At 69.6% G+C, this 57,671-nt stretch carries 51 protein-coding genes, 2 tRNA genes and 1 pseudogene (1 of these 54 only partly in view); 25 read left to right on the top strand and 29 right to left on the bottom strand.

Annotation, left to right across the window (positions count from 1 at the left end):
* Positions 1-428 precede the first annotated feature (428 nt).
* Positions 429-1,496: a hypothetical protein gene (locus ACFHW1_RS03955; protein WP_416568049.1), complete on the top strand. Its 1,068-nt coding sequence runs from the start codon at positions 429-431 to the stop codon at positions 1,494-1,496.
* 740 nt (positions 1,497-2,236) lie between these two features.
* Here the strand turns inward: ACFHW1_RS03955 and ACFHW1_RS03950 are convergent.
* The 6 genes from ACFHW1_RS03950 to gyrB form a co-directional block, all read right to left on the bottom strand.
* Positions 2,237-2,309, bottom strand: a tRNA-Ala gene (locus ACFHW1_RS03950).
* A gap of 51 nt (positions 2,310-2,360) precedes the next feature.
* Positions 2,361-2,489 (bottom strand): DLW-39 family protein, encoded by a 129-nt coding sequence (locus ACFHW1_RS03945; protein WP_282233038.1) that lies wholly within the window; start codon positions 2,487-2,489, stop codon positions 2,361-2,363.
* Between the two features lie 34 nt (positions 2,490-2,523).
* Positions 2,524-2,597 (bottom strand) — tRNA-Ile (locus ACFHW1_RS03940).
* 175 nt (positions 2,598-2,772) lie between these two features.
* Entirely contained in the window at positions 2,773-3,762 is a 990-nt protein-coding gene (locus ACFHW1_RS03935; RefSeq protein ID WP_416550903.1) for a DUF3566 domain-containing protein, read from the bottom strand.
* A 3-nt stretch (positions 3,763-3,765) separates the two neighbouring features.
* Complete coding sequence (gene gyrA / locus ACFHW1_RS03930; protein ID WP_416550902.1) at positions 3,766-6,294, bottom strand: DNA gyrase subunit A; 2,529 nt, start codon at positions 6,292-6,294, stop codon at positions 3,766-3,768.
* Positions 6,295-6,418: 124 nt separating this feature from the next.
* Positions 6,419-8,362 carry a DNA topoisomerase (ATP-hydrolyzing) subunit B gene (gene gyrB, locus ACFHW1_RS03925; protein ID WP_416614822.1) on the bottom strand — a complete coding sequence of 648 codons (1,944 nt, stop codon included), beginning with the start codon at positions 8,360-8,362 and terminating at the stop codon, positions 6,419-6,421.
* Between the two features lie 588 nt (positions 8,363-8,950).
* Here gyrB and ACFHW1_RS03920 point away from each other — a divergent pair.
* Positions 8,951-9,511 (top strand): hypothetical protein, encoded by a 561-nt coding sequence (locus ACFHW1_RS03920; protein ID WP_416568060.1) that lies wholly within the window; start codon positions 8,951-8,953, stop codon positions 9,509-9,511.
* Positions 9,512-9,575: 64 nt separating this feature from the next.
* On the opposite strand, the gene ACFHW1_RS03915 is transcribed toward ACFHW1_RS03920, so the two are convergent.
* From ACFHW1_RS03915 to dnaA, 5 genes are all read right to left on the bottom strand, one after another.
* Positions 9,576-10,157, bottom strand: a complete 582-nt coding sequence (locus tag ACFHW1_RS03915; protein ID WP_416550901.1) for a DciA family protein — start codon at positions 10,155-10,157, stop codon at positions 9,576-9,578.
* Positions 10,147-11,295, bottom strand: coding sequence for a DNA replication/repair protein RecF (gene recF / locus ACFHW1_RS03910; RefSeq protein WP_416550900.1), 1,149 nt, complete (start codon positions 11,293-11,295; stop codon positions 10,147-10,149). Before recF ends, ACFHW1_RS03915 begins: the two co-directional genes overlap by 11 nt.
* 5 nt (positions 11,296-11,300) lie before the next feature.
* Positions 11,301-12,176 (bottom strand): phosphogluconate dehydrogenase (NAD(+)-dependent, decarboxylating), encoded by an 876-nt coding sequence (gnd, locus tag ACFHW1_RS03905; RefSeq protein ID WP_416550899.1) that lies wholly within the window; start codon positions 12,174-12,176, stop codon positions 11,301-11,303.
* Between the two features lie 51 nt (positions 12,177-12,227).
* Positions 12,228-13,361, bottom strand: coding sequence for a DNA polymerase III subunit beta (gene dnaN / locus ACFHW1_RS03900; protein ID WP_416550898.1), 1,134 nt, complete (start codon positions 13,359-13,361; stop codon positions 12,228-12,230).
* Between the two features lie 729 nt (positions 13,362-14,090).
* Complete coding sequence (gene dnaA / locus ACFHW1_RS03895) at positions 14,091-15,941, bottom strand: chromosomal replication initiator protein DnaA (protein ID WP_416589764.1); 1,851 nt, start codon at positions 15,939-15,941, stop codon at positions 14,091-14,093.
* A 687-nt stretch (positions 15,942-16,628) separates the two neighbouring features.
* Here dnaA and rpmH point away from each other — a divergent pair.
* The 9 genes and pseudogenes from rpmH (at position 16,629) to ACFHW1_RS03850 (ending at position 24,450) form a co-directional block, all read left to right on the top strand.
* Positions 16,629-16,766 carry a 50S ribosomal protein L34 gene (gene rpmH / locus ACFHW1_RS03890; protein ID WP_123606641.1) on the top strand — a complete coding sequence of 46 codons (138 nt, stop codon included), beginning with the start codon at positions 16,629-16,631 and terminating at the stop codon, positions 16,764-16,766.
* Between the two features lie 34 nt (positions 16,767-16,800).
* Positions 16,801-17,184: pseudogene (gene rnpA / locus ACFHW1_RS03885) on the top strand (ribonuclease P protein component); the annotation flags it as partial.
* 74 nt (positions 17,185-17,258) lie between these two features.
* Positions 17,259-17,549 carry a membrane protein insertion efficiency factor YidD gene (gene yidD / locus ACFHW1_RS03880; RefSeq protein WP_278172879.1) on the top strand — a complete coding sequence of 97 codons (291 nt, stop codon included), beginning with the start codon at positions 17,259-17,261 and terminating at the stop codon, positions 17,547-17,549.
* Positions 17,546-18,616 carry a membrane protein insertase YidC gene (yidC, locus tag ACFHW1_RS03875; RefSeq protein WP_416550896.1) on the top strand — a complete coding sequence of 357 codons (1,071 nt, stop codon included), beginning with the start codon at positions 17,546-17,548 and terminating at the stop codon, positions 18,614-18,616. Before yidD ends, yidC begins: the two co-directional genes overlap by 4 nt.
* Positions 18,617-18,792: 176 nt before the next feature.
* A complete protein-coding gene (locus ACFHW1_RS03870) occupies positions 18,793-19,428 on the top strand; it encodes a protein jag (RefSeq protein ID WP_416550895.1) in 636 nt (211 codons plus the stop codon).
* A gap of 5 nt (positions 19,429-19,433) precedes the next feature.
* Positions 19,434-20,276: a 16S rRNA (guanine(527)-N(7))-methyltransferase RsmG gene (gene rsmG, locus ACFHW1_RS03865; RefSeq protein ID WP_416550894.1), complete on the top strand. Its 843-nt coding sequence runs from the start codon at positions 19,434-19,436 to the stop codon at positions 20,274-20,276.
* Between the two features lie 222 nt (positions 20,277-20,498).
* Positions 20,499-21,695: a ParA family protein gene (locus tag ACFHW1_RS03860; RefSeq protein WP_416614820.1), complete on the top strand. Its 1,197-nt coding sequence runs from the start codon at positions 20,499-20,501 to the stop codon at positions 21,693-21,695.
* A 27-nt stretch (positions 21,696-21,722) separates the two neighbouring features.
* Positions 21,723-22,784: a ParB/RepB/Spo0J family partition protein gene (locus ACFHW1_RS03855; RefSeq protein WP_416550892.1), complete on the top strand. Its 1,062-nt coding sequence runs from the start codon at positions 21,723-21,725 to the stop codon at positions 22,782-22,784.
* A 724-nt stretch (positions 22,785-23,508) separates the two neighbouring features.
* Positions 23,509-24,450, top strand: a complete 942-nt coding sequence (locus ACFHW1_RS03850; RefSeq protein ID WP_416614818.1) for a hypothetical protein — start codon at positions 23,509-23,511, stop codon at positions 24,448-24,450.
* Here the strand turns inward: ACFHW1_RS03850 and ACFHW1_RS03845 are convergent, their stop codons facing one another.
* Both ACFHW1_RS03845 and ACFHW1_RS03840 read right to left on the bottom strand, forming a co-directional pair.
* Positions 24,451-25,464 (bottom strand): D-alanine--D-alanine ligase family protein, encoded by a 1,014-nt coding sequence (locus tag ACFHW1_RS03845; protein WP_416550890.1) that lies wholly within the window; start codon positions 25,462-25,464, stop codon positions 24,451-24,453.
* Between the two features lie 7 nt (positions 25,465-25,471).
* Positions 25,472-26,785 (bottom strand): PLP-dependent aminotransferase family protein, encoded by a 1,314-nt coding sequence (locus ACFHW1_RS03840; protein WP_416550889.1) that lies wholly within the window; start codon positions 26,783-26,785, stop codon positions 25,472-25,474.
* A 286-nt stretch (positions 26,786-27,071) separates the two neighbouring features.
* On the opposite strand from ACFHW1_RS03840, the gene ACFHW1_RS03835 reads away from it, so the two are divergent.
* A complete protein-coding gene (locus ACFHW1_RS03835) occupies positions 27,072-27,722 on the top strand; it encodes a GNAT family N-acetyltransferase (protein ID WP_416614816.1) in 651 nt (216 codons plus the stop codon).
* A 10-nt stretch (positions 27,723-27,732) separates the two neighbouring features.
* Here the strand turns inward: ACFHW1_RS03835 and ACFHW1_RS03830 are convergent, their stop codons facing one another.
* From ACFHW1_RS03830 to ACFHW1_RS03795, 8 genes are all read right to left on the bottom strand, one after another.
* A complete protein-coding gene (locus tag ACFHW1_RS03830) occupies positions 27,733-28,890 on the bottom strand; it encodes an N-acetylmuramoyl-L-alanine amidase (RefSeq protein ID WP_416550887.1) in 1,158 nt (385 codons plus the stop codon).
* Positions 28,891-29,137: 247 nt separating this feature from the next.
* Entirely contained in the window at positions 29,138-29,461 is a 324-nt protein-coding gene (trxA, locus tag ACFHW1_RS03825; protein WP_123606654.1) for a thioredoxin, read from the bottom strand.
* A gap of 38 nt (positions 29,462-29,499) precedes the next feature.
* A complete protein-coding gene (gene trxB, locus ACFHW1_RS03820) occupies positions 29,500-30,456 on the bottom strand; it encodes a thioredoxin-disulfide reductase (protein ID WP_416550886.1) in 957 nt (318 codons plus the stop codon).
* 115 nt (positions 30,457-30,571) lie between these two features.
* The gene (locus tag ACFHW1_RS03815; RefSeq protein WP_416614814.1) at positions 30,572-31,519 is read right to left on the bottom strand and encodes a hypothetical protein; all 948 of its coding nucleotides are present in this window, start codon (positions 31,517-31,519) and stop codon (positions 30,572-30,574) included.
* On the bottom strand, positions 31,516-32,208 hold the full coding sequence (sigM, locus tag ACFHW1_RS03810) for an RNA polymerase sigma factor SigM (RefSeq protein WP_416550884.1): 693 nt from the start codon (positions 32,206-32,208) through the stop codon (positions 31,516-31,518). The genes ACFHW1_RS03815 and sigM overlap by 4 nt, the downstream gene beginning before the upstream one ends.
* A complete protein-coding gene (locus ACFHW1_RS03805; RefSeq protein ID WP_416614813.1) occupies positions 32,205-33,746 on the bottom strand; it encodes a protein kinase domain-containing protein in 1,542 nt (513 codons plus the stop codon). Before ACFHW1_RS03805 ends, sigM begins: the two co-directional genes overlap by 4 nt.
* A gap of 737 nt (positions 33,747-34,483) precedes the next feature.
* Positions 34,484-36,223, bottom strand: coding sequence for a murein biosynthesis integral membrane protein MurJ (gene murJ, locus ACFHW1_RS03800; RefSeq protein ID WP_416614811.1), 1,740 nt, complete (start codon positions 36,221-36,223; stop codon positions 34,484-34,486).
* A gap of 260 nt (positions 36,224-36,483) precedes the next feature.
* The gene (locus ACFHW1_RS03795; RefSeq protein ID WP_416614810.1) at positions 36,484-37,527 is read right to left on the bottom strand and encodes a hypothetical protein; all 1,044 of its coding nucleotides are present in this window, start codon (positions 37,525-37,527) and stop codon (positions 36,484-36,486) included.
* Between the two features lie 59 nt (positions 37,528-37,586).
* Between ACFHW1_RS03795 and ACFHW1_RS03790 the strand changes: the two genes are divergently transcribed.
* Complete coding sequence (locus ACFHW1_RS03790; protein WP_416550880.1) at positions 37,587-39,110, top strand: CCA tRNA nucleotidyltransferase; 1,524 nt, start codon at positions 37,587-37,589, stop codon at positions 39,108-39,110.
* Positions 39,111-39,238: 128 nt separating this feature from the next.
* Entirely contained in the window at positions 39,239-40,057 is an 819-nt protein-coding gene (locus ACFHW1_RS03785; RefSeq protein ID WP_416550879.1) for a hypothetical protein, read from the top strand.
* 20 nt (positions 40,058-40,077) lie between these two features.
* On the opposite strand, the gene ACFHW1_RS03780 is transcribed toward ACFHW1_RS03785, so the two are convergent.
* Both ACFHW1_RS03780 and ACFHW1_RS03775 read right to left on the bottom strand, forming a co-directional pair.
* Positions 40,078-40,314 carry a hypothetical protein gene (locus tag ACFHW1_RS03780; RefSeq protein WP_416550878.1) on the bottom strand — a complete coding sequence of 79 codons (237 nt, stop codon included), beginning with the start codon at positions 40,312-40,314 and terminating at the stop codon, positions 40,078-40,080.
* Positions 40,315-40,374: 60 nt separating this feature from the next.
* Positions 40,375-40,755 (bottom strand): hypothetical protein, encoded by a 381-nt coding sequence (locus tag ACFHW1_RS03775; protein ID WP_416550877.1) that lies wholly within the window; start codon positions 40,753-40,755, stop codon positions 40,375-40,377.
* A gap of 697 nt (positions 40,756-41,452) precedes the next feature.
* On the opposite strand from ACFHW1_RS03775, the gene ACFHW1_RS03770 reads away from it, so the two are divergent.
* The 3 genes from ACFHW1_RS03770 to ACFHW1_RS03760 all read left to right on the top strand — a co-directional run bounded on the left by ACFHW1_RS03770 (position 41,453) and on the right by ACFHW1_RS03760 (position 42,833).
* Complete coding sequence (locus ACFHW1_RS03770) at positions 41,453-41,650, top strand: hypothetical protein (protein WP_416550876.1); 198 nt, start codon at positions 41,453-41,455, stop codon at positions 41,648-41,650.
* A 120-nt stretch (positions 41,651-41,770) separates the two neighbouring features.
* Positions 41,771-42,385 carry a GNAT family N-acetyltransferase gene (locus tag ACFHW1_RS03765; protein ID WP_416614808.1) on the top strand — a complete coding sequence of 205 codons (615 nt, stop codon included), beginning with the start codon at positions 41,771-41,773 and terminating at the stop codon, positions 42,383-42,385.
* Entirely contained in the window at positions 42,351-42,833 is a 483-nt protein-coding gene (locus ACFHW1_RS03760) for a methylated-DNA--[protein]-cysteine S-methyltransferase (RefSeq protein ID WP_416550874.1), read from the top strand. Before ACFHW1_RS03765 ends, ACFHW1_RS03760 begins: the two co-directional genes overlap by 35 nt.
* Positions 42,834-42,909: 76 nt before the next feature.
* On the opposite strand, the gene ACFHW1_RS03755 is transcribed toward ACFHW1_RS03760, so the two are convergent.
* Both ACFHW1_RS03755 and ACFHW1_RS03750 read right to left on the bottom strand, forming a co-directional pair.
* Positions 42,910-43,989, bottom strand: a complete 1,080-nt coding sequence (locus tag ACFHW1_RS03755) for an inositol-3-phosphate synthase (RefSeq protein WP_123607432.1) — start codon at positions 43,987-43,989, stop codon at positions 42,910-42,912.
* 23 nt (positions 43,990-44,012) lie between these two features.
* Positions 44,013-44,681 carry a PadR family transcriptional regulator gene (locus ACFHW1_RS03750; protein ID WP_416614806.1) on the bottom strand — a complete coding sequence of 223 codons (669 nt, stop codon included), beginning with the start codon at positions 44,679-44,681 and terminating at the stop codon, positions 44,013-44,015.
* Between the two features lie 173 nt (positions 44,682-44,854).
* Here ACFHW1_RS03750 and ACFHW1_RS03745 point away from each other — a divergent pair, with 173 nt between their 5' ends.
* The 3 genes from ACFHW1_RS03745 to ACFHW1_RS03735 all read left to right on the top strand — a co-directional run bounded on the left by ACFHW1_RS03745 (position 44,855) and on the right by ACFHW1_RS03735 (position 50,163).
* Positions 44,855-45,316 carry a DUF5318 domain-containing protein gene (locus ACFHW1_RS03745; RefSeq protein WP_416550872.1) on the top strand — a complete coding sequence of 154 codons (462 nt, stop codon included), beginning with the start codon at positions 44,855-44,857 and terminating at the stop codon, positions 45,314-45,316.
* A gap of 194 nt (positions 45,317-45,510) precedes the next feature.
* Positions 45,511-48,390 (top strand): transglycosylase domain-containing protein, encoded by a 2,880-nt coding sequence (locus ACFHW1_RS03740; RefSeq protein WP_416614804.1) that lies wholly within the window; start codon positions 45,511-45,513, stop codon positions 48,388-48,390.
* A gap of 144 nt (positions 48,391-48,534) precedes the next feature.
* A complete protein-coding gene (locus ACFHW1_RS03735) occupies positions 48,535-50,163 on the top strand; it encodes a glycosyltransferase family 87 protein (RefSeq protein ID WP_416614803.1) in 1,629 nt (542 codons plus the stop codon).
* Here the strand turns inward: ACFHW1_RS03735 and ACFHW1_RS03730 are convergent.
* The gene (locus ACFHW1_RS03730) at positions 50,098-52,050 is read right to left on the bottom strand and encodes a hypothetical protein (RefSeq protein ID WP_416550869.1); all 1,953 of its coding nucleotides are present in this window, start codon (positions 52,048-52,050) and stop codon (positions 50,098-50,100) included. The genes ACFHW1_RS03735 and ACFHW1_RS03730 overlap by 66 nt on opposite strands.
* Complete coding sequence (locus ACFHW1_RS03725) at positions 52,047-52,838, bottom strand: deoxyribonuclease IV (protein WP_416550868.1); 792 nt, start codon at positions 52,836-52,838, stop codon at positions 52,047-52,049. Before ACFHW1_RS03725 ends, ACFHW1_RS03730 begins: the two co-directional genes overlap by 4 nt.
* Before the next feature lie 152 nt (positions 52,839-52,990).
* Here ACFHW1_RS03725 and ACFHW1_RS03720 point away from each other — a divergent pair, with 152 nt between their 5' ends.
* The 5 genes from ACFHW1_RS03720 to rplI all read left to right on the top strand — a co-directional run bounded on the left by ACFHW1_RS03720 (position 52,991) and on the right by rplI (position 55,158).
* Positions 52,991-53,260 carry a hypothetical protein gene (locus ACFHW1_RS03720; RefSeq protein WP_416589758.1) on the top strand — a complete coding sequence of 90 codons (270 nt, stop codon included), beginning with the start codon at positions 52,991-52,993 and terminating at the stop codon, positions 53,258-53,260.
* 241 nt (positions 53,261-53,501) lie between these two features.
* On the top strand, positions 53,502-53,792 hold the full coding sequence (rpsF, locus tag ACFHW1_RS03715; RefSeq protein ID WP_363851323.1) for a 30S ribosomal protein S6: 291 nt from the start codon (positions 53,502-53,504) through the stop codon (positions 53,790-53,792).
* 82 nt (positions 53,793-53,874) lie between these two features.
* A complete protein-coding gene (locus ACFHW1_RS03710) occupies positions 53,875-54,411 on the top strand; it encodes a single-stranded DNA-binding protein (RefSeq protein ID WP_416550865.1) in 537 nt (178 codons plus the stop codon).
* A 43-nt stretch (positions 54,412-54,454) separates the two neighbouring features.
* On the top strand, positions 54,455-54,694 hold the full coding sequence (gene rpsR / locus ACFHW1_RS03705; RefSeq protein ID WP_091551811.1) for a 30S ribosomal protein S18: 240 nt from the start codon (positions 54,455-54,457) through the stop codon (positions 54,692-54,694).
* A 14-nt stretch (positions 54,695-54,708) separates the two neighbouring features.
* Positions 54,709-55,158 carry a 50S ribosomal protein L9 gene (rplI, locus tag ACFHW1_RS03700; protein WP_416550864.1) on the top strand — a complete coding sequence of 150 codons (450 nt, stop codon included), beginning with the start codon at positions 54,709-54,711 and terminating at the stop codon, positions 55,156-55,158.
* 72 nt (positions 55,159-55,230) lie between these two features.
* On the opposite strand, the gene ACFHW1_RS03695 is transcribed toward rplI, so the two are convergent.
* Entirely contained in the window at positions 55,231-56,409 is a 1,179-nt protein-coding gene (locus ACFHW1_RS03695; RefSeq protein WP_416551097.1) for a hypothetical protein, read from the bottom strand.
* Between the two features lie 152 nt (positions 56,410-56,561).
* A protein-coding gene (locus tag ACFHW1_RS03690) for a hypothetical protein (RefSeq protein WP_416614801.1) crosses the window boundary here: on the bottom strand, positions 56,562-57,671 show its 3' portion. Its footprint extends 870 nt past the window's final position; only the last 1,110 of its 1,980 coding nucleotides appear in the window; the start codon falls outside the window, past its right edge; its stop codon occupies positions 56,562-56,564.

Below are 57,671 nucleotides of genomic sequence, written 5' to 3'. Positions count from 1 at the left end.
ACCGACAGTAACTACACCGACATCAGCCGTTCGGCTGATGTCGAGCGTTCAGGGCCGGTGCCATAAGTTTTCTTTACTTGCGCCTCAAGAAATCATCATTTCTGGCGCTGAAGTTGATTCTTGATTGAACCGCTCCCTAACGTGTGCGTATGGCCTGGGACGACCAGTCGTCCGCTCCCGGTAAACCCCCGCCGGCACCGTCGTGCCCGAGCCTAATACAGAAATCACAGCATGGTGAGCATTCGGAAGGTGTGCACATGGGACAACCGGCTCACAGACGCGCCGCCAGACCCGCGAAGGGCGGACGGGCGCGCCGCGCCGCCATCGCGGTCGCAACACTGTCCGCCTTCGGGGTCCTGATCGCTGTCAGTCAGATCTCCAGTGCTGGGACGGATCGCAAGGCTAGCGAGCAGGTCAACGGACTCGATGTGCTCGGTACCGGATGTGACGACAGCTCGTTGGAGCCGCACGACGGTTTCCAGGTGGGCAGCCGCTGCGTCTCGACAGCGTTCGGCGAGGTCGGTGCGGCAGAGCAGAACCCGACGCTGCTGATCACCGAGTCGCCGGAATCGGTCGGCGTCGGCGAACCGTTCCAACTACGGGTCAGCACCCGCAATCTGGTCCGGGACCGCTTCCTGCCGGCGGCTCAGGGCGGGTACTACGTGGAGTCCGCGCTGCTGACCGGTGACGGGCTGACCCGCGGCCATTTCCACACCGCCTGCCGAATGCTGACCAGTACCACCGAGGCACTCGACCCGGAGCCGGTGCCGGCCTTCTTCGTCGCGACCGAGGACGGTGGCGGCGGTGCCGAGCCGGATGTGGTCACCATCCAGGTGCCCGGGCTGCCCCAGGAGGGAATCGCCCAGTGCGCATCGTGGGCCGGTGACGGATCGCACCGGATCCCGATGATGCAGCGGGCCAACCAGACCCCGGCGATCGACGCCGTCCGTATCGAGGTCCGAGCCGGTGGAGCTGAGGAACCGCCTGCTGAGGAACCGCCCGCCGAGGAACCGCCCGCCGAGGAACCGCCCGCCGAGGAACCACCGGCCAACGAACCGCCCGCCGAGGAACCACCGGCCGAGGAACCGCCCGCCAACGAACCGCCCGCCGAGGAACCACCGGCCGAGGAGACACCGGCGCCGGCCAGCCCCGAGGCGGAGATCACCGACGATCCGGCACCGCCGACGCAGGACGCCGAGCCCACGCCGGAGCCGACCGAGCCCGCTGCCGAAGAGGAAAACGAAGCCGACCCGACCCCAGAGCCGACCGCACAGCCGAGCGCGGACCCGAGCCCGACTGCCGCCGCCGGCGGAATCAATGCGCCGGCCGTGGACAACCTCGCAAACGAAGCGGACGCTGACGAGTCAGCCAGTCCGCTGGCACTGACCGGTGCGAACACAATGAACTTCCTGGTCGTCGGCCTGGTGCTGATCGTCGGCGGAGTGATTCTCGTCCACCTGACCCAACGTCGCCGCTATCCGAACCGGGAGCGCTGACGGTCAACAAGCCCACACCGCACAGCTGTGCCCACCACGCTCGACCGCGCGGTGGGCACAGCTGTGCCGCCCCCAGATCGTCGTCCGGCGCACGGCTCAGGCGCTGAGCTGGACCGTCAGCTGGTAGTCGTCGATCAACCCGGTCAGTACGCTCACGCCTGCCTGGTCGGCCACCTGCCAGACCACGGACACTACCTAGTTCCCCTGGCCTACCCGCCGGCAGGCCTGGGTGGCGTTGGACTGCCCGATGTCCGTAGTGAACACCAGACTGCCCGATCGTTGCGCAGCTGCGTGCGCGACTCGGCGCACAGCCCGCAGAACCCAAGCCGGCCGCGCTGGTGTTCGCCACGCGGGACGGCAGCCCACTCAGGCGGTCGAACCTTCGTCGACAGGTCCGGCGTCCAGCGTCGAATTGCTGGCCAAGTTCGCGACCGAGCGGGAAGCCGTCGACCGGGTCGCGCTCAAGGCCGCTGGCGGGCTCCGCTTCCACGACCTGCGGCACTCGTATGCCACGTGGCTCATCAGCGACGGGGTACCGGTCGACGCCCGTTCAGCGGGTGATGGGGCACGAACGCGCGTCAACGACTCTCAACCTCTACGTGCACCCGTCTGCCGACCACGACGACGTACGGGACGTGTTCGGCGACTTCTGCTGACGATTCGCTGATTCTGGTTCATGGCCCGGCTGGTCAGCGTGACCAAGGTCGATGCCCTGGCACACTGACCAGCCAAAACGTGGGTGGAGCCAAGGGGACTCGAACCCCTAACCCCTGCCTTGCAAAGGCAGTGCTCTGCCAGTTGAGCTATGGCCCCGAGCGGTCCCGCGCCAACGGTGCCGACCGCCGTCGGGGGACCGGAGTCGGATCAGCGAAGGTCAGGAGCGGTGGTCGCCTCGTGCCAGAGGGCACGCTCGTCGCTGGTCTCCTTGACCTTCTTGGCGATCAGCGCGGCTACGCCGATGACCCCGGCGATGATGAGGAGCTTCTTGACCATGGGGCGTGTCCCCTTACGCTCGACTGTCGTGGAGTGGGGCTAGCTGGAATCGAACCAGCGACCTCAGAGTTATCAGCTCTGCGCTCTAACCGACTGAGCTATAGCCCCGTACGCGACGAGCAAGGTTACCGCACCCGTGCCCTACACCCCAACTCGGGGCGAAAGCCACCGGCGTCCCGGCGAACGGAGCGCCGGACCATGGGGAGACTACCGGATCGCGGACGGCCGGGGCCAATGGGTATCGACCCGCCCGGCCGTCCTCCACTTCCCTGCGTGGGCCAGGTCAGTCCCGCTCGGCCAGGGTCAGTTCGATCCCGCCGACCAGGTCGGCGCAGACGTTGTAGATGAACGCGCCGAGCGTCGCCAGCGCGGTGTAGAGCACCACGTTGATCAGCCCGAACAGCGCCGCCGTGCCGATCACGCCCTGGGCGGTGATCCGCAGGCTCGGACCGTCCCCGGCTCCGGTGCCGATCAGGTCACCGAGGCTGGCGTTGACACTCTGGAACACGCCCATCGCGTCGAGCGCCAGGTAGAGCACCGAGGTCGCGACGATCACCACGATGAACAGCACCAGCGAGACCGCGAACGAGAACTTCATGACCGACCAGGGGTCGATCCGCTTCAGGTTCAGTCGAGCACGACGAGGCCCTCGCGAGGCAGCCGAGCTGACCCCGGGTCGCGCGGTCCGGGCACCGTCCGGGCCGACTCGCGCCGCGCCGGCACCGGTGCCGGCGCCGGCACCACCGATCGTGCGTACGGTCGGTGAACCCAGCCCGGTCCGCGAGCCGGGGGTGGCCGTACCCACCCGGGCCGTGCCGCCGATGGTGCCGAACTGCCCGGTGGGTCCGAGCCCACCGCCCGGTCGGGTGCCACTTGCCGCGGTGGCGCCGAGCGCTCCACCGGTGAATCCGCTGCCGGAGCTGGCCGGCGGAGCGGATGAAACAGGAGGTGCCGACGTCACAGGAGGTGCCGATCTTCCGGAAGAGGCGGAGCTGCCGCCGAGCTGAGTGGCGCTGTCGCCGGTGCCGCCGGCGCGGGTCGAACCGTCGACGGAGTCGCCGGTGTCACCGGCTGAGTCGTCGGCAGGTCTGTCGGGCGGGGGAGGCATCCCTGGCGCCCGGGTGAACTTGGGCGACGGCGAATCACCGGGCACGCTGGCCCGGCCGACAGCGGCGCGGCCGGTGGCCGTTGATGTGCCTCCGGCGGCGGATTCCTCGTCGACCGGAGCCGCCGAGGATCCTGTGCCCCCCGACTTCGCCTGGGTCTCCGTCATCAACTAGTCCTGTTCGTCAGGCTCGTCGGCATTGCGAGCAATGGCCACGATGGTCACGCCGTCTGGGAGGTCCATGAGCTTGACCCCCATTGTGTTCCGGTCCCGGGTACGTCGTACAGGCTTCACCGGGGTCCGGATCACGCCACCGTTGCTGGTGATCGCGAAGAGTTCGTCGCCCGGACTGATGACGACCGCGCCGACGAGACCACCGCGGCGCTCGGTGATCTTTGCAGTCAGCACGCCCTTGCCTCCCCGGCCCTGCACCGGATACTCCTCGATCGGAGTACGTTTCGCGTACCCGCCGTTGGTGGCGACCAAAACATCCAGGTCCATCCCCTCTCGGACGACCGCCATGGCGAGCAGCTCGTCGGTGTCGGTGAACCGCATCCCGATCACCCCCGACGTGGCCCGGCCCATCGGGCGCAGCGCCTCGTCGGTCGCGGTGAACCGAATCGCCTGGGCGTTCTTGGAGACCAGCAGCAGGTCGTCGGCCCCGCCGGCGAGAGCCGCTCCGACCAGTTCGTCGGCGTCCCGCAGGTTGATGCCGATGATGCCACCGGACCGGTTCGAGTCGAACTCCTCCAGCCGGGTCTTCTTGACTAGGCCGTTGCGGGTCGCCAGCACCAGGTAGGGCGCCACCTGGTAGTTCGGGATCCGGATGACCTGGGCGATGTGTTCGTCCGGCTGGAAGGCCAGCAGGTTGGCCACGTGCTGCCCCCGGGCGGTACGCGACGCCTCCGGCAACTCGTACGCCTTCGCCCGGTAGACCCGGCCCTTGTTGGTGAAGAACAGCATCCAGTCATGGGTGGACGCAATGAAGAAGTGGCTGACGATGTCGTCCTGGCGCAGCGTCGCACCGCTGACGCCCTTGCCGCCCCGGCGCTGCGAGCGGTAGAGGTCGACCTTGGTCCGCTTGGCGTACCCGGTGCGGGTGATGGTGACCACCACGTCCTCGCGGGCGATCAGGTCCTCCATCGAGACCTCGCCGTCGAACGGCACGATCTTCGTCCGCCGCTCGTCGCCCCACTTGGCGACGATTTCGCCGAGCTCCTCCGAGACGATCCGCCGCTGCCGCTCGGGCTTGGCCAGGATGTCCTTGAGGTCGGTGATCTCCAGCTCGATCCGGGCCAGCTCGTCGATGATCTTCTGCCGTTCGAGGGCCGCCAACCGGCGCAGCTGCATGTCCAGGATCGCGGTGGCCTGGATCTCGTCGACGTCGAGCAGCCGCATCAGGCCCTGCCGGGAGTCCTCGACCGTCGGCGACCGCCGGATCAGGGCAATTACCTCGTCGAGCATGTCCAGCGCCTTGACCAGACCGCGCAGGATGTGCGCCCGCTCCTCGGCCTTGCGCAGCCGGTACGCGGTGCGCCGCCGGATCACGTCGATCTGGTGCTCGACGTAGAACCGGATGAACTGCGCCAGGTTCAGCGTGCGTGGCACCCCGTCGACCAGGGCCAGCATGTTGGCGCCGAACGTCTCCTGCAGCTGGGTGTGCTTGTAGAGGTTGTTGAGCACCACCTTGGCGACGGCGTCGCGCTTGAGCACCAGCACCAGCCGCATGCCGGTACGCCCGGACGATTCGTCGCGGATGTCGGCGATCCCGCCGATCTTGCCTTCCTTGATCAGCTCGGCGACTCGCTCGGCAAGGTTGTCCGGGTTGACCTGGTACGGCAGCTCGGTGACGACCAGCGACGTCCGGCCCTTCTTGTCCTCCTCGACCTCGACCACGGCGCGCATCCGGATCGACCCGCGACCGGTGCGGTAGGCGTCCTGGATCGGGGTGGTGCCGACGATCAGACCGGCGGTCGGGAAATCCGGACCCTTGACGATCTCGATCAGTGCGTCGAGCGTGGTGGCCTCGTCGACCTCCGGATTTTCCAGGCACCACTGCACCGCCGCCGCGATCTCTCGCAGGTTGTGCGGCGGGATCTTGGTGGCCATGCCGACCGCGATGCCCTCGGAGCCGTTGATCAGCAGGTTGGGGATCCGGGCCGGCAGGATCACCGGTTCCTTGGCCCGCCCGTCGTAGTTGTCCTGGAAGTCGACGGTGTCCTCGTCGATGTCCCGCAGCATCTCCATCGCCAACGGGTCGAGCTTGCACTCTGTGTAGCGCATCGCGGCTGCCGGATCGTTGCCCGGGGAGCCGAAGTTGCCGTTGCCGTCGACCAGCGGGTACCGCAGCGACCAGGGCTGCGCCATCCGGACCAGCGCGTCGTAGATGGCCGAGTCGCCGTGCGGGTGGAACTGGCCCATCACGTCGCCGACGACCCGGGAGCACTTGACGTAGCCCCGGTCCGGCCGGTAGCCCGAGTCGAACATGGCGTAGAGGATCTTGCGGTGTACGGGCTTGAGCCCGTCCCGTACGTCCGGCAGCGCCCGCCCGACGATCACGCTCATCGCGTAGTCGAGGTACGAGCGCTGCATCTCGACTTCCAGCCCGACCGGCTCGATGCGGTCGTGGCGGGCGACCGCCGCCGCAGCGGCTGCCACGGGATCCGGCTCGCTGCCAAAGGACTCGGGAGTATCCGTCACAGTTAACCCTTATCAACCTTTAAACCGTCGTACCGTGCTGGACAACGGCTGTGGAAGCTGGCGAAGTTGCTGATGACGCGGCCGGGCCGGCACCGGTTCGGGGGTCGCCCGGCCGCGCGGGGCGCTAGATGTCCAGGAAGCGGACGTCCTTGGCGTTGCGCTGGATGAAGGAGCGCCTCGCCTCGACGTCCTCACCCATCAGAACGCTGAACAACTCGTCGGCGGTTGCGGCGTCGTCCAGAGTCACCTGACGCAGCGTACGCGTCGCCGGGTTCATCGTCGTCTCCCACAGCTCGGGGTAGTTCATCTCGCCCAGGCCCTTGAAGCGCTGGATGTCGTCCGGCTTGGCGTTCGGCTTCTTCTGCTGGCGCAGCACGATCAGTCCGTCGCGCTCCCGGTCGGAGTACGCGTACTGCGCGTCGTCGCCCTTCCGGTTCCACTTGATCTTGTACAGCGGCGGGGCGGCGAGGTAGACGTGGCCCAACTCGACCAACGGACGCATGAACCGGAACAGCAGGGTCAGCAGGAGCGTCTGGATGTGCTGGCCGTCCACGTCCGCGTCGGCCATCAACACGATCTTGTGGTAGCGCAGCTTCTCGATGTCGAAGTCGTCGTGGATGCCGGTGCCCAGCGCGGTGATCAGCGCTTGGACCTCGTTGTTCTTCAGCACCCGGTCGATCCGGGCCTTCTCCACGTTGAGGATCTTGCCCCGGATCGGCAGGATCGCCTGGGTACGCGGATCCCGCCCCTGCTTGGCCGAGCCGCCGGCCGAGTCGCCCTCGACGATGAAGACCTCCGACTCGCGCGGATCGGTGGACTGGCAGTCGGCCAGCTTGCCCGGCATCGACCCGGACTCCAGCAACGACTTGCGCCGGGCCAGCTTGCGGGCCTGCTGAGCGGCGATCCGGGCGCGGGCCGCCTGGGTGGCCTTCGTGATGATCATTTTGCCTTCGGCCGGGTTACGGTCCAGCCAGTCGACGAGCCACTCGTTGCAGACCCGCTGCACGAAGCTCTTCACCGGGGTGTTGCCCAGCTTGGTCTTGGTCTGGCCCTCGAACTGCGGGTTGGCCAGCTTGACCGAGATGATCGCGGCAAGCCCTTCCCGGATGTCCTCGCCGGAGAGCTTCTCGTCACCCTTGAGCAGCTTCTTGTCCATGGCGTACTTGTTGACCACGCTGGTCAACGCGGATCGGAAGCCCTCCTCGTGGGTGCCGCCCTCGTGGGTGTTGATGGTGTTGGCGAAGGTGTAGACCGACTCACCGTATGATTCGTTCCACTGCATGGCGATTTCGACCGACATGCCCTCCTCCTCCGCGCCGAACTCGACCACGCTCTTATGGATCGGGTTCTTCGAGGCGTTGAGGTGGCGGACAAAGTCCGAAATGCCACCCTTGTAGCAGAAAGTCACCTCACGGTGCTTCCCGTCTTCATCAGCCACCCGCTCGTCCCGCAGCTGAATGGTCAGCCCACGATTGAGGAAGGCCATCTCCTGCAACCGGCGGTAGATCGTCTCGAACGCGTACTCGGTGGTTTCGAAGATCGACGGATCCGGCCAGAAGGCGACCGCGGACCCGGTCCGGTTCGTCGCCTCGCCCTTGTCCAGCGGCGTCGGTTTCGAGTTGGCGTACTGCTGCCGCCAGACGTGGCCGTCCTTGTGGATCTCGACCTCCATCTTCACGGACAGCGCGTTGACCACCGAGACACCGACCCCGTGCAGACCGCCGGAGACCGCGTACGCCTTACCGTCGAACTTGCCGCCGGCGTGCAGCACGGTCAGGGCGACCTCGACACCCGGCTTCTTCAGCTTGGGATGCAGGTCCACCGGGAAACCGCGGCCGTTGTCAGTGACCCGCACCCCGCCGTCGGCGAGCAGCACCACCTCGATGGTGTCGCAGTGCCCGGCCAGCGCCTCGTCGACCGCGTTGTCCACGACCTCCCAGACCAGGTGGTGCAGGCCGCGCTCACCGGTCGACCCGATGTACATGCCCGGTCGCTTGCGGACCGCCTCGAGACCCTCCAGCACGGTGATCGACTCGGCGCCGTACTCCTGGTTGTTCTGCGCTGACACCCTCAGCCACTTTCTCGCACCTCTGGGCCGCGACGGCACAGGGACGCGGGGTTCGGCGAATCTTCCGACGGCGGACGGACGCGAACCGGCACCATGGCCGACAACCCGCATTTTCCGGGTGGATCGCCGACGGGTGGCGAAACGCGCCGTACGCCGCAGCAGACCCGCGGATCACGAACGGCTGGGCCCCGTACGGTCTGGCGATCACGGCTGCCGGTGGTCACCTCGTCGGTGATCCTGCCAGGCGGGCTCCGGATCGTCGCGCCGCGCGGGTCTCCCTCGTCTCTGTCTCCGATCCTACTGTGCCGAGCCGACATAACCGGGACGCGGCACCCCCGTAAAGCGGCTGAGAGGTTCGTAGCCGGCCGCACCCCACCCACCGCGACCACCCCCACACGCATCAGATCCGTCATTCGGACGGCCACGGGGCACCGCAACGTCGGTCCGGCGGCCCGCTGGGCCACCTGAAGGTGAAACGACTACCCGGATGCCGCTACAGTGCCGCTACCGCACAGGCTCGCACCGGACAGCAGCATCTCGGATGCGCACCCGGCCCGGGCCACCAGCTGGAGAAGGGTGACGCTTGCGATGGGGCTGGACAACGTCGCGGTGCAATGGCCACGGGTCGGCGAATTCTACGAACCGGTCGCACCGGCCGAGTTCGTCGACTTCGACAAACTGGCGGAGCAGGCCGACGTCGCGGCGCCGACCGCCGCGCTCGCCGGTTACATCGCGAAGACCGGCAGTGTCCGGGCCACCGCCTACACCGAGCTGGTGGACCTGCTGCTGGGGCTGACCGGAGTGCTGTACGCCACCGAGGCAGCCGCCGAGGACGAGGACCCGGTGATCGACCCGGACGGCTGTGCCTGGATCGCCGGCGGCCTGGAGCGGTTCGTCGACGGCCATGACCGGTACGGCGACACCGTCACCTTCGACACGGTCGGAGCGGTGCTGCGCGACGCCCTCGCCGGGGCCCGGCTCGCCGAACAGCAGCTGCGCTGGCTGGCCAGCCGGCTCGACGCGCTACGCGACGACGCCGGTGACGCGCCGCAGTGGAGCTTCCCCCGGTCGGAGCTGGCGGCGCTGTCCCGCTTCTACCGCCGCTGCGCCGACCGCGGCTTCGCCGTCTACGCCGACGCAGAAGCCTGATTTCGGGCGGCCGGCGTCTTCCGGGCGACCGGCGTCGGCCAGGGAGCGGACCGGCCGGATGGGATCAACCGTACGTGTCCCGCGGGCCACGACCGCGGACCCGCCGCGGACCCTTCGACCAGGACGGCGCGGCCGGGCCGTGGATGTGCAGTTTCGTCACCACGTTGTGCCCGACCTCAGCGGCGATCTGGCGCAGCAACGAGCGGGCGAGCAGACGTAGCTGGGTCGCCCACGCGGTCGACTCCGCCTCGACCGTCAACTCGCCGTTCTCCAACTTGACCGGGCGGCTGTGCTTGGCCACCTCCGGCCCGACCACCCGTTCCCAGGCACCGAAGACGGTCGCCTCGGCAGCCGGCCGTTGCCAGCCGCGCGCCTTGACCAGCCGGGCCAGCACGTCGCCGAACAGCTGGGGATCACGGGGGTCCGGCCCCGGACCCGAGTAGCCGCGCAGTCGTCGGCTGCCCGACCCGGCTCCCCCCGCGTCACTGCCGCCACCGGTCCGGCGGCGGGGCCGATTCGCCCCCCGACGGGCGCGGGCCGCGTCAAGCACCGCCCTGGCCAACTGCGGGCCGGTGGACGGCGGTGGCAGGATCGGTGGCTGGTTGGCAGCCTGCGCCGACTCACCGTGCTGCGGCTCATCCGACATGGCGTACCTCCCCGCGGCTGACCTCGAAGCGTGCCCCGCGCAACGCTACCGGGACGTCCTCGGCCACCGCGCAGGTCACCAGCAGTTGGCTGGCCCCGGCGACCAACTCGGCGAGCCGTTCCCGGCGGCCGCTGTCCAGTTCGGCGAACACGTCGTCGAGGACCAGGACCGGCTCGATGCCTTCCGCGCGGAGCAGGTCGTACGCGGCCAGCCGCAGCGCCAGCGCGCAGGACCAGGATTCGCCGTGGCTGGCGTACCCCTTCACCGGCAGGCTGCCGATCGTCAGATGCAGGTCGTCGCGGTGCGGACCGACCAGGGTGACGCCACGGTCGACCTCACTGCGGCGGGCCTCGCCCAGCGCGGCCAGCAGCGCTGACTCCAGCATGGACCGGTCCGCCGCCGGCGGAACCGTCCCGGCATCCGGCAGCTCGATCGACGGCCGGTAGCTGATGCCGGCCGCTGCGCTGGTGGCCGCCACCGCGTCGTACGCCTTGGCCACGTGCGGGGCAAGCGCGGTGACCAGCTCCAACCGGCCGGCAAGCAGCTCGGCTCCGTGCCGGGCCAGATGGGCGTCCCAGACACTTAGCGTGCTCAGGTCGCCGCCCCGGTCACCACCGGTCTTGCGGGCCAGGTACGCGCTGCGCAGCAGCGCGTTGCGCTGCTTGACCACCCGGTCGTAGTCGGCCCGCACGCCGGCGAACCGGGGCAGCCGGGTGACCAGCAGCTCGTCCAGGTAGCGGCGGCGTTCGGCCGGGTCGCCCCGGACGATCTCCAGATCCTCGGGGGCGAACAGCACCAGCCGCAGCGCACCGATCACCTCCCGTGCCCGGCGGGTCGGCGACCGGCCCAGCCTGGCCCGATTGGCCCGACCCGGCACGATCTCCAGTTCGACCAGCAGCTCCCGTTGGTCGTGCACGACCAGGCAGCGGATGATCGCCGAGTCGGCGCCGACCCGGACCAGCGGCGCGTCGGTGGCGACCCGGTGGCTACCCAGCGTCGCCAGGTAGCCGAGCGCCTCGACGAGGTTGGTCTTGCCGACCCCGTTCGGCCCGACCAGCACGCTGCCACCCGGTTCGAAGGTGAGCTCGACCCGCTGGTACGAGCGGAAGTCGATCAGTTCGAGACGGCGAACGTACACGGAGGTCAGGGGCTGGACTGCACGGCGTGCCCGCCGAACTGGTTGCGCAGGGCGGCGACCGCCTTCATCGCCGGAGAGTCGTCCTGCCGCGAGGTGAACCGGGCGAACAGCGACGCCGCGATCACGTTCAACGGCACCCCGAGCCGGATCGCCTCGTCGACCGTCCAGCGCCCTTCGCCGGTGTCCTCGGCGTACCCGCGCAGCGCCGCCAGTTGGGGGTCCTCGTCGAGCGCGGCGTCCAGCAGATCCAGCAGCCAGGACCGGACCACGGTGCCGTCCCGCCAGGACTTGATCACCCCGGGCACGTCGGTGATCAGCTCGCTCTGCAGCATCAGCTCGTAGCCCTCGGCGTAGGCGTGCATCAACGCGTACTCCACGCCGTTGTGGACCATCTTCGCGTAGTGTCCGGCACCGACCGGGCCGGCGTGCACGAAGCCGTGCTTCGCCGGCGGCTTGAGCGTCTCGAAGATCGGCATCATCCGCTGGACGTGCTCGGCGTCGCCGCCGACCATCAGCCCGTACCCAGCCTGCCGGCCCCACACCCCGCCGGACACCCCGACGTCGAGGTAGCCGACGCCGTGCTCGGCCAGCCGGGCCGCGCGCGGCCCGTCGTCGCTGAACCGCGAGTTGCCGCCGTCGATCACCAGATCGCCGGCGTCGAGCAGGCCGCACAGCTCGTCGACGACCGACGACGTCACCTGGGCCGGGACCATCATCCAGACGGCCCGCGGAGCGGCGAGCCGGTCGACCAGCTCGGCGAGGCTGGCGACGTCGCTGACCGCCGGGTCCCGGTCATAGCCGTACGCCTGGTGACCGGCGTCGCGTAGCCGGTCCCGCATGTTGCCGCCCATCCGGCCCAGGCCGATGATGCCCAACTGCACGGTGTGCCCCCTTCGTCGCTGCCCGATCGTCGCCCACCGGGTGTCCCGGTGTTACCGGGTTACCCGGATCGGCATGATCAAATAGCGGTAGCCGGGGATGATCTGATCGTCCTCACCGGCCGGCGAGATCACTGCGGGCTTGAACGCGTCGACGAAAGTGAACACCGCCGTGGCCGAGCCGAGGTTCTGCAGGCCGTCGATCAGGTACTGCGGATTGAACCCGATGGTCAGCGGCTCACCGGTGAACGCGGCCTCCATCGCCTCGCTGGCCCGCGCCTCCTCGGTGTTGCCGGCCTCCACGACGAGCCCGTCCGCGCTGAAACTGAGCAGCACCGGGGTGGTGCGCTCGGCGACCAGGGCGACCCGGCGTACCACCTCGACGAGAGTACTCACGCCCACCCGGGCCTCGGCGTTGTGGCTGCTCGGGAAGAGCGACCGGACCGGCGGGTAGTTGGCACCGTCCAGCAGCCGGCTGGTGGTCCGGCGGGTGCCGCCGGCAAACCCGATCATGCCTTCGCCGGCCCCGCCGTGTGCCAACGCGATGGTGACCTCGCCGCCGATCGGACCGAGCGTCTTGGCTGTGTCGGCGAGGGTACGGGCGGGCACCAGCGCGTTCAGGCTGATCTCCGGATCGTCCGGCTGCCAGTCGATCTCCCGGATGGCCAGCCGGTACCGGTCGGTGGCGAGCATGGCGAGCCGGGTGCCCTCGAGTTCGACCCGGACCCCGGTCATCATCGGCAGCGTCTCGTCACGGCCGGCGGCCACCGCGACCTGGGCGACCGCGGCGGCGAACGTCGGGGCGTCGACCCGGCCGGCGCTGGCCGGCATTTCGGGCAGGGTCGGATAGTCCTCCACCGGCATGGTCGGCAGGGTGAACCGGGCGCTGCCGCAGACCAGCTCCAGATGCGCACCGACCGCCGCGATGTCGACCGGCTTGGCCGGCAGCGACTTGGTGATCTCGGCGAGCAGCCGACCGGAGACCAGGGCCGAGCCGTCCGCGTCGCCCTGCACGTCGACGGTCACCTGGCTGGAGACCTCGTAGTCGAATCCTGAGACCTGCAGGGAACCGTCGGTGACCCGGAGCATCGCGCCGGCCAGCACCGGCACCGACGGCCGGTTCGGCAGGCTCTTGGCCGTCCAGGCCACCGCGTCGGCGAGCGCATCGCGCTCCACCCGGAACTTCATCCCATGCCTCCGCACTTCATGCCGTGCCTCCGCGTCGACTCGATCGAACGATCTTTGGTGGTGCCGGACCGAGGCGGTCCCTGGGCGGCTCGACCGTCATCGGTCGACGGACCTCACCGAACGATAGGCCAGACCGCCGGGCCCGTGCGTCCGGCCCCGGACTTCTGCCGGTCGACCGGACCGGCAGGTGCAGCGGGTCGGCTGCATCCACACCTATCCCCAACGCCGGTGATTGGTTTTTGTTGTCTAGAAGATAAATCTCATCGTCTTCGTCGGGGCTGTGCACTCTGTGGATATCTCGCGTTTACGCAGGTCAGATTGGTTCGATGGCGGTGGATTACCTGTGGAGAGGGCTGGGTACAACCGGGGTCGTTATCCACAGGCTGCCCGGCCGTCCACAGCCGTGCCGAGTTATCCACCGGTTGTCCACCGGTTATCCCGAGGGTTCGTCCCCAGCTGTGGACAAGCTGCCGGCACCATGCCGGTCCGTCGTCCCCAGAACCTTCAACAGGATCCCCACAGGCACGGGTAGACCTGTGGACAGTTTGTGACTGTGAGTCATTGTCCACAGCGGTTTCCCCAGGAGTTGTCCACAGCCTGTGGACAACCGGTCGGCAGAATCCAGGCGCCATCCACCGCCGGGCGGCGGCGGTGGAAAACCTGTGGATGAACCTGTGCGTGATTCGCCGGATCAACCGGTGGACGGCGCCGCCGGCAGGCGGCGGGGCGTCAGGCGATCTGCTTGATCCGGTTGGTCAGCTCGGCGATCTGGTTGTAGAGGGACCGGCGTTCCGCCATCTGCTGTCGGATCTTGCGGTCGGCGTGCATCACTGTGGTGTGGTCCCGGCCACCGAACGCCTGTCCGATCCGGGGTAGCGACAGGTCGGTCAGCTCGCGACACAGGTACATGGCGACCTGGCGGGCGTTGACCAGCACCCGGGAGCGTGAGTTACCGCGCAGGTCCTCCAGGCTGACCCCGAAGTAGTCGGCGGTGGCCACCATGATCTGGTCGGCGGTGATCTCCGGGCCGGCGCCGTCCGGGATGAAGTCCCGCAGGACCTCCTCGGCCAGGCTCAGCTCGACCGGTGACCGGGTGAGACTGGCGAATGCGGTGACCCGGATCAACGCGCCCTCCAGCTCCCGGATCGAGTTGGCGATCCGGGACGCGATGAACTCCAGCACGTCCGGCGGCGCGTACAGCCGCTCCTGGGCCGCCTTCTTCTGCAGGATGGCGATCCGGGTCTCCAGGTCGGGCGGCTGGATGTCGGCGAGCAACCCCCACTCGAAGCGGGTCCGCAGCCGATCCTCGAGGGTGGCCAGCTGTTTGGGCGACCGGTCCGAGGTGATCACGATCTGCTTGTTCGCGTTGTGCAGCGTGTTGAAGGTGTGGAAAAACTCCTCCTGGGTCCGCTCCCGGTTCTCCAGGAACTGGATGTCGTCGATCAGGAGGATGTCCACGTCACGGTAGCGGCGCTGGAAGGCGCTGGTCTTGTCATCACGCAGCGAGTTGATGAAGTCGTTGGTGAACTCTTCGGTCGACACGTACCGCACCGACCGGGCGTGTCCGAGGGTGGTGGCGTAGTGACCGATGGCATGCAGCAGGTGGGTCTTGCCCAACCCCGAGCTGCCGTAGATGAACAGCGGGTTGTACGCCTTCGCCGGTGACTCGGCCACCGCGACCGACGCGGCGTGCGCGAACCGGTTCGAGGAGCCGATGACGAACGTCTCGAACATGTACTTCGGGTTGAGCCGGTTCCCGCCGGTGTCCACCCCCGGTCCGGTCAGCCGGCGGTCGTCCCGGCCGGTGCCGCGGTGGTCCAGCCCACCCCGCCCCGGGCCGCTGTCGGGCGGGCTGGTCGGCAGGCTGTCGCCGACGCCGCCGTACCGTTGGTCCGGTGGGCGGTAGTCGGTCGGCGGCCGGGCCGGGCGTTGCTGCGTCGGCGGTTCGAGGTCGTGGTCGAGCCGTTGCGGACCTGGCGGTCCGGCGGCGTAGTCGTCACCGAAGAGCGCGCCCTGGTCGCCGGTCCGGGCCGCCGGCACCACCGGCAGCCGGCTGGTGGCGCCGTCCAGTGCCTCGGGTACGCCGACGCGGTGCTCCGGCGCACGGGGTCCGTCGGCTGTGTCCGGCCCGCCGCTGATCGGCTCCGGCGCCTCGGGTCCGGCGATGCCCTCGCGGTCCCAGCGGTGGTTGTCGGTGTCGCGGTGGTCCGGTCCGGGCGGGGGCGGGCCCAGCCGTGGGTCGGGCTCGTCCGGGTGGTGCAGCCGGGTCTCGACGGTCGCGGTGCCGTACACCGTGCCGACCGGTCGACCCTGACCGTCCTCCGGCGGACGGACGGTGACCGCCACCTGGATCGGTCGACCGAGCCGCCGCGACAGCGCCTCGGTGATCGCCGGGCGCAGTCGCGATTCGATGACGTCGCGGGTGAACGCGTCGGGTACGGACAACAGCGCGGTGTCCTCGACGATGGCGCGCAGCCGGGTGAGCCGCAGATAGGCCCGCTGCTGGGCGGAGACGATCTCGTCCGCCAGCTCGTCCGTGGTCGCCAACCAGACCGCGCCGAGGTCTATCGTCTCGGCCACCGTAGCGCCACCCCCATCGCATCCGAGTACCCGGCCGCCGGCACTGTCTCTGTGTCGGCCGCCGGTCGGGATCGGTCCCGCTCTCGAACAGGTACGACGAGCCATGCTGCGGGCCGCTGAACTGACCGTCATCCACAAGTTATCCACAACCTGTGTGTACTGCTGACTGCGGCTCCCCGTCGTCCGCCGAACCTGCCCCCTGCCGGCTCGGCGCCCGGTGTCGATCACCGTCGCGGGCGACCGGCCCGGCTGCCTGGTTCGTACCGATGAAGCGGTGCCAGGTGCTGTCTGATGCTTGACCGGCAATCGGGCACGCTAACAGCGTTGTCCACAACCGTTCAACCGGCGGTCGCCGGTCCCCGTTGTCGGTTTCGGTGAAAACCGTGCAGCGGCACAGGCCGCGTCGCTCCACGGTCCGATCACCGGCGGTGGCCGGCGGCGGGCCAGCCGTGGGCGCTGGTCCCCTCTGATAAGCTAGTCGGGTGCGTTGTGCCCTTACGGCGCACTGGCGCAGACCTGCACCGTCGGCCTGACCAACGGGCCGGATCAGATCTGCACCGCCGGTTCTGACCAACCGCCGGCCCGACCAACGGCCGGATCTGACCAACCGCCGGCCTGACCGACAGCCGGTCTGATCATCTGACTCCGGGCCGCCGGCCGGGAGCCACACCTGACGGAGAGTCTGACGTGAGCAAGCGCACCTTCCAGCCGAACAACCGCCGGCGTGCCAAGACCCACGGCTTCCGGCTGCGGATGCGTACGCGTGCCGGCCGTGCCATCCTCTCCACCCGCCGCGCCAAGGGCCGCGCCCGCCTGTCCGCCTGATGGTCTTCGCGGGCGTCGTGGAGATCTAACCGCCATGCTGGCCGCCGCTGAGCGCGTACGGAATCGTGCCGACTTCACCGAGGTCGTACGCAGGGGTCGGCGGGCCGGCCGTGGCTCACTCGTCGTACACCTGTTGCTGCCGTCTGCGGTGCCGGGCAACCAACCGGGGCCGACCGGTGGCTCCGGTGCCCGGGCCGGCTTCATCGTCTCCAAGGCGGTCGGCAACGCGGTGACCCGCAACCGGGTGCGTCGTCGGCTCCGACACCTTGTCCGGTCCCGGCTGGCAGCGTTACCGGGCGGTGCCCTGCTGGTCGTCCGAGCCCTCCCGCCGGCCGCCGCGGTCTCCTCAGCAGGGCTGGCCGTTGACCTTGACGCCGCGCTGTCCGCCGCGGTCCGCGCCGCCGACCGCCGTTCCCGCAGCACCTCCGGTGATCGCCCATCCGGCGTGCCGCGCACCGGACCCCGGACCCGGGCCAGCGCGGGGGACGCCCGATGACCGCCTCCGACGATCTACCTCGCCCCGCGACACCGGGTGGCCGCCTGCTGACAGGTGCGATCGTCGCGTACCGTCGTTGGATAAGCCCGGCTCTGCCGGCCCGCTGTCGGTTCTACCCGTCGTGCAGTGCGTACGCCCAGGAGGCGATCGCCCGGCGCGGAGCACTTCGGGGGGTGCTGTTGGCGGGTTGGCGCCTGCTGCGCTGTCATCCCTTCCACCCCGGTGGATATGACCCGGTACCGATGCCGGGCGGCCGCCGTGCCGATGCGACTGGAGCCCCGAATTGAGTCTCGACTGGATCTACTGGGCCATCTCGTGGATCCTCCTGTTCTGGCACTCGGCCTGGGACCGGATCGGTGTGCCGTCGACCGAGGTGCTCGGCACCAACTGGTCGTGGATCCTGGCCATCATCTTCCTGGTGGTCACGGTCCGGGTGATCCTGTTCCCGGTCTTCGTCAAGCAGATCAAGTCACAGCGGGCCATGCAGGCGCTGCAGCCGAAGGTCAAGGAGCTGCAGGAGAAGCACAAGGGTGACCGGGAGACGCTCCAGAAGGAAATGATGGAGCTGTACCGGAAGGAGAAGGCCAACCCGCTGATGGGCTGCCTTCCGATGTTCCTGCAGATCCCGGTCTTTCTCGGCCTGTTCCACATCCTGCGCCGGCTGAACCCGGAGCAGACCCGCAACGTCGACCTGTACGGCTGGACCGCGGACCAGTTCTACGAGGCCTCCCGGGCCAGCCTGTTCACCGCGCCGATCGCCGGGCGGTTCGGCTCGACCGCCGACGAGCTGGCGGCGATGGGTGCCAGCGGCACCACGGTCAAGGTGATCGCCGGGATCCTGGTGATCGTCATGATCGTGACCACCTACCTGACCAGCCGACAGATGATCCTCAAGACCGGCTGGGCGGAGGACCCGCAGCAGAAGATGATCCAGCGGCTGATGCTCTACGGAATCCCGGCCTCGCTGCTCATCTCCGGCGCGATCTTCCCGATCGGCGTCATCATCTACTGGGTAGTGAACAACATGGTCACGCTTGGCCAGCAGCAGTGGGTACTGCGCAAGTTCCCGCCCCCGCCGATGCCGGCCGGCAAGGGGAAGCCGGCTGCGAAATCAACCTCGACCTCGACCTCGAAATCCGCCGGCCGGCCGGCGGCGAAGTCCGGTGCCGGCCAGTCACGCAAGCCCGGCACGACCGACGCCAAGCCCAAGTCGGCCGGTGTCTTCGCCCGGCGCGGCAACGGTGCCGAGGCCGCCGCCTCCGAGCCGGCCCCGGTCCGCGAGGGTCTCAAGCCCAAGCCTGGTGCCAAGCCGGTCAACCCGAAGAAGCGGCGGCCGGCGAAGCGTCCGGGTTGACCGGGCAGACGTGCCGGCGGCCGGCGACTGCTGGCGGGCTTCCCGGTGGCCGGCGGGGCGTCCCGCACAGCCGCAACGGCGGCAATGTAGACCTCCCGAGGGCACGGCGCCCGTCCGCCGGTCCTCGGTAACCAGCGGACCGACCGGTTCCGCCGAGCGAGTACGGAGATGACACCGTGACCGATACCAGCCTGCCCAGTGCCGACCCGTCTGTCGACGAGGAGGTTGTCCCGGCCCCGGCCGCCGACGGCGCTGACGACCGCCCCGGCGACGCCGACGACGCGGGCACCGACGAGGCTGACGAGGCCGCGGCCGGCAAGGGCGCGTCAGCGCCCACTTCCGCCGCCACCGACAGCGACCTGTTCCAGCAGAGCGAAATTGCCGCCGACTACGTCGAGGGACTGCTGGACATCCTCGACTACGACGGCGACATCGACGAGCTGGTCTCCGCCGGACGCCCCGTGGTGGAGGTGGTCGGCGGGCAGCTCAGTGCCCTGGTCGGACAGCGGGGTGCGACCCTGGAGGCGCTCCAGGAGCTGACCAGGCTTGCGGTCTTCCGGCAGACCGGATCGCCCAGCCGGCTACTGCTGGACGTCGGTGGTTACCGGAACAACCGACGCAAGGAGCTGGCCGCGGTGGCGAAGAACGCGGTGGAGAAGGTCAAGGAGTACGGCGAGCCGGTGCGGCTGGAGCCGATGTCCGCCTTCGAGCGCAAGTGCGTGCACGACGTGGTGAATGCACTCGACGGCGTGCTGAGCGAGTCCGAGGGTGTCGAACCGACCCGGCGCATCGTCGTCCGTCCGGCCGACTGAGCACCATGACCGATTTGCCCGAGCAGACTGAGCGGGTGGCTACCGGCCCGGACGGGTTCCCGTCCGGGCCGGTTCCGTCTGGAGCGCCCGTTCCGTCAGGACCGGCCACGCTGGCGTCGCCCCCCGATTGTGCCCGCGAGATCTTCGGTGCCGAGCAGCTGCGGCTAGCGGTCCGGTACGCCGGCCTGCTGGCCTCGGAGGGACTGCTCCGTGGACTCATCGGGCCGCGCGAGGTACCCCGGCTCTGGGAGCGGCACCTGCTGAACTGCGCGGTCCTCGGCGAACTCGTCCCCGACGGGGCGACGGTGCTGGACGTCGGATCCGGAGCCGGTCTACCCGGGCTGGTCCTGGCCGTGGCGCGACCGGACCTCAACGTCATCCTGGTTGAGCCGTTGGCCCGGCGTACCGTTTTTCTCGTCGAGGCGGTGTCGGTCCTTGGCCTCACCGACCGGGTCCGCGTACTGCGTGGCCGGGCCGAGGAACTGCGCCGGGATTTCCCCGACGGTGCGGCACCGGTGGTCACCGCGCGGGCGGTGGCCCCACTCGACCGGCTGGCCGGCTGGTGTCTACCGCTGGTCGAGCCCGGTGGGCGGCTACTCGCCATGAAGGGCGATTCGGCCGGGGCGGAGATCACCGAGCACCGATCGGCGGTGGTTCGGTCGGGTGGCGGTGATCCGGTGCTGCGTCGCTGCGGCGAACGATGGCTCGACCCGCCGACCACCGTGGTGGAGATCGAACGGTCCGCTCCGGTGCCCGGGGCAGGTGGTCGACGCCGCTCGGGACGCGGCGACCGAGTACGGCCGCGTTCGTCGCGGCGGACCCGGGGCCGACCGCCGAACCCGCCCTGATCGCGGGGTGGAACGACGTGAAGGCTGCGACACGTCGGACAGTCGGCCGTGGCCACACCGGCCCTGTTCCCCGTAGGCTGACCGCGCGTCGATAGTCTGGACCGGGCGGCAACGCGAAGTTGCACGACTCCTGCCGCCCCGTGCCGGTCCGCACGCCACGCCCGAAGCGCGGTCGTGAGCGCTGGCGGTGCCGATCCATCCAACGCGGGCAGGGATGACACGGTGCATGACAACGGTAGTTTCGAGGATCCGCGGTTGACCGGCGAGCGCCACGGTGTCGGCGACCCCACGTTGGTTTCACGTGAAACGGCGTACCACCCGGGTTGGCCGGAGGGTGGGGCGGTGCCGGTCAGCGGGGCACCTCAGCCGCCCACGACGGCGCCGGTGCCCACCACGCCGGGCGTCCCGACCCGGGCCGGCGTGCCGCTCGTAGCGGACACGTCGGTCGGCGCCGCATCCCCGACGCCGGAGCAACCGGTGCCCAACCCGACCTCCCCGGCCGCCGACGAGCCGTACGTTTCACGTGAAACACCGAATCGGGAAGAGGATGATCCCCCCTTGGCTATGGAGGCTTTGCGCGCCGTGCAGATTCTGAACCCCAGCGGCGAGGTGACCATGCCCCGGCCGGACCGGACCCGGGTGATGTGCGTGGCCAACCAGAAGGGGGGCGTCGGTAAGACGACCACGACGGTGAATCTCGCGGTGGCCCTGGCACTGCACGGGAACCGGGTGATGGTTGTTGACCTCGACCCACAGGGCAACGCCTCGACCGGACTCAACGTCCCGCACCACGCGGGCGTACCGGACGTCTACGACTGCCTGATCGACAACGTGCCGCTGACCGAGGTGGCGCAGCCGGTCGAGGGGATACCCGACCTGTGGTGCGTCCCAGCGACGATAGATCTGGCCGGGGCCGAGATCGAGCTGGTCTCCGTGGTGGCCCGGGAGTCCCGGCTGTCCCGAGCCATCACGGCGTACCCGGTCGAGCTGGACTACGTGTTCATCGACTGCCCACCGTCGTTGGGTCTGCTGACGGTCAACGCGCTGGTCGCCGCGCAAGAGGTGCTGATCCCGATCCAGTGCGAGTACTACGCGCTGGAAGGACTCAACCAGTTGATCAACAACATCAACCTGGTCCGGCAGCATCTCAACCCGACGCTGGACGTCTCCACCATCCTGCTCACGATGTACGACCGGCGGACCCGGCTGGCCGACGCCGTCGAGCAGGACGTGCGCAACCACTTCGGGGACAAGGTGCTCCAGTCGGTCATCCCCCGCAACGTCCGAGTGTCGGAGGCGCCGAGCTACGGCCAGTCGGTGATGACCTACGATCCCGGATCGCGGGGTGCGACAAGCTACTTCGAAGCGGCCCAGGAGATCGCCGAGCGCGGTGTCGCTCGGCTCGGTCGCAATGTCTGACACGGTGGTTGGAGCGGGAGGCAGGGCATGAAGAACCGTCCGAAGGGCGGGCTCGGGCGCGGGCTCGGTGCCCTCATCCCCACCACCGCTCCGGTTCAGCCGGGTGTCGCACAGCCAGCCCCGGCTCCGGTGACTCCGTCCCCGGCCACTGCGGCCGTCTCCGGCAGCGGCGGGACCGCTGCTGCCGTCGCGACGGAACCGGCCGTCGCGACGCCCGTCGACCTGTCGCCGCCCGTCGACCTGTCGCCGGTGCCTGGTGCCCGGTTCGCCGAGCTGCCGGTCGCCGCGATCATCCCGAATCCGAAGCAGCCCCGCCAGGTCTTCGACGACGAGGCGCTCGAGGAGCTGAAGGTCTCGATCGAGCAGGTCGGGTTCCTGCAGCCGATCGTCGTACGACAGCTGGACGACGGTGAGCAGTACGAGCTGGTGATGGGGGAACGCCGCTGGCGTGCCGCGCAGGCGATCGGCCGGGAGTCCATCCCCGCGATCGTCCGGGACACCAGGGACGACGCGATGCTCCGGGACGCGCTGCTGGAGAACATCCACCGGGCCAACCTCAACCCGCTCGAGGAGGCGGCCGCGTACCAGCAGTTGCTCGACGAGTTCGGGGCGACCCACGAAGAACTCGCCAAGCGCATCGGCCGGAGCCGGCCGCAGATCTCCAACACGATCCGACTGTTGAATCTGCCGGCTCAGGTGCAGCGGAGGGTGGCCGCCGGCGTGCTGTCGGCCGGTCACGCCCGGGCGCTGCTGAGCCTCGACGATTCCGACGCCCAGGACGCCCTGGCGCTACGCATCGTCGCCGAAGGGCTCTCGGTCCGGGCCACCGAGGAACTGGTGGCGCTCGCCGGGACCGATGACTCGGCGAAGCGTACGGCCAGTCCGCAGCGTCGCCCGAAGGCCCACGCCCCGGCCCTCACCGATCTCGCCGATCGCCTGTCTGACCGATTCGACACCCGGGTCAAGGTCGACATCGGGCGGAGCAAGGGCAAGATCACGATTGAGTTCGCCACGGTCGACGACCTGGAGCGGATCGTCGGAATCATCGGAGTGGGCGACGGGGACGACACCTCAGGCGACGTCGACTGATTGCCGGGCCGGTCCGTCGACCCGGCAGATGGCATGTCCTCGCAGGGGCTGGTGTTTCACGTGAAACACCAGCCCTTCTTCTGCGGTTTCGGCCCGCGCCGATTCAACGCCCCGGCCCCTGCCATTGCCGACCGGTCCACCCTTGCCGACCGGTCCACCCGGAGTCGGCACCCACGCACTCGCCAGTCGCCCGGTCGGAGGCGACCGCGCGGCTCGTTCCACGTGAAACGGTGGGCCGGCGGGGGCCGCTACCCGGCCCGGTAGCTGCCCGGTGGGGCCAGTGGGGCGCCCGGTAGCGATGTTTCACGTGGAACCGAACGACGGTCTCGCCCGGCCGCTCCGGAGGGCCGACCTACGGCTGTTCCGGGCGGCGCCAGACGGCTCGCCGAGCCCGGTTACCACTCGGTCGATGGATCGTTGAGAAGACCGGGCTACCGGAGGCACCAAGACGTATCCGCGGCCGACCGGGCGGCTCCCGGGTGTCCCCGGGATCGATCCGCTACGGGGCCGGGCGTTTTCCACAGGCGTTTTCCACAGGGTGCCTCGTTTCACGTGAAACAGCGGGTAGACCGGGCTGGCGCCCTGTGGATAACTCCTGTGGAGAACTGGGACGGCGAGCCCTGGTCGGCAGCCGACCAGGGACCGGTCGTCCCACCGGATGAGAGTCGCGGGCCGGCCGAAACGGGGAACGACAGGCGGCGCAGACTCGGTTAGGGTCAGCGTCGTGCCAGACACCCCTGCCTCGGTTCCCGACTTCGCGCGATGGCCATCCTTCCCCTTCGAGGGCGACCTGCGGGTCAAGCGACTCGATGACCCGGTTGACGTCGAACCGCCTCGCAAGGGTGAGGGCACGGCGGAATGCTCGTCCTGCTCCGCCCCGGACGACGCGTACATCTGGGTCAGCGAACGCTGGCGGGTCCGTGCGATGGACCGCCCGACCGGGCTACCGATGGTCCTCATCCTGGAGTCCCGGTCCCACTTCGACCTCGGCGATCTGCCGAACCTGCTCGCGGCCGAACTCGGCGTGATGACCGTCCGGCTCGAGCGGGCGATCCGGTCGCTCGACGGCGTGGCCCGGGTTCACGTGAACCGATGGGGGGACGGCTCGGCACACCTGCACCTGTGGTTCCTGGCTCGGCCGTACGGGCAGCTGCAGCTCCGTGGCACGTTCCTCTCCCTGTGGGACAGCATCCTGCCGCCGATCTCCGAGTCACGCTGGCGGGAGAACCTGGCGCTGGTCGCCGCGTGGCTGGCGGAGTTCGGCGGTCGTCAGCTCGCTGAGCCGCCGCGGATTCAGTGGCGGGCACCGTCGAACCTCACCGAACAGGCGAGCCATCCGGTCAGCGTCGACGACTTCGATGAGATCGACGGTGCAGGACCGGCCGTGGCCGAGCTCGTGGTGCCGATGGAGAGCATCGAACCAGCTGCTGATCTCGGCGAACTCGCCAGCGACGTCGCTACTACCCAGCAGGGTGAACCTCTTGCTGCCGACCCGGCCGACGTCGAGGATGCCGCTGCCCCCACCGACGACAGGGCCGCGGCAGGTGCCGGTACTGAGGCGAAGGAGGACGACGACCCGGACCCGGAGGGCGCTACGGACCAGGGCGGGCCCGAAGTCCCGGCTGCGGGCGATTCGGCGGGGTCGCCGACCGGCAGCGCCCGGTGATCAGTTCGCCGGGTCGTACGGTCGGGCCGCGGCCCGGACCACCAGCGTGGCGAGCAGCTCACCGAGGTCCAGCCCGCCAGCCTGGACCGCCAGCGGCAAGAGCGAGGTCTCGGTCATCCCGGGTGAGACGTTGACCTCCAGGACGTGCGGCCGGCCGTCGGCGTCGACGATCATGTCGACGCGGGAGAGATCCCGCAGCCCGAGTGCCCGGTGAGCGGCGACGGCGGTCGCCGCCACCTGCTCGGCAGCCGGCTCGTCCAGCCGGGCCGGCGCGTGCCACGTCGTCAGTCCGGCGGTGTAGCGGGCAGCGTAGTCGTAGACACCGTTGCGTGGCACGATCTCGACGGCCGGTAGCGCCTCCGGGCCGGCGCCCCGGTCGACGACCGATACGGCGACGTCCATCCCGGTGACGTACCGCTCCACCAACGCCGTCGAGTCGTACGCGAAGCAGCCAACCATCGCTGCGGAGAGTTCCGCCGCCTCGCGTACCACCGCCGCGCCCAGCCCGGAGCCACCCTGCGCCGGCTTGACCATCAGCGGCAGGCCGAGCCGTTCGACGATCCGCTCCAGCACGGCGACCGCACCCAGTTCGGAGAACCGGTCGTGGGGCAGCGCGACCCAGTCCGGGGTCGGGATGCCCGCCTCGCGCAGCACCGCCTTGGCCGACGGCTTGTCCCAGGCCAGGCGGGCGGCGCGGGCGTCGCAGCCGATGTACGGCACGCCGCAGAGATCCAGTACGCCGCGCAGCGAGCCGTCCTCACCGGTCGCCCCGTGCAGCGCGATGACCACCGCGTCCGGCGGGTCGGAGCGCAGCGCTGGAATCAGCGAGACGTCGGCGTCGCGCATCTCGGCCTCGACGCCGACCGAGCGGAGCGCGTCCAGCACCCGGCGACCGGACTTCAGCGAGACGTCGCGTTCGTACGACAACCCGCCGGCGAGAACGAGCACACGCGGATCCGGGGCGGCGGACGACGACGATGATTCGGTTGCGGTGGGGTCCAACGCTGGGCTCATGCCCGAATCATGCCAAGTCAGGCCCGGGCGCGTCCGCGCCGGGGCGCTGGCGTCGGCCAGATCCGCCGGAGACCGGTCCGAAGACCTCGCGCATCGCCGACTCCCGCTCCATCACGCCGGCCAGCCGCCGGACGCCTTCCCGGATCCGCTCCGGCGGGGGGTAGGAGAAGTTGAGCCGCATGTTGCCGGCCCCGGAGCCGTCAGCGTAGAAGCCGGTGCCGGGAACGTAGGCCACCCGGGCGGCGATGGCCCGGGGGACCATGGCTTTGGCGTCCAACCCGTCCGGCAGCGACGCCCAGACGAACAGGCCGCCGCTCGGTCGGGTCCAGGTCGTCCCGGCCGGCATCAGGTCGGTCAGCGCGGACAGCAGTGCGTCCCGCCGCTCCCGGTAGACCTCCCGGTACGTCTTGAGCTGCTCCCGCCACGGCATGGTGGCCAGGTAGGTGGCGACCGCGGCCTGGGCGTAGGCACTGGGGCAGAGGATCTGCGCCTCACTGGCGATGACCAGCTTCTCGCGTACCGCGTGCGGGGCGAGAATCCAACCGACCCGCAGCCCTGGCGCGAAGGTCTTGGAGAAGGTGCTCAGGTAGAAGACGCCGTGCCGGCGTCGGGCCCGCAGCGGCGCCGGCGCTTCGCCGTCGAAGCTCAGCTGGCCGTACGGGTCGTCCTCGACGACCAGCAGGCCGGCGCGTTCGCAGATGTCGAGTACCCGGTCGCGGCGCTCGTCGGTCAGCGTCACGCCAGCCGGGTTCTGAAACGTCGGGATGGTGTAGAGGAACTTCGCCCGTCGGCCGGACCGGGCCACTTCGGTGATCGCCTGCTCCAGCGCCTCGGGGATCAGCCCGTCGGCGTCCATCGGCACGTGCACCACCTGGGCCTGCGCCGCCTGGAACACGCCGAGGGCGCCGACGTAGGTGGGGCCCTCGGCGAGGACCACGTCGCCCGGGTCCAGGAAGAGCCGGGCGACCAGATCGAGGGCCTGCTGCCCGCCGACGGTCACCACCACGTCCTCGGGGGAGGCCCCGGACGAAACGTCGATCCCGGACAGCGACATCACTTCGCAGATCCGTTCCCGCAGGTCGAGGGTGCCCTGGCCGATGCCGTACTGCAGGGTCGAGGTGCCGGTCTCGGCGGCGAGGCGGCCGAGCATTTCGCCGACCGCGTCCAGCGGCAGCGCGGCGACGTACGGGGCTCCGCCGGCGAGCGACACCACCTCCGGCCGACTGGCGACGGCGAACAGCGCCCGGATCTCCGAGGCGGTCATCCCCCGGACCCGGCGGGCATAGCGGTCGGTGTAGTCGTCGAGCGTCGTGCCGGTCATGACCTCACCTCGAAACGCGTCGCACCGGTGGTGCCGGGTCGGGCCGCGACACGCACTGATCGTCTGATGGTAGTCCGGCGTGTCGCGGTCCGGCGTGGGCATTACCACACCGTCCATATGTCGGACCAGCGAACCCGGATTGGCCTGCGAAGACAGCGACCGGACGCCCGACCTCTCCCCGGACGCGAGGTTGCGGCGTACGATCGCTCGTTGGGGACAGGAGACGGCGCGTGGTGAGGCTCGGCGGGTTTCAACGCTTGACCGGTTCGGTGGTGGGGGATCGCCAATGTCGCGACGTCTGGTCAGTCTGACGCTGGACACGCTGGAGGAGCTACCCAGATCCTGCCGGCGGTGTGTCTTCTGGGAGCTCGATCCGGTGGCGGCCGACCGCGCCCGGACCTCCGGCGACCCGGCGCTGGAGAAGGAGGCGTGGGTCTCCCAGACTCTCCTGGAGTGGGGTTCCTGCGGCAAGCTCGCCTACGTCGACGGCATGCCGGCCGGCTTCGTGATGTACGCGCCGCCGGCCCACCTGCCGAGGTCGATGGCGTTCCCGACGTCCCCGGTCTCCGCCGACGCGGTACTGCTGACCACGGCGCACGTGGTGCAGCCGTTCGCCGGCGGTGGCCTTGGGCGAATGCTGGTGCAGGGCGTGGCCCGGGATCTCACCAAACGGGGCATCAAGGCGATCGAGGCGTTCGGTGACGCCACCGCCGACCCGGCGGAGACGTCCGGTCGGGGCTGTCTCGCCCCAGCCGACTTCTACCTGTCGGTCGGCTTCAAGACGGTCCGACAGCACCCCCGGTTCCCCCGGCTACGGCTGGAGTTGCGGACCGCGTTGTCGTGGAAGTCGGACGTCGAGTACGCCCTGGAGAAGCTGCTCGGCTCGATGACTCCGGAGCACCTGCTGCGCCCGGCCACCCACGCGGCGACGAACTGACTGACGTGGTTCAGGCCTCCGCCGTCGCGTCGACCACCGCGCGCAGCGTGTGTACGTCGATCGACCCGGTCGGCACGTCCAGCTCCACCGGGTAGTACATCCGCTGCACCGCCGCTACCAGTGCCTCTGCCACCTGGTCGCGAAACCCGGGCCGGATCAGCCGGGCCCGGTCGGCCGAGCAGGTCAGATAACCCACGTCCACCCGTACCGCCGGCATCCGGGTCAGCCGTAGCAACTCCCAGCTCTTCGCGTGGACCCGGCAGTCGCGCAGGCCGGTACGTACCGCGATCTCCCGCTGTACCAGCCCGGCCAGCCGCTCGCCGACCGTCGACGTGACCCCGTTGCCGGTGCCGTAGTGGTAGGTGGCCACCCCGTCGGCGGCCGGGTTGGCATGCCCGTCGACGTGCAGGGAGATGAACAGGTCCGCGCCGACGTCGTTGGCCAACTGGGTCCGCGCCGGGTCGCTGAGCACCGAGGTGGTGGCCGGACCCCGGGTGAGATGCACCCGCATCCCGGCTGCCGCCAGCCGCCCCTCCAACCGGGCGGCGAGGTCGTACGCCAGCTCCGCCTCGGACCAGCGCCGGCCGCTGTCGATGACCACAACGCCGGGATCGGATCCCCCGTGACCAGGGTCGACGACGATCGTCTTGCCCACCAGGTTGGGGCCGGACTCGCGGAACGCGTCGGCTTCCCGCAGCCACTGTGGGCGTCCGCCGACCACCTTGCGGCCCAACCTGCGCATCGCGTGCATGGTGTACGGCCCGCAGCCGCCGTCGGCGGTCAGTCCCACCTCCCGCTGGAACTGGGTGACCGAGCGGGCGGTGCGCCCGCCGTACACGCCGTCGGCGCGGCCCACGTCGTAGCCCATCTCCAGCAGACGTTCCTGCAGCGCCCGGACGTCCTCGCCGACCAGCGGCTGCGATATCGAGTGGTAGAGCGCCCGGTCACCGAGCCGCCAGCGGGCGGCGTCCAGCGCCCGCCAGGTCTCCGCGCCTACCCGGCCGTCGATGCTCAGTCCACGGAGTTGCTGGAAGGCGCGTACGGCGTGCTCGGTGCGGGCGTCGAATACGTCGGCCCCCGGGGTTGGCTCGAGCAGCTCCAGGTTGACCAGGATGGAGCGGATCTCGGCCACGGCGGGACCCTGATCGTCACGGCGGATCGGGCGCACGGGACGTGGACCTCCCCCCTGCAGGCGCGGACGATCCGGAGCGTAACCCGGCCGGCAGGTGCCCGTACCCGGGTTACGGCGAAGCGGACCGTACGGGGAGCGCCCGGTGTTCGGACGATCAGCCCGGGAACGAACCAACCAGCAGCCCTATAACGGCGTCGCCAGCAGCCCGAAAACGGACCAGCCGGCCCACCCGTCAGGTGGGCCGGCTGGTCCGCCGTGCCGCGCGGGGCAGCCCCGCTGAAGTTCAGAAGGCCGACTCGATCAGCTTGACCAGGTCGCCCTTGGGCCGGGCGCCGGCCACCGACTGCACCGGCTCACCGGCCTTGAACACGGTGAGCGTGGGAACCGACATCACCCGGTACCGGCGGGCGATCTCCGGGTTCTCGTCGATGTTCAGTTTGACGATCGACACCTTGTCACCCATCTCGGTGGCGATCTCCTCGAGCAGCGGTGCGACCTTTCGGCACGGCTGGCACCACTCGGCCCAGAAGTCCACCAGCACCGGCTTGTCGGACATCAGTACGTCGGTGGCGAAGCTGGCCTCGGTGACCGCTCGGGTAGCTCCCACGGGAAAATCCTCCTCCTCGACCGCCGGCGCGCCGGCGGTCAGACCTCTTCGAGTGTGGCGAGGTAACGCTCGGCGTCGAGCGCCGCCGCGCAACCGCTGCCGGCAGCGGTGATCGCCTGCTGGTAGGTGTGGTCGACCAGGTCACCGGCGGCGAACACGCCCGGCACGCTGGTCCGGGTGCTCGGCGAGTCGACCAGCACGTAGCCGTTCTGGTCGAGCTCAACCTGGCCGCGGAACATTTCGCTCCGTGGGTCGTGACCGATCGCGACGAAGACCCCGGTGACGTCGAGTGTCCGGGACTCGCCGGTGTGCGTGTTGCGCAGCCGGATCCCGGAGACCTTACCGTCGGCACCGAGGATCTCCTCGACGACACTGTTCCACTCGACCCGGATCTTGTCGTTGCCGAGCGCGCGGGTCGCCATGATCTGGCTGGCCCGGAACTCGTCGCGGCGGTGCACGATGGTCACCGACTCGGCGAACCGGGTGAGGAAGGTGGCTTCCTCCATCGCCGAGTCGCCACCGCCGACCACCACGACGTGCTGCCCCCGGAAGAAGAAGCCGTCACAGGTTGCGCAGGAGGACACCCCGTGGCCGAGGAACTCCTGCTCACCGGGGACGTTCAGGGGACGCCACGCGGAGCCGGTGGCCAGGATGATCGCCTTGGCCCGGTAGCCGGTCTCGCCCACGTACACCGTGCTGGCCTCGGTGGCGCCCGGGGTGCCGGTGTCGGCCAACTCGACCCGCGTCACGTCGTCGGTGACGAACTCGGCACCGAAGCGCTCGGCCTGCTTGCGGATCGAGTCCATCAGCTCCGGACCCATGATGCCGTCCGGGAAGCCGGGGAAGTTCTCCACCTCGGTGGTGGTCATCAGTGCTCCGCCGGACTGCACCCCCTCGATGACGAGTGGGCGCAGGTTGGCGCGTGCGGCGTACACCGCAGCGGTGTAACCGGCCGGCCCCGAGCCGATGATGATCAGGTTGCGGACCTCGTCCACTGCCGACTCCCAAAGTCTGATTTCTGCGCAACGGCGACCGTTGACGACAACGCCTCGGAGCCGGGGAGTAATCCCGCTCCGGTGCCGCGTGTCCCACGTCACGCGGCCGGCAGGGTCACCCTACCTGTGCCGAGTACCTGGTGTCCGCGCCGGCCGCAGGCGTACCGCAGCCGGTGCCGCTCACCCAGATCCAGCTGGCACCGAAGCTGTCACTGAACGAGAGGACCAGCGCCGGTTCACCTTCGAAGGCCGCGAAGTCCACCAGGTCGACGCCGAGTACGCCGTTACCGTGCTCGGCGGTCACCGCGGCCACGCAGTCGGCCAGTGCGGCCGGGTCGGCGAGGCGGGCCAGTGCCGTCGAGGCGGGCGACTCCTGCAGTACGGTGTCCTCGCCGGCAGCCGGTTGCCCCCCGTCGACGCCGCCACGCCCGACGGCCTCGAACATCGGCACGATCGTCGCCCGCTGGTAGTCGGTGCCGCTGGCCAGCAGCCGAGGTGCGGAGGCGTCCATCATCGTGCCCGGCTGGTCCTCCTGTCGGGTCTCGGCGCTCTGGCTTTCAGCGCTGCCAGCATCGTCCGATGGGCTACCCGCCGTGGTGCTCGCGTCGTCTGCGGACCCGGCACCGAGCAGCTGGCCGACTCCGAGGCCGGCGAACGCCACGGCGGCCGCCGCGACGGTGATCGGAGCGGCGTACCGCTGCCAGCGGCGGCGACGGTCCCGCCCCACCCGGGCCGCCGCAAGCGGCACCGGCGCCGCGACGGTGGCCAGATCCGGGCTGATCGCCGGGTCCGAGGCCGGCGGCGGTAGCGGCTCGGCGGCCAGGGCGGCGTGCACCCGGTCGGCGACGTCGGGTGGGATCGGCTCGACGACGCTGCCCCACTCGGCGAGCATCGTCTGGACCAGCTGGGTGGCCTCGACCAGCTCGTCGTGGGCCGCCCGCCAGGACGGTCGTTCCACGATCAGCCGGGCCACGGCGACCTCGTCCGGGGTGCCGTCGAGCGCCCCACCGACATAGTCGGCGAGCAGCTCTCGATCGACCTCCTGGAACCGGTCGGCGGTCACCGTTCCTCCTTGCCACCGTCGCCACGTGCGGACCCTGATGGGACGTCGTCGAGCCGCTGCGGGTTCCGTGGGGTGAGCGACGACACCTGGGCGCGTGGTGGTGCCACCTGCGCGTTCGCCCGCTGTGGCCGCAGATGCCCGAGAAGCCCGGCCAGCCGGGCCCGTCCCCGGGCGCAGCGGCTCTTCACCGTGCCCTCGGCGACGCCGAGCATCACCGCCGCGTCGGCGACCGGGTATCCCTGCACATCGACCAGGATCAACGCGGCCCGCTGTTCCGCCGGCAGCTCGGCCAGTGCCTGGCGGACGACCAGGGCGGTGTCGTGATCGACCGGGGGTGCCACCGGCTCGGTGCCTCGTACACCGTCGCCGTCCCGGCCACCGTCGGGCAGCGGCACCGTGGGGTGGGACTTGCGGCGGCGTACCCGGTCCAGGCACGCGTTGACCACGATGCGGTGCAGCCAGGTGGTGACCGCAGCGTCGCCCCGGAACCGGGCGGCCGCGCGGTGTGCCGACAGCAGCGCGTCCTGCAGCGCGTCGGCGGCCTCCTCGCGGTCGCTGAGCGTCCGCAGGGCAACGGCCCAGAGCCGGTCCTGATGCCGCCGTACCAACTCACCGAACGCCTCCGGGTCGCCGTCGACGTGTGCCCGGAGCAGCTCCTCGTCGCCGAGGTCGACCCGGCCTCCGGTCATGGCCCCTCGACCGTGATCTCCTGAACGCCGATCTGGTACTTGTCGTTGCCGATCGGAGGCAACTTGGTGATCCACACCAGGAGGTACTGGTAGGTCTCGTCGGGAGAGAATCCGCTGAAGGTGAGGGTCGCTCCGTCGGCGTTCTCGAACCGGGCGCCGATCCGGTCGGTGAACGTCTCGAGGATCTCGTCGTCGCCTTCCCGGGTCGCTCCCGGGTCGTTCGGACCGGCCAGTAGCTCGGCGGTGGCACCGGACGCGGAGAGCTCGACCTTCACGCTGGTCACCGCCCGTGGCTCCTGCAGGTCGATCAGCACCCCCATGCCCCGCTTCAGGTTGCCGAAGTTGGGGTTGCGCTCGTAAGCGTCGGTCTCCCATCCGGTGTTGGTGTCGCCGTCAACGGCGGCCTCCGCCCCGTCGAGCTCGTCGCGGGCACCGTCGGCGTCGACGATGCGGACCTGGCCGCCGGAGAGGGCGATCGGCTGTGGCTGGGCCGGGGCACTGGTCTCGGTGGGACCCGGGGTCGAGGTTACCTGGGTCTCGGGCGGCGTGGACCGATCGCCCTCGCCGTCACGGTCGTTGCCGAGCGCGCTGATCCCGAAGTACAGCCCGGTCACCGCGATGACCAGCAGCCCGGCGACACCGGCGGCGATCTTGCGACGGGAAGCGAGTGGGGTGCCGGTCGGCTCGTCGTCGTCGGCCGCCGAGAACCGCAGCGGTCCGACGCTGCCGAGGTAGTGCTCTTCGGTGCCGGCGTCGAGCCGACCCAGCTCGGCGGCGAGCACCTCCGAGGAGGGCAGCGCGAGTCGCGGGTCGAGCAGGTCCATGGTCAGGTCGTCGAGGTACGCCGGAACACCGGAGCGCACCTGACGGGGGGCGGCGACCGCCCCGGTCGCATCCCGGACCGCGTCCGGCAGCGTCGTGCTGCCGGCCTCGTGCTGTGGCCAGTGGCCGGTCATCGCGAAGTAGAGCACACCGCCGATCGCCCGGATGTCGGTTTCGTAGGTGTCGGAACTGTCGGCCCGTGCGTCGGCCAGCACCACCCGGCCGTCGTGGCCGATCATCACCGTGCCGGGGTGGATGTTGCCGTGCACCATGCCGGTGGCGTGCACCGCAGCGATGGCGGAGGCGACCGAGTGAGCGATCATGGTGGCCCGGGCCGCGTCCAACGGACCGGCGGCGGCGATCACCTCGCGCAGCGAGTCGCCCTCCACCCACTCACGGACGACGTAGGCCCGCTGCCCCTCGTCGATGGCGTCGTAGACGCCGACCAGGTTGGAGTGGATGACCCGACTGGCCCGTACCGCGGCCTGCAGCATCTCCATGGCGGAATCGCCACCGGGGTAGCGCAGCACCACCGCGACCGGACGGCGCAGCACCACGTCGACCCCACGCCAGACCTGCCGGCCCGCACTGTCGTTGTTGACGTGCTGAGCCAGCTGGTATCGCTCGGCGAGGATCTCGCCGGCGGAGGGCGCATCGAAGGCCATCATCGGCGGACTGGCCTCGTCCGCCTCCTGGCCTTCGCCGACCTGGGTCACCCGTCCTCCCTGTGGATCGTCTCGGTCGAACCCTGGTGCTGGTCGTCCGGTGTTCTGCCGGTTGTCCGATTATCCTGCCGGTCGCGCTTGCCGTGCTGGTCGTCGTGCTGCCGGCACCGGCCGGCCCGCAGCGGTGGAACGTCACCGTTCACGACCCGGTGTCGCACATATCCGTCCAGAACGACTTTACCTGCGTTGCGGCACCACCAACATGTCAGCTTCCCGCAGCTCCCGCAATGCCGACCGGCGATCGACCTGCCGTCGGGCGGACCATCGGTCAATGCCGCCCCGCCCGTACGGCCAGCCGCACGCCCGTCCGGTGAGTAGCTACCGGGGGTGACACTGGCCCGGCCGCATAACCTCCATCGCAAATATACGTTGTACCGCCCGGGTGCCGCTCCCAGCCCGCCGCGACAGCCCGCCGCCACCGGACCACCGAGGCTCCGACACCGCCCGTAACGAGGATCCTGGTTTTGAGTTATCCACAGGCGCTGACCTGGTGTCGAGCGTGTCCAACCCGGTTATCCACAGGCCTGTCCACAGGCTGATCTCAGCCAAGCAACGTCCAGTGACACTGCGTCAACGTGCTTGACGCGCTCATCCAACCTGCCAACGGCAACACCTGGATCTCCCCACTACCTGACCCGCACCGACCAACCGATCGCCAGGCTCCTATCAGTTGCGTGTTGGCGAAGGCGCACCGTGCAAGATGCGGTTGATCATCCTGAAATGGCTAGTCAGCGGGTGAGCCGACGGCGGACCATTCCGAGCACCTCGGTGATCTCGGTGATCTTCAGTACCACGGCCAGCCCGAGGTACGACGTACCGATCACCGCGCCACCGATCGCCAGTTGGACTGCGGCGGCCGGCCAGCTCAAGTGAGCCGGGTCGCCGGGCAGCAGCTTGACCACCAGTAGCCCAACCACGGCGGCACCCAGCGCAGCGACCACCACTCGGCCCAGAGTGCCCATGATCTGACCCAGCCCGATCCGGCCGACCCGTGGGCGCAGCAGGACTACCGAGACCACCGCCGCCGCAACGTACGAGATCGCGTTGCCGAGCATCATGCCGGCCGCCGCGAAGGTAGCAGAGAAGGCCAGGTAGAGCCCGACCTGAACGAGTACCCGGAGGATCACCACTGGAATATTGATCAGAGCCGGTGTGCGGGTGTCCGGCAGCGCGTAGAAAGCGAAGGTGAACAGCTGGCTGATTGCGAATGGAACCAGGCCGACCGCCGCTACGAGCAGCACGGTCGACGTGGCCACTGCGTTGTCGCCGGTGAAGGCGCCGTATCGGAAAACCACGACCGAGATTGGCCCGGCCAGCACGGCATAGCAGACCGCGATTGGGGCGAGTACCGCGGTGACCGTCCGGGTACCCCGGGAGAGGTCGGCGGTGAAGTCCCGAAACCGGCCGTCTGCGGCTGCCGCGCTGATCCGTGGCATCAGCGCGGTGATGACTGAGACGGCGATGATGCCGTGCGCCATCATCAGCAGGAGGAATACGTTGTTGTAGATCAGCAGGCCGGCGCTGTCCTCGCCCGCCGCCCGGGTCAGCAAATTGACTACCACGAACAGCCCGAGCTGGTTGACCGCAACGTAGCAGAACATCCAGCCACCGAGTTTAGCCAGCTCGCGTAGACCCAGCTTGCGGAAGTCGAAGCGCAGCTTCCACCGGAAACCGACCTTGCGAAGCGCCGGCAGCAGGCCGGCTGCCTGGACTGCTACACCAAGCAGAGCACCGCCACCGACCAGCAGGATTCGACCCGCGTCCATCTGGTCCGGCCGCAGCGCCCGGGCTCCGTAGACCAGGATGTAGAGGCCGAACGCACCGATGACCACCAGGTTGTTGAGGATTGGCGCCCACATCGGCGCGGCGAAGTGACCCCGGGTGTTCAGGACTGCGGCAATCAGCGCACTCAGGCCGGTGAAGAACAACATCGGCAGCATCAGGTACGACAGCTTGGTGACCAAGTCGGTGTAGTCCGCGTCCTTGCCGCTGGCGTAGAGCGCGGTCAGCACCGGTGCGGAGGCCATCGCGATCAGCGCGGCGGTGGCCAGGGCGATCACCGCCAAGGTCAGCAGGCGCTGGGCGTACGCCTCGCCCCGGTCCGGGTCGTTCTTGCGTCGCCGGACTAGTACCGGAATCAGAACGCTGGTGAGGACACCGCCGAGCAGGAACTCGTAGACCTGATTCGGCAGAAACTGCGCGGTGGTGAAGACGTTGCCGACTAGGTTACCCAGCGCCGCGCCGACCATTAGATTACGGACGAATCCCGTACCCCGGCTGACTAGGCTGCCGATCGCCATCACCGCGCTGTTCGCTGCGGCGCTGGTCTCGGCGACCACCTCCTGTGGGGGTGCGGTGGCTTCAACGGCCGGCTGGTTCAGAGGCTCTGCCGAGATGAAGGTAGCCTCGTCGTCCGGCACCTGTCCGCCGCCGTGCGCGTTGGCGCTGCGGTAGAGTCCACCGGCCATCTTCCTGCCTCCAAGGGTGGGCCGGACATTCTTTCCAGCCAAAACGTTCACAAGGGGTGGGATAGGCGCGTACTCCCCGCCGAGCTTGCTGAACGCTTCGATCGTGCTTCAGCACTGGGCCAGCCGAAGATACTCTGGGCGACGGTAGCCTCGGCCGCCCCGACCGGGGTCGGCGTTCGTGCTCCGGTACAACCCGCCACTCATCGGACCTCCCACCCCGCCGGTACGCCGGAACCGCCGCGCCGGACGCAGGACCGAGCCTATCGGCCGTCGTCGTCGGCCGGGACGATGCCCGACAGTGCGTCGACCACCCAGGCGGCCTCGGCCGGCACCACCGGCTCGGTCAGCGCGTCCAGCACGGTCGGATGGTCGCAGCCGGCGTCGGCCAGCGTCCGACCGAGCACCGGCACCACCGCCAGGTCACCGGTGTCGCGGGCCCGCCGGGCCAGTTCGGCGACGGCCGGGGTACGCCACGGAGTGTCGAGCACCCGGCGGTGCCGGGCCGCCGCCCGGCGTACCAATTCGGTGACCTCGTCGAACGGAAAGGACTCCGCACCGAGGACGCGGGCCGGTGCGCCGGGGCCGTCCGGCTGCCCGGCGGCCACCCAGCCCCAGCCGGCGGCGTACCGCCAGTGCGTCCGGGCGCCGTGGTCGAGATGGTCGCGCACCTGCCGGGCCACCGACTCGTCGTCGAGAATCCGGGGGTCGACCGTGGCCGGTGCCGGCCACCAGGACGGGTCGGCGAACAGCTCCAGTGGCGGCTGCACCGGGCCGGTCCTCGCATCGGTGCCGTCCGGGTCGCCCGCCGGACCGTCGCCAGTGATCGCTGAGCCATCAGGTGCCGCCGGGTCTTCGGTTCCCGACGGCCCGGCGCGGCGTAGCGCGCGCAGCGCGGTGGCCAGCATGGTGGCTGCCCGGTCCTCCTCCAGCGGGTCACCGGCCGGTGGTGCGTACCGGTGCAGCAGCGCCACCAGCAGACCGGGATGTGGCCACGCCGGATCGTCCAGGGCGAGCAACCGGCCGATCAGGTCCAGTTCCGCCCAGCGCAGCACCGCCGCGTACGGCCGGCCCGGGTCCAGCCGGGCCAGCGGCAGCGGCTCGGTCGCTCCCGGCTGACGCAGGCCGAGCAGGCATTCGCCGTACCCGAGGTCGATCTCCAGCACCAGGCCGTAGCCGTCGGCGACCGGCAGCACCACCCGGGTCTGCGCGTGATGGGCCGGTACGGGTCCGTCCACTGGCGGCAGGTACGCCGCCCAGAAGGTCGGATCGGTGGTCAGGCTGGCCAACGGTTCGGGAATCGGCACGGTGACTCATCCTGCCCGGCGGGGGCGGCGGCGGCCACAGCGGCTACTCTGGCGATCCCATGTCCGAAACCTCCGCGCCTCGCGCCACCGATGCTCGCGCCACGGACGCTCGTGCCGCCGCCGGGTCCGACCGCACTGCGGCGACCCCGGGTGACCTGACCGCCGTGCAACGCAACGCCGTCGCCGAACTGCTCCGGGTCTCCCCGGTCGCCGACGAGCTCGGCAACCGGTTCGCCGCCGCCGGCCACGAGCTGCACCTGGTCGGCGGCTCGGTCCGCGACGCGCTGCTCGGCCGACTCGGCAGCGACCTGGACTTCTGCACCGACGCGCACCCGGACCAGACCCTGGCGGTGGTCAAGGGCTGGGCGGAGGCGATCTGGGAGACCGGCCGCGAATTCGGCACCATCGGCGCCCGTCGGGGTGGGATGACCCTGGAGATCACCACCTACCGGGCGGAAGCCTACGACGGGGTGACCCGTAACCCGGTGGTCGCCTACGGCACCAGCCTCGCCGACGACCTGCGGCGGCGCGACTTCACCATCAACGCGATGGCGGTCAGCCTGCCCGAGCACCGGTTCACCGATCCGTACGGCGGGGTCAGCGATCTGGCCGCGAAGATCATCCGTACCCCGGGGACGCCGCAGGACTCGTTCGGCGACGACCCGCTGCGGATGCTGCGGGCCGCCCGGTTCGCCGCGCAGCTGAGGTTCGCCGTGCATCCGGACGTCCGCGCGGCGATGGCCGCCATGGCGGCCGACCTGGACCGGATCACCGCCGAACGGATCCGGGACGAGTTCAGCAAGCTGCTGTGCGGTACCGACCCGGTCGCCGGGTTGCGGCTGCTGGTCGACTCCGGGCTGGCCGACCGGTTCCTGCCGGAGCTGTCCGGGCTGCGGCTGGAGATCGACGAGCACGCCCAGCACAAGGACGTGTACGAGCACACGTTGACCGTGGTGAGCAACGCCGTCCGGCTGGAAAGCGACGGCTGCGACTTCGTCCTGCGGATGGCGGCGCTGATGCACGACATCGGCAAGCCGGCGACCAAGGCGGTCGGGTCGGACGGTCGGGTCAGCTTCCACCACCACGAGGTGGTCGGTGCCCGGATGACCCGGCACCGGATGAAGGCGCTGCGCTACCCCAAGGAGGTCACCACCCAGGTGGCCAAGCTGGTCGGCCTGCACCTGCGGTTCTACGGGTACGGCCGGGGCGAGTGGACCGACTCGGCGGTCCGCCGCTACGTCACCGACGCCGAAGATCTGCTGCCCCGACTGCACAAGCTGACCCGGTCCGACTGCACCACCCGCAACCGGCGAAAGGCCGCCGCACTGGCCGCCGACTACGACGCGCTGGAGGAGCGGATCGCCCGGATTCAGGCAGAGGAGGATCTGGCCCGGGTCCGGCCGGATCTGGACGGCAACGCGATCATGGAGCTGCTCGGCGTACCGCCGGGACCGGTCGTCGGCCGGGCCTGGCGGCATCTCAAGGAGGTCCGGCTGGAGCGCGGCCCGCTGGACCGCGACGAGGCCGAGGCGGAGTTGCTCCGGTGGGCACGGGACGAAGGGATCCTGTCCGACGCCGGTTAGCCACCCGTAGCGCCCGAATCGGTGGTTACCGGGCGTTGTGCCGCTCGACTACCGTCGCAGGACGGACGGTGCGGCGATCCTGCTGGCGGTCGCGCGCCACGGACAGCTGATCAACCGGGAGGGCCCAGATGCAGCCGTGTGCGGTCTGCGGCGGTGTGTCCGTCAACCAGGCCGGCTACTGCCTCCAGTGCGGCACGTTCCGCGGTGTTCCGTCCAGCCAGGCCGGCTACCCCGGACACCCGCCGCCGCAGCCGCCGGCACCGGTCTACCCCGGCAGCGGTGCGCCGAGCTATCCGGGCTACCCGATGGCGCCGCAGCCGCCCGACCGCGGCCGGTCCTACCTGGTCCCGCTGGTGGCCCTCGGCGCGACGTTCGTTGTACTCGTGGCGGCGATCGGCGTGGTGATCGCGGTCCGCGGCACTGGCGACGGCAACCGGGTCACGGCCGATCCGAGCGTCTCCCCGACCTCCGGCGCCTCCGTGACTCCCGGCGCCTTGCCGACTCCGAGGGAAGCCTCGCCGCCGCTGGTCGACCCCTGCGTGGTCGGTACCTGGCAGGTGGACTCGTACGAGGAGGACATCGCGCTGGAGGAGCCGTTCGGCAGGACCAGGTTCAGCGGCGTCGGCCCCGGTGCCCGGGTCGAGTTGCGCGAGGACGGGTCGGGCACCACCGACTACGGCGACGGCACCACCTTCGAGGGATTCGTAGCCGGGACCGTCGTCACCCTAACCATCAGCGGACGGGTCACCTACCGCTTCCGTGCCCTGGAGGGCACGGTCTCCTTCAGCGACGTTGACGCGGACGGCACGGTCACGTTGAGCGCCCCGGGTGTCGACTCGGAGAGCCAGCCCCTGCTCGTCGACTTCGACCCGGCCAGCTATCAGTGCGACGGCGACACCATGACGCAGCGCACGACGCTCTACACAGCAGAGATGTCCAAGCGCTGAGAGTCAGGTGACAAGTCCACTCAGCAGTTCGCCGTCCGGTACCGCCGCGCCGGCCTGGTCCCGTAGTAGCGCTCGCAGTGGATGTCCTGAACCCACGGGTCGGAAGCGAGCGACATCAGCTGTGACCGCAGCTCGTGGTCGCTGTCCACGATGATGCTCTCGACGTAGTCCTCGCGGAGGAGCCGTCGTGGGCTCCAGGTGACCTGGAGCCGCCACCGTCGGCCCAATTCAAGGTCAAGCGTCCTGGTCTGGGACATGAGGGTTCCTTCCTCGTAGAATTGGTGATGCCGTCGTCAGATGGCGGGCGTCGAGGGCGGTCAGCCTGGTCGGCCGGGGCGCCGGCCGGATCGGGTGCGGGGATGCGGCGTCGGTGTCAGGAGAGGCAGCCCGACGAAGAAGACGCAGACTCCGGCCAGAGCCGCCGCTGCCAGGGTCAGCCACCAGTACGGTACGGACGCCGCACGGCAGACCGCAGCCACCACGACCGTGGTGAGCAGAGTCGACGCGCAGACAATCGCCAGGTTGATCGTTTGGTGGAGTTGTCCCTTCACCTCGACGGCGCCGCGCAGGGTCAGCAAGCGGTTGCGGACGCTGACCGTCATCTTGTCGGGCTGTATCGGGACCTGTTCAGCCTTGGCGCTGGGCTCCTCGTGTGCGAGGTCGATCTCCCGAGTGTCCCGCTGGGCTCCGTCTGCCATCCGTACTTCTCGCATCCTCGTAGCAGATGTGCACTGAACGTGATCGGTCTTCGTGTAGCAGTCTATGCAACTGAGAGTTCCTCTGGGTGCGCATGACACGCTGACGATACATGCATGAAGCACCTATCTGGCTGCCACAACCCGTCAGATCAAGGGGTGACTGGTGTGTAACTCAGTGTGACTTTGCTCCGGGTTGGCCGTCGAATCGATCCCTGGTCGCCGGTAGCGGAGCGCATTCATCCGCTTTGAGTGAAGCCTAGGGCCTATCTTTCGTGGTCGAGGGCTGTGGGATGTGAAACTCGAGATTGATTCGCTACTCAGGAAGCGCTAGCTTGACCGGACCAAGATCTAGCAGGTTGGTGGATGTCAGTTCGTGTGTCTGAGGTGCATCACTCGTACGTAAGAGGGGCACATATTCGATGCAGATGTGGCATCATCTACAACGTACGCCCGTTCGGTTACCCTGAGTGGCGGCGTGCGTGGGGCCAATGGTCCTGATTGTCGGGACGACGTCCGTGACCAGCTCGTCACGCAAAGGAGACAGGCAGTCATGAGTCCACTACCAAATGCTCCTGACGGAGTGCGGTCGGCCGCATCGGGTCGGCCCTCGAACGGTTCGACCGAACACACCGGTGCCGGGGGCCGCCGCGAGGAGTCCTCCACAGGCGGGACCGCGGCTGTCGGAGCGCTGACCCGCGTGACGGCGAACTTCACTCCGAGGGCGATCTCGGCCTTGGAGAAGATCGCCGTTGAGACCGGCGATTCCAAGACCGACATCCTCAACCGGTCCGTGCTGCTCTACGACGCGATCCTCGATGCGGTCGAACGTGAGGGCGGTACCCTGCACGTTACCTACCCGGACGGCACCCGCGAGCGGTTGCGGTTCATCGGCTGACGAGATTCAGCCGAGCCCAGGTCTGCCAGGCCGGTCGCGCTGCGTCCCAGGTGACGCCGGCGGGGATCGGCCGGGCCTCGAGCTGTCGTCCAGCCGCCGGTCCGATGGGACAATCGGCGGGTGCAGGTGCTCGTCCGCTCGACGCTGACCCCCGCCGACCTGGCCGCGATTCGGCAGCTCGACACATCGTTCGTCGCCACCTCGATGTACCACGTCGTCGCCCGCCACGACGGTTTCACGCTGCGGGAGGTTCCGGTGTCGCCGCCGGTGCGCAAACGGTACGACCTGACCGAAGGGGTAGCCGAGGGCGGTCGGCCATGGGACCTGTACGCGCTCGCGATCGCCGGCGACCAGCCGGCCGGCTTCATGGCGACCACCTACCAACGGTGGAACGGGCGGCAGGTGGTCAACGAGCTGCACGTGGCACCGGCGTACCGCCGGCGCGGGGTGGCCCGGGAGCTGATCGGCATAGTGCAGGTCACCGCCCGGGAGAACGCCGCCCGGGAAGTCTGGTTGGAGACCCAGAACGTCAACGTCGCGGCGGTACGCGCGTACCGCCGGCTCGGCTTGACCCTGACCGGCATCGACACCACCCGCTACCCGCCGCCGTACGCCGACGAGGTGGCCCTGTTCATGTCGGCCGCGGTGCCGCCCGCACCCGGTGACCCGGCCCGTCAGCCGACCGGCGGACAATCGGCGGATGCGATGGGCGGTGCTGGACTCACCGATCGGTGAGCTGTCGGTGGCGGTGGACGACGTCGGCGTGTGCCGGGTGCTGTTCGGGCGTACCGACGAGGTGGTCGACGTCGCGCCGACGGACCTGGTGCTGTGCGCGGCGCTCGACCAACTGCGCGGCTACTTCGCCGGTGCGTCCACCGGTTTCACGGTGCCGCTGTCGGTGCGGCGGGGCACGGAGTTCGAGCGGGCCGTGTGGCGGCGGATGACCGACATCCCGTACGGACAGACCGAAACCTACGGTGCGGTCGCCGCGGCGGTGGGCGACCCGCAGGCGGCGCGGGCGGTCGGGGTGGCCTGCAACCGCAACCCGGTCCCGGTGATCGTGCCCTGCCACCGGATCGTCGGAGCCGGCGGCAAGCTGGTCGGCTTCGGTGGCGGGCTGGCCCGCAAACGGCATCTGCTGGAGCTGGAGGCGGCGGTGGCGCTGCGCCAGGCATGGACCTGAACGGTTCCGGGCGGCCCCGCTACAGCGGGACCGCCCGGCGATGCGAGGTGCCGATCGACCGGCGAACGGCCGGGGATCAGCGCTCGATCTTGTTGACGATGAAGTCCTCGACCGCCTGGCGGGCGTCGTGGTCGGCGTACTGCTCCGGCGGCGACTTCATGAAGTAGGACGAGGCCGACAGGACCGGGCCGCCGACGCCCCGGTCGAGGGCGATCTTCGCGGCGCGCAGCGCGTCGATGATCACGCCGGCGGAGTTGGGCGAGTCCCAGACCTCAAGCTTGAGCTCGGCGTTCAGCGGGGTGTCACCGAACGAGCGGCCCTCCAGCCGGATGTACGCCCACTTGCGGTCGTCCAGCCACGGCACGTGGTCGGACGGGCCGATGTGCACGTCGCTCTTGGCCATCTCGTGCGGCACCTGGGAGGTCACCGACTGGGTCTTCGAGATCTTCTTGGAGACCAGTCGGGTGCGCTCCAGCATGTTCATGAAGTCCATGTTGCCGCCGAAGTTCAGCTGGTACGTGCGCAGCAGCTCGACGCCCCGGTCCTCGAACAGCTTGGCCAGGGCCCGGTGCACGATGGTCGCGCCGACCTGGCTCTTGATGTCGTCGCCGACGATCGGCAGCCCGGCGTCGGTGAACTTCTGCGCCCAGGTCGGGTCCGAGGCGATGAACACCGGCAGGGCGTTGACGAAGGCGCAGCCGGCGTCGATGGCAGCCTGCGCGTAGTGTCGGGCGGCCTGCTCGGAGCCGACCGGCAGGTAGCAGACAACCACCTCGGCGCGCGCGTCGCGCAGCGCCTGGGCGATGTCGACCGGCTGCTGGTCGGATTCCTGGATGACCTCCTGGTAGTACTCGCCTACCCCGTCGAGGGTGGGGCCACGCTGCACCAGCACCCCGGTGGGCGGTACGTCGCAGAAGGTAATGGTGTTGTTCTCGCTGGCGTTGATCGCCTCGGCGAGGTCCATGCCGACCTTCTTGGCGTCCACGTCGAACGCCGCGACGAACTCCACGTCCGAGACGTGGTAGTCGCCGAAGGTGACGTGCATGAGACCCGGGACGCGGTCGTTGGGGTCGGCGTTGCGGTAGTACTCCACGCCCTGTACCAGGGACGAGGCGCAGTTTCCGACACCGACGATGGCGACGCGGACGGAGCCCATCGCGTTTGCCTCCTTCTTGTTCTTCACGGCCGCTCCGGCTCGTCTCCGGGCTGTCCCGGCGGAGCCTCCCTGGTCTGTCCAGGCGGGGGCGGATCGTTCTCTGCGGGTTCGAACTTCATGGGTTCGGGGTGGCCGGTGCGTGGGGCCCGGCCGGACCGCTCGCTGGCGATCAGCTCCTCCAGCCAACGGACCTCGCGTTCGCAGGCGTCGAGTCCGTGCCGCTGGAGTTCGAGGGTGTACGCGTCGAGCCGCTCTGCGGCTCGACCGAGCACCTCGCGGAGCCCTTCCCGGCGCTCCTCGATCTTGCGCCGCCGCCCCTCCAGAATCCGCAGCCGGGTGGCCCGGTCGGTCCGGGAGAAGAAGGCGAAGTGCACGCCGAACCCGGTGTCCTCGTAGGTCTCCGGACCGGTCTGGGCGATCAGGTCGGCGAACCGTTCCTTGCCTTCGGCGGTGATGGTGTAGACGACCCGGCCGCGGCGGCTGGTCAGTGCCGGGATCTCCGCGTCGGCGGTCGTGGGGTCGTCGGCTTCGGCGATCAGGCCGTTGGCCTGCAGCCGGCGCAGCGTGGGGTAGAGCGAGCCGTAGCTGATCGCGGCGCGGATCGCCCCGAGTTTGGCGGCGAGCTCCTTGCGGAGCTCGTAACCGTGCATAGGGGACTCCTGAAGCAGGCCGAGGATGGCGAGTTCGAGCACGCTGCCCCTCCTACCTCGTGGTCTGCCCGGCATCGTCGACTCGATGTATCGAGCCGATACATCGACACGGTAGACGGAAACCCGACACCGGGCAAATGGTTCCCTGCGTACGGTCGGCTACTGATCGTGACCGTAGTCGCCAAGGTCAGCCGGGACCGCGTACCCTCGTGGCCATGCGTTCGCAGCGTCAGGTCGTCGACTACTCGCTTCAGCGACGAGCCGTGCTGCGCGAGGTGTTCTCCGGCCGGGTGAGCAGCCACGAGGTCTGCGATGCCTCGCCCTACCTGAAGAGTGCTGCCCGGTTCCACGGCGAGCCGACCGACGAGAGCTGCCCGATCTGTCACCGCGAGAACCTGACCCACGTGCACTACATCTATGGCGATGAGCTGAAGCAGTCCGCCGGACAGGCCCGAAACCGGGCCGAGTTGTCGTTGCTGGCGATGACGCTGCGTGAGTTCCAGGTGTACGTCGTCGAGGTGTGTCGCGTCTGCAACTGGAACCACCTGGTGGAGCAGTATCTTCTCGGCCGGGATGGCCTAGGCGTCGGCGGTGACGGCGAGGCTGACGACGCCGTCGCCGTGTCTGGCGGCGGCCGCCCATCAATGACCAAACGAAGGCGAGAGGCCCGACGGTGAACCTGATTGCCCGGTCGCTACGTAGGCACCAGAGAGTAGGCAGGGCAACGTTTCTGGTTAACCGGACAAGTCACGATATTTCTGATGAAGTGGCTTTCGGCTGCTGGTGTCGCTCCGGCACCGGTAGTGGGCCAACTCACGGCAGACCGGTGGTGGCGCTGGAGCGCACCACCGCAACCGGCAGGGTGTGACACATGAACTCGTACGGCGACCCCAACTCCGCCCACGGGCGTGCCTACAGTCCAGGCAGCGGTGGCGGATACGGATCCGAGCCGGATGACTACCACTGGGCCGGGGCGGACGACGCCGGGCCGGCCCGCGGCCACTCCGCGCGGGGCGACTCCGAAGCAGGTTGGCACGGCGGAGAAACTTTCCGCGGACCGGCCAGCCCCGGCACCGGTCGGGCCTCGGTCGGTGGCCGGGCTCCGGTCAGCGGCGCCTCCGCCGGACGGGCCTCCGCCGGACGAGCGTCGGTGGGTAGCGCGTCGGTCGGCGGCGGCCCAGCCGGTCGGGCCTCGGTCGGTGGCCGGGCTCCGGTCAGCGGCGGTGCCCCGGTCGGTGGTGCCGCCGGCCGCGCCGGAGTCGGCCGGGCGACCGTCGGGCGGGCCAGCGTACGACCGGTGTCACCGGCCGGTGGGTTCGGCGGCGGTCCGGGTGGACCGGGCGGACCGGGCGGACCGGGCGGTCCTGGTGGACCCGACGGCCCGTCCGGGCCGGGTCGCCGTGGCCGGGGCGGTCGCGGCGGCGACCCTGCCGCGGCGAAACGGGCCAAGCAGCGTCGGCGAATCAACCTGCTGATCGCGTCGTTCGCGGTCCTGATCATGCTCACCGGTGGTGCGGTCGTCGGCGGCACCTACTACTCGACGACGGTGACCCTGCCCGAGGAGCTGCCGCTGCCGCTGGCCAGCACGATGTACGCCAGCGACGGCACCACCCGGATCGCCAAGCTGGGCGAGTTCAACCGGGTGTTCGTCACCGTCGACCAGATCCCCGAGCACGTGCAGCGGGCGGTGGCCTCCGCCGAGGACCGCAAGTTCTACGAGCACTCCGGCGTCGACTACGTCGGTATCGCCCGGGCGGCCTGGAACAACTTCACCGGCGGCACCCGGCAGGGTGCCTCGACGATCACCCAGCAGTACGCCCGAAACGCGATGGACCTGCAGGAGGTCTCCTACGCCCGGAAGGTCCGCGAGGCGGTGCTGGCCTCGAAGCTCACCGACCGGTACGACAAGTCCGAGATCATGGGCTTCTACCTCAACACCATCTACTTCGGCCGCGGCGCCTACGGCATCGAGGCCGCAGCGCAGCAGTACTTCGGCAAGCCGGTCGCCGACCTGTCGGTCGCCGAGGGCGCGGTGATCGCGGCAGTGATCAAGCAGCCGGAGCCGGACGCGACCACCGGGCACCAGGGCTACGACCCGGCGGTCAACGAGGCCGAGGCCAAGGTCCGCTGGGAGTACGTGATCGGTGGCATGGTCGAGATGGGTTGGTTGCCCGAGGCCGAGCGACCGACCGAGTACCCGGAGATCCGGGAGGTCGACCCGAACAGCTGCATCATCGACTGCGGGATCAACACCCCCGAGGGCAACGTCATCAACTACGTCCGCGACGAGATGGTGCAGATGGGCATTTGCACGCCGGACACCTGCTCGCAGGAGCTGCGGCAGGGCGGCTACCGGGTCGTCACGACGATCGACGCGAAGATGCAGAACGCCGCAGAGAAGGCGATCTGGCGTGAGGCCAAGGGGTCGGCCATGGAGGGCCAGCCGGAGAACCTGATGGCGGCGATGGTCGCGATCGATCCGGAGACCGGCCGGGTGCTCGCCTACTTCGGCGGCGACAACGGCACCGGGCACGACTACGCCGGCCGCAACTACGAGAACGGCCAGTGGACCGGTGGTCACTCGCCCGGCTCGACGTTCAAGATCTACACGTTGGCCGCCGCCCTGGACAACGACATCTCGGTCGACTCGCACTGGACGGCCGAACCGTTCAAGGTCGAGGGCACCGAGATCCAGGTGCAGAACGCCGGCCGGAACGCCAGCTGTGGCGAGTGGTGCTCGCTGGAGTTCTCCACCGTCCAGTCCTACAACGTGCCCTTCTACCACGTCACCGAGCAGATCGGCGCCGACAAGGTGGTCGGCATGGCCAAGGCGGCCGGCGTCGCCACCATGTGGAACACCGCCGACAACAAGCCGTACGACCTGGCCACGGCCGACCCGAAGGAGGTCGCTCCGTCGCCGTTCTTCAACGTGGTCGGGTACGGGCAGTACCCGGTGACGGTGCTCGACCACGCCAACGGGGTGGCAACGCTGGCCAACCGCGGGGTCTACAACAAGGCCCACTTCGTGATCTCGGTCGAGAAGAAGAACCTGGTCAGCGGTGAATGGGTGACGGCCGGAGGCGAGCAGCTCAAGCCGGAGCAGCGGATCCGGCAGGAGGTCGTGGCGGACCTGACCGACGTGCTGACCCAGATCCCGAACAACATCAACAGGGACCTCAACGGTGGGCGTCCGGTCGCTGGCAAGACCGGCACCTGGGAGCTCAACGAGTCCAGCGGCGAGAACGGCGATGCCTGGATGGTCGGCTACACCCCGCAGATCGCGACGGCGGTGTGGGTCGGCAACGTCGGAGACCGCAAGGCGATCCGCGACAAGAACAACAACAAGATCGGTGGTAGCGGACTGCCCGCCATCATCTGGCAGCGCTTCATGAACGAGGCACACAAGGGGATGGACGTCGAACAGTTCCCGGCTGCCCGGGAGATCGGCAGCGTCGACGCCGGCAACGGCAAGTCGCCGGCCCCGCCGCCGCCGGACCCGCAACGACCGGGTCGCGGCGGAATCTGCGACGGCCCGCTGGGCGACCTGTTCTGCCCGGGCGGTGACAACAACGGGAACAACGACGGCGACCAAGGCGACGACGGTGCCGGTAACCCCACGGGAACTCCTGGTGATGGGGCCGACCCCAACGACGGTGACGACCAGGGTGGCGACGGCGGCATCGGGTTCGACTTCGGCGGTGGTGCTGGCGGCACCACCGTGCCGCCGACACTGCCGCCGCCGACACGCTGATCGACGGACGTAGATCACCAACCATCGCGCCGGCCGGTGACCAGGTCAACTGACCTGATCACCGGCAGGCGCGGTACATCGGTGAACTCGACATGCCGGTCCTGGGCAGACGAAAGCAGGTCGAGTACGGCAGGATGCCTGTTCATGAGCGTGCAGCCGCCGAACGGTATCGATGGAGTTGAGCGGGCCGAGCAACCTGGACCGGCTACCGCAGCCGAGGGCGAAGCGGTCGAGCGGCCACCCGTCGACCACCCGTCGCGCGCTGACCGGTTCGTCCGCGGCCTGTCCGAAGCGATCGGGGGCCCGCTCGGCCGGCACGCCGCCGGCCAGGACCGGCCCGCCGGCCGGCCCGGCCGGTTCTGGACCGCCGCCCGGATCGTTCTCGCGCTGATCTGCCTCAGCCTCGCGGCGCACTGGGTGCAGAAGTCGCCCTGCATGGACGGCGCCTGGCAGGACAACATCCAGTACACCCGGTTCTGCTACACCGACGTACTCGCCCTCTACTACGCCGAAGGGCTCAACGAAGGCAAGGTCCCCTACCTCGACCACCCCGTCGAGTACCCGGTGGTGACCGGCTACTTCATGGGGGCGATCGGGCTACCGGTGCACGCGCTCGGCACAGACCGACCCAAGCTCAACCAGGCGATGTGGTTCTACAACGCCAACGCCCTGGTGCTCTGCGCGCTGGGGGTGGCCGCCGTGGCGGCGATCCTCGCCCTGCGCCGCCGCCGGCCGTGGGACGCCGCGATGTTCGCCCTCGCCCCTGCGCTGGTGCTGACCGCCACCGTCAACTGGGACATGCTGCCGATCGGGTTCGCGATGTTCGGCCTGTTCGCCTGGGTTCGGCAGCGTCCGCTGCTCGCCGGCGTCCTGCTCGGCATCGGCGGCGCCGCAAAGATGTGGCCGCTGTTCCTGCTCGGACCGATCCTCGTCCTCGGCCTGCGGTCGGGCCGGATCCGGGCCATCGTCACCGCGATCGTCGCGGCGGTCGGCACCGTGGTCGCGGTCAACCTGCCGGTCTACCTCTTCGCCCACGACGGGTGGCGGCGGTTCTTCGAACTCAACTCCGAACGGCCAATCGACTGGGGAACGCTGTGGTACATCGGGCGCTACCTGGACGGCAAGTGGGCCGGCGGTGCGTCCGGCAGTCAGGGTCCGTTCCAGTGGCTCGGCGACAACATTCCGACGCTGAACACCCTGTCGTACGTACTGTTCGGCCTGGCCTGCCTCGGTGTCGGCGCGTTGGCTGTGCTCGCGCCGCGTCGACCCCGGCTGGCCGCGTTGGCCTTCCTGGTGGTCGCCGCGTTCCTCATCTTCAGCAAGGTCTGGTCACAGCAGTTCACCCTGTGGCTGCTGCCGTTGATCGTGCTGGCCCGGCCGCGCTGGGGTGCCTTCCTCGCCTGGCAGGCCGCCGAGGTCGGGTACTTCCTCGCCTTCTACGGGCAGCTGCTCGGCACCGCGACCGGCAGTCAAGTCATTCCCGACGGGGTCTTCGTGCTGGCCGCCACGCTGCGGCTCGGCACGGTGGTGGCGCTGTGCGTGTTCGTGATCCGCGACATTCTCCACCCGGAGCGGGACGTGGTGCGCCGCAACTACTCCGACGACCCGGACGGCGGCGTCTTCGACGGTGCGCCGGACGCCGGCTGGGTGCCCAAGGTCCGCCGCTGGTTCAACGACCAACGCGAACCCCGGCCGGCCGCCGGAGGATCACAGTCGGTAGACGACGGTGTCGCCGATGTCGACCCGGTCGATGCCGAGCCCGTCAACCGGTAGGTCGACGGTGGTCTGCCACGGCGTCCCGGGCACCTGGTCACGCCGGAGCACCACGGTACGCACGCCCAGCTCGCGCAGGTATCCGATGCTGGCCTGGTCGGGGAACGTCCGGGTAATCTCCCGTACCTCGGCCAACTGGTCCGGGGTGAAGCCGCTGCCGCCGTTCACCACCGGCTGGAACCGGGTCGTCGACCAGAGCATCACGTGCTGGTCGAGATTCTGGCTGCTGGGCAGCACCAGAATCGGGCCGTCGTCGACCCGCATGATCTGCGGCTGCTCGGGCACCTCCGGGTGCGGGGTGACGTTCAACCCCTCCACCAGGACCAGCAGCAGGGGCAGCAGGGTGGCCAGCCGCAGCAGCGCACCGGGCCGTTCGGTAACTCGTAGCCGGGCGATGTCGTCGACCCGACCGACGAACGCCGCCACCGCGCCGGCGGCGAGGATCGCCAGCAGCAGCGTGGTCCACAGCATCATCCGGCCCGGCGTGCGGATTCCGTCCCAGCCGGGGACGTACTCGAAGAGCAGGCCGTAACTGTAGGTGCCGCCGAAGAAGCTGCTGCCCATCGCCAGGATCCCGGTGAGCAGCACCCCGCCGAGCAGCAACAGCCGTTGCCGCCAGGTCCAGATGGACAGCACCAGCCCGGCGAGCGCCAGCGCGTACAGCACGAAGCCGGGCAACAGAGTCATCTCCGGATGCCAGGGCAGTGCCGCGCGGGCGTCGGCGTGCCGGTCGCCCCAGATCAGCGACTCCGCCGGCGCGGTGAAGAACCCGGACACCGGCGGTGAGTACGCGGCCAGGTCGGCCATGGTCCGAGCGGCGTTCGGGTGCAGTTCGGCGACCCGGAAGTACGGGATCGCCAGCAGCACCCCGACGGCGGTGAACAGCGCGCCGCCGGCCAGGTCGGTGAGCAGCAGTACGGCTCCGAACGGCTTTCGCTGCGGCCAGAACCAGGTGCGCCGTACCAGGTACATGGCCAGTGAGGCCAGGCAGATGATCGCCAGGATGTAGATGAACGGCAGTCCGATACCGAATCCGAGGCTGATCTGCCAGGCCGCGGTCAGCCAGCCGGCCAGCGCCCAGCTGACGCTGCGCCGCTGCGGTCGGTAGCCGTACCGCAGTGACCAGCCGTGTCCCCGGGCCAGCATGGCCAGCGCCAATGGAATGCCGCCGTTGGAGACGATGTGCAGGTGCCCGGCCTGTGACAGCAGCCACGGCGCGTACGCGTAGCCGGCCGCACCGACGGCTGCCGCGGTCCGCCCGGTGCCGAGCTGGCGGATCAGTGCGTACGCGCCGAGCGCCGCCAGGGCGTGGGCCAGCACGAAGATGATGTTGTAGCGCAGGACCGCCGCCACCGGCCCGTCTCCGATCATGCCGGCGGGCGCATAGCCGAGCAGGGTGTCGGAGAAGGCGAAGCTCCACGACTGCGGGTAGAAGGTGTTCGACTGCCACAGCTGGGTGGGGTCGGTCAGCAGAACATGCCCGGACCAGGCCATCTGCCAGGCCTGCAAAGTCGGATCCCAGGTGTCCTGCGGGATCGTGTAGAGCGGGTAGCGCAGCGTGGGCCAGGTCATCGCCACCGCGACGACGAGCGCCGCGACGGTGGCCAGGCTCCATTCGTGGATCAGCACCCGGACGACGGCCTGCCGGGCCCGCACCAGCCGACCCGGCCGGCTCTCCGGCGCCGGACCGAACGCGGTGAACGGATCGTCGGTCGGCTCGGCCTTGCTCTCCGGCGGATCGTCGGTCGTGACGGACTCGGCCTCCGGCCGGCCCACCGTCGTCTCGTCGAGTTGCTGTTTGGCGCCGTTGGTCGATGCCGGGTCGGGGCGGACCGGGTCGGCCGTGCTGGCCCGGTCGCCGTCGGCGGCTGCTCGCTTGCCGGTCATCGGGCCGTATCCTGCTGCCCCAGCCGATCTCGCAGGAAGGCGATGTCCGCCGCCTGGCCGTCGGTGCCACCCGGAGTCTCGACGATGACCGGCGCGTCGGCGGATCGGATCACCGCGACGATCAGTTCCGGGTCGATCATGCCGGCCTGGAGGTTCTCGTGGCGGTCCCGGCTGCTGTCGAAGGCGTCTTTGGACCCGTTGGCGTGGATCAGGTCGATCCGGCCGGTGATCGCCTTGACCCGGTCGACGATGTCGAGCAGCTCCTCGCCTGCGGCGTGGGCGTGGCAGGTGTCCAGGCAGAAACCCGGCCCGAACTCGCCGATCGTGTCCCACAGCCGGGCCAGCGCGTCGAACCGTCGAGCGCAGGCGTTCTCCCCGCCTGCGGTGTTCTCGATCAGCACCGGCACCGGAAATCCGCCCTGGTCCCGTGCGTAGGCGAAGGTCTTGCGCCAGTTGTCGAAACCCACCGCTGCGCCGTCGCCCCGGCTGACGTGGCCGCCGTGCACGATCAGACCCTTCGCCCCCACCTGGCGGGCACCGGTGGCATGGCTCAGCAGGAGCTTGCGACTCGGAATCCGGATCCGGTTGTTCGAGGTGGCGACGTTGATCACGTACGGAGCATGCACGTAGCGGTCCACGTCCGAGCTGGCCAGCTGAGCCGCGTCGGTGCGCGGCTGCGGGGCCTTCCAGCCCTGCGGGTCGGAGAGGAAGAACTGGACCGCGTCTGCCCGTCGGTCGGCGGCTGCGGTGAGCGGGTCGCTGGGGTCGACGTGGGCTCCGATACGCATGGGCCGAGCCTACGTGGCAAGCCTGACGATCCGGGCACCGGCGGTTCGTGCGTCCACCGGTTCGTACCGGTGGACGTGGGCCGGCCGCCCGGCGAGCCGGCCGCGTCACCGCCGCCGATCGCGGTCGTTGCTCCCGGTAGAGAACCGGCCCGGTGCCTCCGCCGATCGGCGGAGACACCGAGGTCTTCGTCCTCATCTTCGTGCCGGGACCGGTGCCACCGTTCGTGCTGGGAGAGGACGTGCCGATAGAACTGTCGCTTGCGGAGGGCGTGGCGGACCCCTGGCTCGCCGGTCTGACCGGACAAGATCATCCAATCGGACTATTAGCGCTCCTTGCGCTAATTGCTGTGATTGGCGTGTCTGTAGCAGCAATAAGGGTTATAGTTGTGCAACACGGGCAGAGGTTCAAGCACCTGCCCTGACCAGCGCACAACTGCACAGGCTCCGCGGGGCGCCTCACGTCCAACCTCGTCGGTGTGGTCGTTCCTCCCCAGGTCCCACCCAAAGAATGCGGACAGGGGCGCCCCGCGGCTCGTGCCCGCAGCCGGCTATCCTTGTCCGGTTGCGCCGACGTCAGTTGCCTGACTGGTCGTCGGCGTCACGACGCTGGACCTCCTGCCACGGAAGGACCGTGGCCGTCAGCCCACAGGAGGTGAGTACGTCTTGCGTCATTACGAGATCATGGTCATCCTCGACCCCAGCCTCGAGGAGCGCACGGTCGCGCCCTCGCTCGACACGTACCTCAACGTGATCCGCACCGCCGGAGGCTCAGTCGAGAAGCTCGACGTCTGGGGTCGCCGCCGCCTCTCCTTCGAAATCAACAAGAAGGCGGAAGGCATCTACGCGGTCATCGACCTGCAGGCCACCCCGGATGCTGTCGCCGAGCTGGACCGCCAGCTGCGACTCAACGAGTCGGTGCTGCGCACCAAGGTCATTCGGCCGGAGACGCGCTGACCGCGTCCCACCGGTCCGCCCGACAGCTCTCGTCGGTCCTGTCACACGGCTCTGGCAGCCTGGTGACGAGGACGTCGACTGAGTGCGCGAGGAGATGGTCATGGCAGGAGATACCACCATTACGGTCATCGGCAACCTGACCGATGACCCTGAGTTGCGCTTTACCCCGTCGGGAGCAGCGGTCGCCAAGTTCCGGGTGGCCTCGACCCCCCGGTACATGGACCGAGCTTCCGGCGAGTGGAAGGACGGCGAGCCGCTCTTCCTGTCCTGCACGGTGTGGCGCCAGGCGGCGGAGCACGTCGCCGAGTCGCTCCAGCGGGGTGCCCGGGTGATCGTCTCGGGTCGGCTGCGGCAGCGGTCGTACGAGACTCGTGAGGGCGAGAAGCGGACCGTCATCGAGTTGGAAGTCGACGAGATCGGCCCGTCGCTGCGGTACGCCACGGCGAAGGTGCAGAAGATGTCCCGATCCGGCTCCGGCGGCGGCTTCGGCGGCTCCGGTGGCGGTGGCAACCAGGGCGGCGGCTTCGACGACCCATGGGCCACGGCCGCGCCGGCCGCGCCGGCCGCCTCGTCCGCCCGTTCGGGCGGCGGGAACTTCGACGAGGAACCTCCTTTCTGATATGGCTTCCAACGCCCGCGATCGCAAACCAGGAGCACGAGCAATGGCCAAGGCTGCGGCACTTCGCAAGCCGAAGAAGAAGGTGAACCCGCTCGACAAGGACGGGATCACCTACATCGACTACAAGGACACCGCACTGCTGCGCAAGTTCATCTCCGACCGGGGCAAGATCCGTGCCCGGCGGGTGACCGGGGTGACCTCCCAGCAGCAGCGACAGATCGCCCGCGCGGTCAAGAACGCCCGCGAGATGGCGCTCCTGCCGTACACCACGACGGCCCGCTGAGCGGAGGCACCGATATGAAGATCATTCTCACGCAGGAGGTGTCTGGGCTCGGTTCCCCCGGGGACATCGTCGAGGTGAAGGACGGCTACGGCCGTAACTACCTGCTGCCCCAAGGGTTCGCGATCTCCTGGACCAAGGGTGCCGAGAAGCAGGTCACCTCGATCAAGCGGGCCCGTTCCGCCCGGGAGATCCGCGACCTCGGGCACGCCAACGAGGTCAAGGGTCAGCTGGAGAGCCTGAAGGTCACCCTGACCGCTCGGGCCGGCGAAGGCGGTCGACTGTTCGGCTCGGTCACCCCGGCCGAGGTCGTTGACGCCGTCCGTACCGCCGGCGGTCCGGCCCTGGACCGGCGGCGGCTGGAGCTGCCCGGCCACATCAAGTCGGTCGGTACCTACCCGGTGAAGGTCAAGCTGCACCCGGACGTCACCGCCAGGTTCGACCTCAGTGTGCTGCAGGCCAGGTAGCTTCCGGCAACCACTGCGAGCGAGACATCCGGCTCAGGGGCCGCACCAGACGGTGTGGCCCCTGAACCATGCTCAGCGCAGAATGCTGGAGACGACGACCGGCTCCCCGGACCCGAGGTAGAAGATGCCCGGGTAGCCGGCGGTGGCGAAGCCGTGACTGGTGTTGCGGCGCAGCACCGAATCGGTCAGTTCGAGGGTGCCAGACCGGTCGTTGCTGACAAAGAAGATGGCCCCGCCACCTTCCCGCGCCTCGTTGTCGGCGATGACGGTGCCGGCGATCGAGACGGTGAACCGGTTGCCGTCGGTGTAGATCGCCCCACCGCTACCGCCGCCCGGAGTGCCGGGCTTGGCTGGATTCGCACCGTAGCCGGTTGCCGAGTTGTGCGTCAGTACGCTGTTCAGCACGATCCATGAGACACCGATGCTGCTCAACGCACCGCCGTTGGCACACACTCCGCCGTCGCCGGGTGCCCCTCCGAAGGTGCTCTGCACCACGTACACCGGCTGGTCCTGCCACTGGTCCAGCACCCGGATCGCCGCGCCTGCGAGATCCGGTCCGGTCGGGTCGCACCGGTTACCGACGAATCGGGAGTTGACCACCCGGAACTGGCCGCCCCGGACGAAGATCGCGCCACCGCCGCCACCGTCGACCTGCTCACCGGTGGAATCGCCGTCGGCAAAGGTCAGGTTCTGCACGACCAGTTCGGGATGGTCCTGATCATTGCAGTGTGAGGTCGTCCAGCCCTGCGCCTGGTCGCAGGTGTTCATGTACAGAATTCGTCGTTGCCCGGCGCCGCTGAGGGTGACCAGCCCGCCGCCGTCCAGCACCACCTGCCGACTGGCCGCGTTACGGACCTTCGCCGTCCGGTCCATCGTGATCACCACCGGTTCCGGCCCGCAGGCGAAGGTGATGATCCCGCCGGCTGCGACCGCCGCGACGACCGCCTGGGAGGTGCAGCTGGCCGGCGTACCGTCGCCGATCGTGCGGGTTGGCCGGCTGGTGTCCACCGCGCGGGCCCGCGCCGGCACCTGGGCTCGTCCATCGGGGTTGCCGGTCGCCGTCGTCCGGTCGGGAGCCTCCGACGGCACCGGGGCCGCGCCCAGCCCGGCCGCGCCGGACGGTGGTGGTGTGCCGTCCGACGGGACAGCGGCCGGCGTGGTGGTAGCGGACGACGCCCCAGGCTGCGCTTTGGTGGGAGGCGGACCGGCACCGACCGCCGAGCCGTCGCCGGCCGCGCCGCACCCGGTCACCAGCCCGGTCACCAGCCCGGCGAGAAGCGGCCCGGCCACGGTCAGGTTGATCCTCCAGCTGCGGCTGAACACTGGTCGATCCTAGGAGCGTGGCACCCGCGACGAACAGCGCGAACTGTCGGGGATCCGGGGCCCGCCCGGTAGGTCCGGCGTCAACCGATCGGCTGGCCGGTGATGGCGCTGGTGAGCACGGTCGACATGCCGCCGCCGATCACCGCCGACGCCAGGCCGACACTCGAGGCGCGCCACGTGCCGCTGACCCACCTGATCGACACCGCCAGGACCAGCGAGATCATCAGCGCGTACGCGAAGTCCGGCGCGGCGGCCAGCAGCGAGTTGATCGCCTGCGCCCGAGCGGAGAGGCAGCCGCCGTCCACCCCGAGAACGCAGTCGGTGGTCGCCGGGGTGCCGTCCAGGGTGAGGCTCCAGATCAGAAACGCCACCACCGGCAGGGCGTACCAGGCGGCCGTGTACAGCAGCGATGACAGGTAGCCGCCCTGGTCGGCGTCGATCAGTTCGTCGTCGATCCGGTACGTCAGCCGACGCTGCGACGGCGGCTCGTACCTCGGCCGTGGTCGTTGCTCGGGCAGCACCCGGGAGCGGGGCGCGCTCGGCAGGGCGATCGGTGACCGGGGTGCCGAAGCCGGCGTCTCCACCCACCTGGGGTCGTCTTCCGCCAGCCGGGTCCCCGACCAGAAGGTACCTTCCCGGCCTGGCTCGACCTGTGGCCACGGATCGACCGGCGGAAGGATATCGGCGTCGACGTCGCCGACCTCGGCCGCGCGCCTCTTGCGTGCCCCGGTGCGGCTACCGGCCGGCCAGCTCTCCGGGTCGTCGCCCCGGTGCCACTGATCGGTCTGGTCGCCGATCTCGCGCCAACTGTCGACCGGTTTCGGGCGGTACGCCCTGCGGCTGAGCTCCCCGGCCCGGCCGGTGGGCGGCTGCGCCGGGCCGGCACCGATCGCCCGCGGCGAGGACGCGGTACGCGGCCAGGTGCCGGTCTCGTCGGTGAACTCGCGCCGGGGCGGTTCGATCTCGCGACGGGCGGGCCGGTCCCATCGCCCGGCCTGGTCCTCCTCCCGCGACCACCCGCCGGTGCGCTCGCTGGCCCGGGACCACTCGCTGGTGTAGTCGGCGCCCCGGGACCATTCGCTGGTGTGGTCCGTCGCGCTGGACCATCCACTGGTGGGGTCGGAACGCCTCGGCCACTCGCCGGTGTGGTCCGATCCACCGGACCACCCGCTGGTGGGCTCGTCGTCGCG

It is taken from the genome of Micromonospora sp. LOL_014 (assembly GCF_048060245.1).
Lineage (GTDB): Bacteria > Actinomycetota > Actinomycetes > Mycobacteriales > Micromonosporaceae > Micromonospora_E.
The sequence above is the reverse complement of the archived record's forward strand: the minus strand, read 5'-3'. Positions and strand labels throughout refer to the sequence as shown.

Coding starts and splice junctions, on each gene's coding strand:
- ACFHW1_RS03945 (WP_282233038.1), bottom strand. CDS start 2,489: ATGGTCAAGAAGCTCCTCATCATCGCCGGGGTCATCGGCGTAGCCGCG.
- ACFHW1_RS03935 (WP_416550903.1), bottom strand. CDS start 3,762: ATGACGGAGACCCAGGCGAAGTCGGGGGGCACAGGATCCTCGGCGGCT.
- ACFHW1_RS03920 (WP_416568060.1), top strand. CDS start 8,951: ATGGGGCTGGACAACGTCGCGGTGCAATGGCCACGGGTCGGCGAATTC.
- ACFHW1_RS03915 (WP_416550901.1), bottom strand. CDS start 10,157: ATGTCGGATGAGCCGCAGCACGGTGAGTCGGCGCAGGCTGCCAACCAG.
- dnaN (WP_416550898.1), bottom strand. CDS start 13,361: ATGAAGTTCCGGGTGGAGCGCGATGCGCTCGCCGACGCGGTGGCCTGG.
- yidD (WP_278172879.1), top strand. CDS start 17,259: ATGACCGCCTCCGACGATCTACCTCGCCCCGCGACACCGGGTGGCCGC.
- rsmG (WP_416550894.1), top strand. CDS start 19,434: ATGACCGATTTGCCCGAGCAGACTGAGCGGGTGGCTACCGGCCCGGAC.
- ACFHW1_RS03855 (WP_416550892.1), top strand. CDS start 21,723: ATGAAGAACCGTCCGAAGGGCGGGCTCGGGCGCGGGCTCGGTGCCCTC.
- ACFHW1_RS03845 (WP_416550890.1), bottom strand. CDS start 25,464: ATGAGCCCAGCGTTGGACCCCACCGCAACCGAATCATCGTCGTCGTCC.
- ACFHW1_RS03840 (WP_416550889.1), bottom strand. CDS start 26,785: ATGACCGGCACGACGCTCGACGACTACACCGACCGCTATGCCCGCCGG.
- ACFHW1_RS03835 (WP_416614816.1), top strand. CDS start 27,072: ATGTCGCGACGTCTGGTCAGTCTGACGCTGGACACGCTGGAGGAGCTA.
- sigM (WP_416550884.1), bottom strand. CDS start 32,208: ATGACCGGAGGCCGGGTCGACCTCGGCGACGAGGAGCTGCTCCGGGCA.
- murJ (WP_416614811.1), bottom strand. CDS start 36,223: ATGGCCGGTGGACTCTACCGCAGCGCCAACGCGCACGGCGGCGGACAG.
- ACFHW1_RS03790 (WP_416550880.1), top strand. CDS start 37,587: ATGTCCGAAACCTCCGCGCCTCGCGCCACCGATGCTCGCGCCACGGAC.
- ACFHW1_RS03785 (WP_416550879.1), top strand. CDS start 39,239: ATGCAGCCGTGTGCGGTCTGCGGCGGTGTGTCCGTCAACCAGGCCGGC.
- ACFHW1_RS03780 (WP_416550878.1), bottom strand. CDS start 40,314: ATGTCCCAGACCAGGACGCTTGACCTTGAATTGGGCCGACGGTGGCGG.
- ACFHW1_RS03775 (WP_416550877.1), bottom strand. CDS start 40,755: ATGGCAGACGGAGCCCAGCGGGACACTCGGGAGATCGACCTCGCACAC.
- ACFHW1_RS03760 (WP_416550874.1), top strand. CDS start 42,351: ATGCGATGGGCGGTGCTGGACTCACCGATCGGTGAGCTGTCGGTGGCG.
- ACFHW1_RS03755 (WP_123607432.1), bottom strand. CDS start 43,989: ATGGGCTCCGTCCGCGTCGCCATCGTCGGTGTCGGAAACTGCGCCTCG.
- ACFHW1_RS03745 (WP_416550872.1), top strand. CDS start 44,855: ATGCGTTCGCAGCGTCAGGTCGTCGACTACTCGCTTCAGCGACGAGCC.
- ACFHW1_RS03740 (WP_416614804.1), top strand. CDS start 45,511: ATGAACTCGTACGGCGACCCCAACTCCGCCCACGGGCGTGCCTACAGT.
- ACFHW1_RS03735 (WP_416614803.1), top strand. CDS start 48,535: ATGAGCGTGCAGCCGCCGAACGGTATCGATGGAGTTGAGCGGGCCGAG.
- ACFHW1_RS03730 (WP_416550869.1), bottom strand. CDS start 52,050: ATGACCGGCAAGCGAGCAGCCGCCGACGGCGACCGGGCCAGCACGGCC.
- ACFHW1_RS03725 (WP_416550868.1), bottom strand. CDS start 52,838: ATGCGTATCGGAGCCCACGTCGACCCCAGCGACCCGCTCACCGCAGCC.
- rpsR (WP_091551811.1), top strand. CDS start 54,455: ATGGCCAAGGCTGCGGCACTTCGCAAGCCGAAGAAGAAGGTGAACCCG.
- rplI (WP_416550864.1), top strand. CDS start 54,709: ATGAAGATCATTCTCACGCAGGAGGTGTCTGGGCTCGGTTCCCCCGGG.